General features: G+C 61.8%; 44 protein-coding genes and 1 tRNA gene (1 of these 45 running past the window's edge). 21 read left to right on the plus strand and 24 right to left on the minus strand.

Annotated features, from left to right (window positions below):
* Positions 1-324: 324 nt before the first annotated feature.
* Positions 325-672, plus strand: coding sequence for a hypothetical protein (locus FSO04_RS20830; RefSeq protein WP_154562034.1), 348 nt, complete (start codon positions 325-327; stop codon positions 670-672).
* Positions 673-907: 235 nt separating this feature from the next.
* On the opposite strand, the gene FSO04_RS20835 is transcribed toward FSO04_RS20830, so the two are convergent.
* The 8 genes from FSO04_RS20835 to FSO04_RS20870 form a co-directional block, all read right to left on the minus strand.
* Positions 908-1,171, minus strand: coding sequence for a PAAR domain-containing protein (locus FSO04_RS20835; protein ID WP_154562036.1), 264 nt, complete (start codon positions 1,169-1,171; stop codon positions 908-910).
* A gap of 49 nt (positions 1,172-1,220) precedes the next feature.
* The gene (locus FSO04_RS20840; RefSeq protein ID WP_233464934.1) at positions 1,221-2,885 is read right to left on the minus strand and encodes a tetratricopeptide repeat protein; all 1,665 of its coding nucleotides are present in this window, start codon (positions 2,883-2,885) and stop codon (positions 1,221-1,223) included.
* Between the two features lies 1 nt (position 2,886).
* A complete protein-coding gene (locus FSO04_RS20845) occupies positions 2,887-4,857 on the minus strand; it encodes a phospholipase D-like domain-containing protein (RefSeq protein ID WP_171924998.1) in 1,971 nt (656 codons plus the stop codon).
* A gap of 39 nt (positions 4,858-4,896) precedes the next feature.
* Positions 4,897-7,629 (minus strand): type VI secretion system Vgr family protein, encoded by a 2,733-nt coding sequence (locus FSO04_RS20850; protein ID WP_154562038.1) that lies wholly within the window; start codon positions 7,627-7,629, stop codon positions 4,897-4,899.
* An 815-nt stretch (positions 7,630-8,444) separates the two neighbouring features.
* Positions 8,445-8,681 carry a hypothetical protein gene (locus FSO04_RS20855; protein WP_233464935.1) on the minus strand — a complete coding sequence of 79 codons (237 nt, stop codon included), beginning with the start codon at positions 8,679-8,681 and terminating at the stop codon, positions 8,445-8,447.
* Between the two features lie 148 nt (positions 8,682-8,829).
* Positions 8,830-8,919: transfer RNA gene (locus FSO04_RS20860), tRNA-Ser, on the minus strand.
* 158 nt (positions 8,920-9,077) lie between these two features.
* Positions 9,078-10,388 carry a serine--tRNA ligase gene (gene serS / locus FSO04_RS20865; RefSeq protein ID WP_154562040.1) on the minus strand — a complete coding sequence of 437 codons (1,311 nt, stop codon included), beginning with the start codon at positions 10,386-10,388 and terminating at the stop codon, positions 9,078-9,080.
* Positions 10,389-10,524: 136 nt separating this feature from the next.
* Positions 10,525-11,838, minus strand: coding sequence for a replication-associated recombination protein A (locus tag FSO04_RS20870; protein ID WP_154562042.1), 1,314 nt, complete (start codon positions 11,836-11,838; stop codon positions 10,525-10,527).
* Positions 11,839-12,199: 361 nt separating this feature from the next.
* Between FSO04_RS20870 and cytX the strand changes: the two genes are divergently transcribed.
* On the plus strand, positions 12,200-13,516 hold the full coding sequence (gene cytX, locus FSO04_RS20875) for a putative hydroxymethylpyrimidine transporter CytX (protein ID WP_154562044.1): 1,317 nt from the start codon (positions 12,200-12,202) through the stop codon (positions 13,514-13,516).
* 81 nt (positions 13,517-13,597) lie between these two features.
* Here cytX and speB read toward each other — a convergent pair whose 3' ends face one another.
* Positions 13,598-14,587: an agmatinase gene (gene speB, locus FSO04_RS20880; protein ID WP_154562046.1), complete on the minus strand. Its 990-nt coding sequence runs from the start codon at positions 14,585-14,587 to the stop codon at positions 13,598-13,600.
* A gap of 171 nt (positions 14,588-14,758) precedes the next feature.
* Between speB and FSO04_RS20885 the strand changes: the two genes are divergently transcribed.
* Positions 14,759-15,679, plus strand: a complete 921-nt coding sequence (locus FSO04_RS20885; protein WP_097391679.1) for a LysR family transcriptional regulator — start codon at positions 14,759-14,761, stop codon at positions 15,677-15,679.
* 142 nt (positions 15,680-15,821) lie between these two features.
* Here the strand turns inward: FSO04_RS20885 and lolA are convergent, their stop codons facing one another.
* A complete protein-coding gene (lolA, locus tag FSO04_RS20890; protein ID WP_154562048.1) occupies positions 15,822-16,559 on the minus strand; it encodes an outer membrane lipoprotein chaperone LolA in 738 nt (245 codons plus the stop codon).
* A 205-nt stretch (positions 16,560-16,764) separates the two neighbouring features.
* Positions 16,765-19,080 carry a DNA translocase FtsK gene (locus FSO04_RS20895; protein ID WP_154562050.1) on the minus strand — a complete coding sequence of 772 codons (2,316 nt, stop codon included), beginning with the start codon at positions 19,078-19,080 and terminating at the stop codon, positions 16,765-16,767.
* 336 nt (positions 19,081-19,416) lie between these two features.
* Between FSO04_RS20895 and trxB the strand changes: the two genes are divergently transcribed.
* The 3 genes from trxB to FSO04_RS20910 all read left to right on the plus strand — a co-directional run bounded on the left by trxB (position 19,417) and on the right by FSO04_RS20910 (position 21,972).
* Positions 19,417-20,415, plus strand: coding sequence for a thioredoxin-disulfide reductase (trxB, locus tag FSO04_RS20900; RefSeq protein WP_154562052.1), 999 nt, complete (start codon positions 19,417-19,419; stop codon positions 20,413-20,415).
* A 164-nt stretch (positions 20,416-20,579) separates the two neighbouring features.
* Entirely contained in the window at positions 20,580-21,338 is a 759-nt protein-coding gene (locus FSO04_RS20905; protein WP_154562054.1) for a Smr/MutS family protein, read from the plus strand.
* Positions 21,339-21,351: 13 nt separating this feature from the next.
* Positions 21,352-21,972 carry a trimeric intracellular cation channel family protein gene (locus tag FSO04_RS20910; protein ID WP_168435769.1) on the plus strand — a complete coding sequence of 207 codons (621 nt, stop codon included), beginning with the start codon at positions 21,352-21,354 and terminating at the stop codon, positions 21,970-21,972.
* A 72-nt stretch (positions 21,973-22,044) separates the two neighbouring features.
* Here FSO04_RS20910 and fliD read toward each other — a convergent pair whose 3' ends face one another.
* Positions 22,045-23,556 carry a flagellar filament capping protein FliD gene (gene fliD / locus FSO04_RS20915; RefSeq protein ID WP_154562056.1) on the minus strand — a complete coding sequence of 504 codons (1,512 nt, stop codon included), beginning with the start codon at positions 23,554-23,556 and terminating at the stop codon, positions 22,045-22,047.
* A 356-nt stretch (positions 23,557-23,912) separates the two neighbouring features.
* Between fliD and FSO04_RS20920 the strand changes: the two genes are divergently transcribed.
* Both FSO04_RS20920 and FSO04_RS20925 read left to right on the plus strand, forming a co-directional pair.
* A complete protein-coding gene (locus tag FSO04_RS20920) occupies positions 23,913-24,572 on the plus strand; it encodes a glutathione S-transferase family protein (protein WP_154562058.1) in 660 nt (219 codons plus the stop codon).
* Between the two features lie 112 nt (positions 24,573-24,684).
* Positions 24,685-25,602, plus strand: a complete 918-nt coding sequence (locus tag FSO04_RS20925) for a LysR family transcriptional regulator (RefSeq protein WP_154562060.1) — start codon at positions 24,685-24,687, stop codon at positions 25,600-25,602.
* Between the two features lie 137 nt (positions 25,603-25,739).
* Here the strand turns inward: FSO04_RS20925 and FSO04_RS20930 are convergent, their stop codons facing one another.
* The 4 genes from FSO04_RS20930 to FSO04_RS20945 all read right to left on the minus strand — a co-directional run bounded on the left by FSO04_RS20930 (position 25,740) and on the right by FSO04_RS20945 (position 30,179).
* Positions 25,740-26,855, minus strand: a complete 1,116-nt coding sequence (locus tag FSO04_RS20930) for an ABC transporter ATP-binding protein (protein ID WP_154562062.1) — start codon at positions 26,853-26,855, stop codon at positions 25,740-25,742.
* Between the two features lie 93 nt (positions 26,856-26,948).
* On the minus strand, positions 26,949-27,806 hold the full coding sequence (locus tag FSO04_RS20935; RefSeq protein WP_093643967.1) for a carbohydrate ABC transporter permease: 858 nt from the start codon (positions 27,804-27,806) through the stop codon (positions 26,949-26,951).
* The gene (locus FSO04_RS20940; protein WP_097391669.1) at positions 27,796-28,734 is read right to left on the minus strand and encodes a carbohydrate ABC transporter permease; all 939 of its coding nucleotides are present in this window, start codon (positions 28,732-28,734) and stop codon (positions 27,796-27,798) included. The genes FSO04_RS20935 and FSO04_RS20940 overlap by 11 nt, the downstream gene beginning before the upstream one ends.
* A 197-nt stretch (positions 28,735-28,931) precedes the next feature.
* Entirely contained in the window at positions 28,932-30,179 is a 1,248-nt protein-coding gene (locus tag FSO04_RS20945) for an ABC transporter substrate-binding protein (protein ID WP_154562064.1), read from the minus strand.
* Positions 30,180-30,712: 533 nt separating this feature from the next.
* On the opposite strand from FSO04_RS20945, the gene zwf reads away from it, so the two are divergent.
* From zwf to FSO04_RS20965, 4 genes are all read left to right on the plus strand, one after another.
* Positions 30,713-32,176: a glucose-6-phosphate dehydrogenase gene (zwf, locus tag FSO04_RS20950; protein WP_154562066.1), complete on the plus strand. Its 1,464-nt coding sequence runs from the start codon at positions 30,713-30,715 to the stop codon at positions 32,174-32,176.
* Positions 32,177-32,372: 196 nt separating this feature from the next.
* The gene (gene pgl, locus FSO04_RS20955; RefSeq protein ID WP_168435770.1) at positions 32,373-33,080 is read left to right on the plus strand and encodes a 6-phosphogluconolactonase; all 708 of its coding nucleotides are present in this window, start codon (positions 32,373-32,375) and stop codon (positions 33,078-33,080) included.
* Positions 33,058-34,974, plus strand: a complete 1,917-nt coding sequence (locus tag FSO04_RS20960; protein ID WP_154562071.1) for a bifunctional transcriptional regulator/glucokinase — start codon at positions 33,058-33,060, stop codon at positions 34,972-34,974. The genes pgl and FSO04_RS20960 overlap by 23 nt, the downstream gene beginning before the upstream one ends.
* Before the next feature lie 736 nt (positions 34,975-35,710).
* Positions 35,711-36,637: a bestrophin family protein gene (locus FSO04_RS20965; protein ID WP_154562073.1), complete on the plus strand. Its 927-nt coding sequence runs from the start codon at positions 35,711-35,713 to the stop codon at positions 36,635-36,637.
* Positions 36,638-36,648: 11 nt separating this feature from the next.
* Here FSO04_RS20965 and FSO04_RS20970 read toward each other — a convergent pair whose 3' ends face one another.
* The 5 genes from FSO04_RS20970 to apbC all read right to left on the minus strand — a co-directional run bounded on the left by FSO04_RS20970 (position 36,649) and on the right by apbC (position 42,339).
* Entirely contained in the window at positions 36,649-37,392 is a 744-nt protein-coding gene (locus FSO04_RS20970; protein ID WP_154562153.1) for a lysozyme inhibitor LprI family protein, read from the minus strand.
* 2 nt (positions 37,393-37,394) lie between these two features.
* A complete protein-coding gene (locus tag FSO04_RS20975; protein ID WP_154562075.1) occupies positions 37,395-39,680 on the minus strand; it encodes an arginine/lysine/ornithine decarboxylase in 2,286 nt (761 codons plus the stop codon).
* An 84-nt stretch (positions 39,681-39,764) separates the two neighbouring features.
* Complete coding sequence (dcd, locus tag FSO04_RS20980; RefSeq protein WP_012432068.1) at positions 39,765-40,334, minus strand: dCTP deaminase; 570 nt, start codon at positions 40,332-40,334, stop codon at positions 39,765-39,767.
* A gap of 251 nt (positions 40,335-40,585) precedes the next feature.
* Positions 40,586-41,119: a superoxide dismutase family protein gene (locus tag FSO04_RS20985; protein ID WP_154562077.1), complete on the minus strand. Its 534-nt coding sequence runs from the start codon at positions 41,117-41,119 to the stop codon at positions 40,586-40,588.
* Positions 41,120-41,250: 131 nt separating this feature from the next.
* Positions 41,251-42,339 (minus strand): iron-sulfur cluster carrier protein ApbC, encoded by a 1,089-nt coding sequence (gene apbC, locus FSO04_RS20990; protein WP_154562079.1) that lies wholly within the window; start codon positions 42,337-42,339, stop codon positions 41,251-41,253.
* Between the two features lie 340 nt (positions 42,340-42,679).
* On the opposite strand from apbC, the gene FSO04_RS20995 reads away from it, so the two are divergent.
* Both FSO04_RS20995 and metG read left to right on the plus strand, forming a co-directional pair.
* Positions 42,680-43,333, plus strand: coding sequence for a YiaD family glycine zipper/OmpA-like lipoprotein (locus tag FSO04_RS20995; protein ID WP_154562081.1), 654 nt, complete (start codon positions 42,680-42,682; stop codon positions 43,331-43,333).
* Between the two features lie 407 nt (positions 43,334-43,740).
* On the plus strand, positions 43,741-45,876 hold the full coding sequence (metG, locus tag FSO04_RS21000; RefSeq protein WP_154562083.1) for a methionine--tRNA ligase: 2,136 nt from the start codon (positions 43,741-43,743) through the stop codon (positions 45,874-45,876).
* A gap of 119 nt (positions 45,877-45,995) precedes the next feature.
* On the opposite strand, the gene FSO04_RS21005 is transcribed toward metG, so the two are convergent.
* On the minus strand, positions 45,996-50,252 hold the full coding sequence (locus FSO04_RS21005; RefSeq protein WP_154562085.1) for a translocation/assembly module TamB domain-containing protein: 4,257 nt from the start codon (positions 50,250-50,252) through the stop codon (positions 45,996-45,998).
* Positions 50,253-50,280: 28 nt separating this feature from the next.
* Positions 50,281-52,119 carry an autotransporter assembly complex protein TamA gene (locus FSO04_RS21010; protein WP_154562087.1) on the minus strand — a complete coding sequence of 613 codons (1,839 nt, stop codon included), beginning with the start codon at positions 52,117-52,119 and terminating at the stop codon, positions 50,281-50,283.
* 412 nt (positions 52,120-52,531) lie between these two features.
* Between FSO04_RS21010 and FSO04_RS21015 the strand changes: the two genes are divergently transcribed.
* The 4 genes from FSO04_RS21015 (at position 52,532) to panD (ending at position 55,053) form a co-directional block, all read left to right on the plus strand.
* Positions 52,532-52,717, plus strand: coding sequence for a DUF3460 family protein (locus FSO04_RS21015; RefSeq protein ID WP_154562089.1), 186 nt, complete (start codon positions 52,532-52,534; stop codon positions 52,715-52,717).
* Between the two features lie 4 nt (positions 52,718-52,721).
* A complete protein-coding gene (locus FSO04_RS21020) occupies positions 52,722-53,594 on the plus strand; it encodes a segregation and condensation protein A (protein WP_093636239.1) in 873 nt (290 codons plus the stop codon).
* Between the two features lie 188 nt (positions 53,595-53,782).
* Positions 53,783-54,616 carry a pantoate--beta-alanine ligase gene (gene panC, locus FSO04_RS21025; RefSeq protein ID WP_154562093.1) on the plus strand — a complete coding sequence of 278 codons (834 nt, stop codon included), beginning with the start codon at positions 53,783-53,785 and terminating at the stop codon, positions 54,614-54,616.
* 50 nt (positions 54,617-54,666) lie between these two features.
* Positions 54,667-55,053, plus strand: a complete 387-nt coding sequence (gene panD / locus FSO04_RS21030; protein ID WP_012432059.1) for an aspartate 1-decarboxylase — start codon at positions 54,667-54,669, stop codon at positions 55,051-55,053.
* A 74-nt stretch (positions 55,054-55,127) separates the two neighbouring features.
* Here panD and FSO04_RS21035 read toward each other — a convergent pair whose 3' ends face one another.
* Complete coding sequence (locus tag FSO04_RS21035; RefSeq protein WP_154562095.1) at positions 55,128-55,766, minus strand: ParA family protein; 639 nt, start codon at positions 55,764-55,766, stop codon at positions 55,128-55,130.
* A gap of 210 nt (positions 55,767-55,976) precedes the next feature.
* On the opposite strand from FSO04_RS21035, the gene FSO04_RS21040 reads away from it, so the two are divergent.
* From FSO04_RS21040 to FSO04_RS21050, 3 genes are all read left to right on the plus strand, one after another.
* Positions 55,977-56,396 (plus strand): PaaI family thioesterase, encoded by a 420-nt coding sequence (locus FSO04_RS21040; protein ID WP_154562097.1) that lies wholly within the window; start codon positions 55,977-55,979, stop codon positions 56,394-56,396.
* 360 nt (positions 56,397-56,756) lie between these two features.
* On the plus strand, positions 56,757-57,206 hold the full coding sequence (locus FSO04_RS21045) for a mobile mystery protein A (RefSeq protein ID WP_233464936.1): 450 nt from the start codon (positions 56,757-56,759) through the stop codon (positions 57,204-57,206).
* On the plus strand, positions 57,197-57,671 hold the 5' portion of the coding sequence (locus FSO04_RS21050; protein WP_154562099.1) for a mobile mystery protein B. It continues 122 nt past the right edge of the window; 475 of the gene's 597 nt are visible here — the first part of the coding sequence; its start codon is at positions 57,197-57,199; the stop codon falls past the right edge of the window. The genes FSO04_RS21045 and FSO04_RS21050 overlap by 10 nt, the downstream gene beginning before the upstream one ends.

The following is a 57,671-nucleotide window of genomic DNA, read 5'->3' on the forward strand; positions in this document are numbered from 1 at the left end:
ACCGCTCCATCAAACTGTTCGGTGCCACGGTCTGGTGCTGAAGAATGGCTTGAGCCGGATGCGAGGTGACTCGCACGTCCGGTTCTTAGGGGGCGGCGGCGCAGCAATGCGCCGCTGCTACCCGACAATCACCCCATCCGCACAAGGCCGCGCAAGCGGCGTTTTCATGTGTGTTGCCTTCGCACGTCTATGGGCGGGCCATGGCAAGGAGACCTTTCGGGGTCTGCCGGTGGATGGGTACCGGTCTGTCAACCTTGTCTTGTGCCCGCTCACCCGATGACAGCGGATGCGGGCGCTTTTTGATCACCCATCGGGAGCGCTTTTATGACTTCGAATACCCCCTCTTCTTTTTCCAAACCCCGTACGCGCGATGAGTTCATCGAAGGGCTGCTCGACGCAGCGGCTAGCGCTGGGGATTTCTATGTGCAGCAGTTTGGACGGCTGGCGGCGATTGCGCAGTCGATCCGGATTGGCGAATGGTCACCCGAAGACAATGCGCAGTTGGTCGAGGCTTTGGAAGGCATTGCCAGTCAGTCGGAGAGACGGGCAAAGATCGATGTGGACTTGTATCGGGGCATGCTGACGGGACACATAGTGGCTTGTTGCTCACATGATGACAAAACCAAGGCTGTCGCTCTCAGCCTCGCGCCTGCCAGTGAAACGAAGCACTAAGTAGATGATGGCGGCTTTGGCCGCCATCATCACGATTCCGACGACCGCAGATCGGCAAGAACGTACGTTAAGGATGCCTCGGTGGCCCTCGCAGGAGCGCCACCGAACGTCAATTCCTCGAACGAGGATTACGGCGTCCAACCGCTCAAGTGTGAAGCGCGACGCGAAGCAATGCCTATTAGGCTGGACGCAATCGAACAAGTTGTTGTGCTACTCCTCGCCACTGCGCCCGAGGTCAAGACATGGTCACCGTCGAACAGCGGCTCACCAGCGTGCAGCCGCACGTCGCACGATGCCCGTGCAGTGCAACCGGAGCACCACCGAACATGCTGTTCCCGTCACCTTCCGCGATCGTCTGGGTACCGTGCTCCTTGCACTCGACCGTATCGCCCTTGCGGGCAACCGGTTTGCCGTCCACGATGTCGGCATTCGAACCGGTCGTAACGGTGCCTCCGTGAGGGGCCAGCGTATCGCCAACCACAATGACCTGACGAACCATCAACTTCCTCCAACTTTGGCCGGTGCTACGGCCTGCCGATCCGACTTAATCACAAATCGATCTCGCGTACACCGGCCATGCCAGTTTCCGCGTTCGGACTGCCAAGATACGTCCATTGCACATCGGCGATCGCCGCGTCGATGAAACGCTCACCGGGATGCGGAAATGCGTGATCTTTCTCGACGAACGCCTGCTGATCCCACCGGTTGTACAGCACGGCCATCGGATGATCGCTGGCAACATGGCCTTCCCATATGCCGGTTTGGGGACAGCGCTGCTGTCCACTGCACCTGACTTGCGAAGCCGGTTGCGGAATCTCGCGCAGGAACCCTGCGTCAATCATGTGCTTCAGGAAATCGTCCCGCTGTGGGGGTAGGACATAGGCCTCACCGAGGTAATGCCATTGCACCTGTTCGGCGGTGAGCCAGCCGGAAGACGATGCCTCGAAACGCTCACCCGCCTGGTAGCGCTCCGGTGTGTTCCGGCGGGCGGGAATCAGTTGGGTCTTGGGAGCAGATGCTGGACCGTATAGCGCGAGCCAGTAGCCGTCGCGCGGCACGATCTGGTTGCCCGCAACCGCCATCGTGCTTTGTTCCACCGACGACACAGCGTATCCGTGCGGAATGAATTCGCGCCCTTGCAGTGCTGCGCCCTGTTGCGGTTTGGGCGGTGGTGTCACGGCCTTTGCGCCGTCGATCAATGTCTGCACGTCGCCGTCCCATTTGGGCAAAGGGGCCGGAGGCAGGGGCAGTACCTTGTCGAGATTGGGAAGCTTCAGACGGCCACCATAAAACTCCAGCGCGTCGCCAAGCTTGCTGTAACGCTGGGCACGGGCCTTGTCAATGTGGCCGACGAGATTGGTGCCATCGTTAAGACCCAGGCCGTTGAATTCGGGAGCAATACTGTTTGCGGATTTTGCACTTCCAAGTTTGACGCCTTCGTGCAGAATCTTGAGTGCCCGTAACTTCGCTTCCGGGGTATTGGGACGTGCGTAGATCAGGCTCAGCTTTTCGGCGGCATCCCCATAGCCTTGCGCAAACGCACACTCCAACATCTGAGTCGCAATGGGTAAGTTGCCCCAAAACCCTTCACCTGGGTCGTCATAGGTACCCGCCATCTTATAGCCCAGGAAGGTCTGCGCGGAGGGGCTGCCCATATCGGCGGCGCGCTGGAAGAAAGCATAAGCGCTTGTAGCACTTCCGCCTTTGACTATCCCGTTCTGGTGATAACTGCCCATCATGTCGTACGCGTCAGGAACCCCCAGTTTCATCGCTTTCTCTACCCAGCGAATCGCCGCTTCCGGATCGTGTTCCGGAACGCCCGGATTGTCGCTCAGAATCAGCGAGGCGAGATTGAGCATGGCCTTCCAGTGATTGCGTTCAGCCGCTTGCATGTACAACTGATAAATCTTCGGGTAGTCACGTTTCGTGACATAGACATTCGGATCATCGAGAGCCAATGCCTGCTGGAACCACAGTTCGGCCTGCGGATCGAGAGGGGGGAGGTGCTGGTCCTGGTACACGCAGGTGAAGGCTTTGCGGTGCGGATTGAACAGCGGCAGTTTTTCGTAGCGCGGCAGGTCGGACATGGAGATGCTCAGCTTGCTGGTGAGGGCAGTAAAGGGGCTGGCCTGCGCGCCAGCGGCCATTACACCGAGGCTAGCGACCAGAAATCGCAGAACGAGGGCGATGAGCCCAATACGGAATCGATACATGTTAGGCATATTCCGCATTTCCTGAAGACGGCATCGTCACCGAGGCGTGCATTGTGTTCGTGGCACGTTGATCTTCGAAGGGCAGGAGAAACCCTGTCATCTTTTGCTTTCCCGCCAACTGGATGTCGCGATTTTGTGCCATGCGTTTATTCCACGCCTTGAAAACGTCCGGCAAATCGGTAGGGCTACCACTACCGGGAATGTCGCCGCCCGAATGCAGACTGAAGACCTCCTGGCGCAACGAACCAGCATATTCCAGTCCGGTCACACCGATATTGATTTCGCTGTCTGACGACATGCTGCGCTGGTTCAGGTTTGCACTACCCACCGTAAGGAACACGTCGTCGATGATCATCAGTTTGGAGTGGATATAGATTTCGCGGTACGCCATGCCATCGCCGTGCGGGCCGCTCGTGCGCAACCGGGCAACACTCACTTTCATTCCAGTTGTGGCTGCAAGCTGCTGCGCGCTTGGGCGGTCTAGCACCTTGCGTTCAGTGCTGATGGGGCCGTCCGGCGTCTGGACGGTATCAGTAATAGTTTTTGCGTCCGCATAGTTCTGGCTGATATTGCCGTCATCAACGTACTTCCGCTGCGCGGACATTCCGTCGCTCGCGCCAAGCTCGGTGAGCGTGTCATACGTGCGCGGAATCATCCCGTCGTCCTCTGGATGAGGGATAACGATGAACAGATGCAGCATCGGCATCTGCGAAACGGGCTTGCCCGACTTTGCCGCCCAGGCCTCGCAGAATGTTTGCCGCGTCTTCTTCAGTTGACGCGCGAAGGCGGGGTAAAAAAAATACTGGTTCTCGATGTAGATGTAGTTGCGGGCGAAACTGCTCGCCTGATAGTACAGTTCCTTGATCGTCTTGTCTTTCTCGCGCGGATGGGTACGAACGATCTGTACGCCGTGTGCCGGATTTTTGGGCGCCTTCGGGATGTTGGCCGGTATGTCCGTCAGCTCGTTGACCTTATGGTCTGGCGCGAAGATGTTCCAGTCGCTCACGAAGTTATGATGCAACCGCTTGAGCGCGGGACCGACCACGCGGCACGCGTAGTCCTGGTACGGTCTGCCGTGCACGTAGCCTTTCGTCGCGGGTTGCCCTTGCGTCGCCTCCTCGTGCGCCTGCTCGTCCTTGAGCTTGCCCTTGGCTAACGCCTCCCGTATCGGGTCGTCGATCTTGTGGGCGGTGGTGTCCCAGTAGTCGGTCACTGAGTTCAGTCCCATGACGTAACCCACTGCGTAACGCCCTTCTTCGTAGGCGTAATCGATAAGGATTGGTTTCTGATGATGCGTCGGATAATTTTCCATCAGACCGGTTTCATCAGCCGGATTCCCCGCCACGTAAACCGGCTTGTCCTCCTCGTCGGCCAGTGCGTGCTGGGCATCGGCGGTTTCGATGGAGCGGAATGCAACCTGAAGACGCGGATTTTTCCCGCTGACATTGCCTTTCGGCAGATTGTCTTTCCACCACTGAATACAGTATTCCTGGCGCTTCTTGCTGTCGTAGGGAGACGACGAAGTGCCGACTATCCAGGCCGCCGGATTGGTGAATGGATTGTGGCCATTGTCGGAGTAGCCGGGTACGTTGTTCTGTTTGGCCGAGGCAGTTTCGGCGTACCAGACCATCAACCTGACCGTAACCGGGTTCTCCTTGCGGGTCGTGATCTCTTCAAGCAACGCCCCATAGGTTCGCCCGCGCGGCCACGTGTCGCCGCCGCGCACGAGTTCCATACCTGGGTCGAACCCCCAGCAGATGATCTCCACGGTCGATTTAGCATTTTTCAGGTCGTTCGCGATCGACCTGAATCCATCTTCGCCACAGATCATGAAATCGAGCGTGTTCTCATAGGTAATCGGCGCGATATCCTGGCGTTTTTCCAGTAACCATTGCACCGACCCCTGCGCGGTACGGGTCTGTTCGTCAATCGCGACGGTTGCCGGATTCTGGGACTGTAGGGTGTCGGCCACGTTCAGGTCCTTGTCATCAGTGTGTCTGGATGTATTGCATCAGGCCAGCCGTTCGCCGCGATTGGTCCGCTGGTCGGCATGGTCAGGATCGCCTTGAAGGGCATCCTTGACGTTCAGATCGTAGTGACTGCCGTTGGCAAGCTGGACCTGATACGCCGGCGTGCCGAGCTCATGATCCTTCACTACGACACGTCCGAATTCGTCTGTTACGCCTTCGCCAATCTTTGCCCCGCCCTTGTAGAGGTCATAGGGTTCACTGGCGAACTGATGCGCTTCGCCCGGCAACGCTCCGAGCGCGAAATGCAGTTGCTCCTTCTCCGGCGGCAGCGCAGGAATGGATGGTGTGCTCACGCTGTCCGGTCCGGTGAAAATCCGGCTTGCCGAGTGCACCTCGAAGCCGCCTGACGTACCGCTTTTGATCTGTCCGGCTGTCCAGCGGGTATAGCTGCCACCCCCGTTGATCTCGACCTCCTGCTGCGCGCTGATCGTGATCTTGGTCGCGGTCACCGTCACGTTCAGCTTCGCCAGCAGGTTGATACTGTCCTTTAGCGCCTTCACATCGATGTCGCCTGCCGCCGCAATCAGTCGCATGCCTGCCTCGGTGACGAACAGGCGAAACGCTTTGCGTGCGCTGGCAAAAAAGCCGCCGCCTGTGCTGATCGATACGTGCTCGCCGGTTGTGACCGAGGTGGTCTTGCCGCTGCTCAGATGAATCTGCTCCGGCGTGCTGGTGGCGACACCTGCGGGACTTGCCATCACGAGATGCGGCTGCTCGAACTGCTTTAGCGCACCGCCGCCCTGGATAGCTTTTGCTTGAGCTTTCAGGGTACTGGCGACTGCCTTCTGTTCGCCATCCTGTGCCCCCGCTGTCTGAGCCGACTGCGCGAGGCTCGCCGCCGTATCCTGGGCGCTCGCCAACTGGAGGTTCACCTCATCGACGCTGAACGCGTCTCCGGTTGCGCCCGAGCGCGGATGGGTTGTCAGCAGCAGCCCGCGCGCGCCACGCACGGCTGCATTCCCATCGGTGCGCAGCTCCACGCCTTCACCGCGCTTCTCGCCGCGACCGGACGGCTCACTTACCCGCGTGATATAGCCCGCGTGCAGGCCCGACTCGAGGTGATCGCTACGTATCTGCGTTTGCACCTGCCCAGTGGTGTCGTCCTTCAACCAGACGTTGTTCTGGCTGCCGCCGATTTCCTTGCTGACGAACCCCGACAGCATGTGCTGGTCGGGCAGGTTCCACTGCGGCCGGTTCGCGCCGTTGCCCACGCGCGCCGTGATGAGCGGCCGGTCTGGATCGCCGTCGAGAAACGATACGACCGCCTCGTCGCCAATTCTCGGTAGCTGGATACCGCCAAAGCCGCCGCTTGCCCACGGCTGCGCGACACGCACCCAGCACGAACTCCTGTCATCGCGCTGGCCGACGCGGTCCCAGTGAAACTGCACTTTCACGCGGCCCAGTTCGTCCGTATAGACCTCCTGCCCGCCCGGTCCCACCACGGTCACCGTCTGCAACTGCATGGCGGGTTTCTGATGTTCGAACGGGCTACGATAGGGGACGGACTTGCGCTGGACCTCTATCTCGACGCGGAAAAAACCGCCTGAGCCATCCGCGTGCGGCCCGCTGGAAGCCGGGCTGTCCTGAGCGCTTTCACGCGCCTGGGCTAACCGGTTTTGCAGGCTGTGCGGGAAGTTCGCATGATGACTCGATGCCGGAATGTTGTTCTCAATCAGCCATACCGTTTCGATGATCGCGAACTGCCGCCTGTCGGCAGCGTCGGGGTCGTGCTCTGGATGCCCGGTGAGTTCGAACCAGCGCCCGGCGTCGATGCCGCGCACACCGCCGACACCGTAAAACCGCTTCGCCTCCGACTCCCATTGCTCCATGCGAATCTTCGACAGGTGCTCGCCGCGTTCCTGCTTCTGGTAACTATAGGGTCCCGTGTATTCGTAGACTTCCAGCTCGTCCGGCAATTCGTGCGACACCGTGGGGATGCTGGTGCCTTTCGGATTGGCGAGCGACGACGGGCTTTTGTAATCGGCTGTCCGGGTTGTCAGCACCGCGCTGTGCAGGGTGCGTTCGCTCGACCAGTGAACCAGCGCGTCCAGTTCGCTGCTCGTACCGTAGCGGGAAAACTGCACCGTCTGCGGGGCGAGCGGTTCAAACGTGTCGAGCCGGTCCGTAATCGTCAGCGTATGCGACTTGCCATCCTCGCCCTGTGTCCAGAAGCCGAACAGTCCCTCCTCTTCGATCAGCCGATGAGCAAAATTCCAGTCGTCTTCATATTGCGTGCAATAAGACCTCGGCGGTAACGGTGTCGAGAGTTTGAACTGAAACTGGCCTTTCGCTTGGGGGTGGGCATTGAACACATCGGTCAGGATGACGTCGGCGGACTTATCCTGCCAGATACGCTGGTCGCGGCGGAATTTGAGGAAATTCATCCACGAGGCAAAACGGATCGAATAGCTGGTTAATCCGCCGTCTGATCCTAGTCGCCGCACGCCGAATACATAGCCGTGAAAGGGACGATAGGATTTATCCGCCTGCTGAAGCCAAAGGGTTACCGGTTGGCCGATCAGTTTTTTAAGCTTGATATTGCCGTTTGTTGACTGAACGTCGAGCGTGAATTCGAAATGCCGCCCGATTCGCGACCAGCCCACCGCCCGTTGTGGTAACAGCACACTGCTCCCGAGCGGCGTATCCAGTTTCAACAAACGGTCCTGCTGGATCAGCCCGCCCTGAATGGCTCTCACAATATCCTGCGCATCCATTTCCACCCCAAGTTACTTTTTACGTGCGTATTGTCGTGAGCGAGAGAAGACTTTTAGCGACCCGGTAGTCGATCGATTTACCGGCAATGTCCATTCTCGATACGAAATTCACCATGCCACTGGCACGCTCCCGGGCCACGCCACGAGTTTGATGAAATATAGATGGGCCATTTCCGGCGAGCTGACCGGGCACAAAAAGGGAGGGCCTAGTCTGATCATATCAGCCGTGCTGCAATTCCAAGTCAACTTCATGACATGAATTAACAGATTTTATGCTGGGTAGATAAATCTCGGTCACGGTGCGCGCGACTCACGACGACAGCGGGGCGCGGTCCCGGACGGCCAAGGAACATATAACGCAATGGCCGCAACTGCTGAGCGAATCGCAATACGCTTTGCTCTTTCTCTTAGCTGCTCACGATCTAGCGATGTTTCGAATATTCGACTAGCAATGAATCAGTTAGTAGGACAGTCGATGCGCAAGAGGCAATTCAATAGTCGTCCCTGAACAATTCGCCTTGTGTGCAACCGGCGTCACGCCATCACATCAGCGGCATTGCTGAGGTTGAGCAAGGCAGCAACAACGAAGGCATAAAGAGGCCGTAGCTTCATGTATCAATATGTCAGGTCCCTGCAATTCCCATACACCATTTCGACCGTAAAGCCTCACCACACAAGAGCTTCCGGATTGTTCAGGTTCGACTAGCGAGTGCATCCGCTAAACAAAGGCTTGGTGAAAAATTACACGCGATAAAAAACCGCCCAAAGGCGGTTCTTAAAGAGAAGCGTACATTGCCAACGTATCTGGGTATTTCTCAACCAGCTTGATCAAGACAGCAGCCTGAGCATTCGGCTTTGCTTTCCCTTGCTCCCAGTTCTGGTAGGTACGTGGGATTGACACGAAGCCGGCGCGCCATCGCGGCTTGCGACGCATGTAGGCCTTCTCGCCGCGTCTTTATCTCTTCAGCGGGGCCCTGTACGACGTCCGGCATTTCGACATCGACCTTGCGCAGAGTTATCTTGCCTTCGCGCTCAGCGGCAAGCTCAGCCATGCCTCCCTTCAACTCGGCAAACCACCCGCAGACCGCCACGCGTGTGCAAGATGCGTGGGGGCAACACGCGGCGAACCCTGCTCAAAAGAACGGCTCTTTTTCGCGGGCAGAAACGAAAACAGGCCCCGAAGGGCCTGTTTTCTAAATTTGGCGGAAAGGGTGAGATTCGAACTCACGGTACCCCTAAAGGTACACTGGATTTCGAGTCCAGCGCATTCGACCACTCTGCCACCTTTCCGGGTCTTCCAACTCACAGCAACAAGGCTATTTCGTCAGATCCAAGCGGGTCGTTGCTTGGGAGAGAAAGATTATAGAACAGCTGAATCCGATTTCCAAGCCCCTCGGCCAAAAAATTTCAAAGGGACTTGGCAATCGGCAGCGGCCTTAGCCGCTGCATCAGCCCGGCGCCAATCGAGCCGCCGGCACTTCCAGCCGCTCCACCCCACCAAGATAAGGACGCAGCGCCACCGGCACCGTCACCGAACCATCCGCGTTCTGGAAATTCTCCAGCACAGCCACGAGCGTGCGGCCGACCGCCAGCCCCGAACCGTTCAGCGTATGCACCAGCTCCGGCTTGCCCTGCGCATTGCGGAAGCGCGCCTGCATCCGGCGAGCCTGGAACGACTCCGTGTTCGAGCAGCTCGAGATTTCGCGATACGTATTCTGCGCAGGCACCCACACTTCCAGGTCATACGTCTTGGCAGCCGAAAAACCCATATCGCCAGTGCACAGCGTAATCACACGGTACGGCAGCTCAAGCTTCTGCAGAATCGCCTCAGCGTGGCCGACCATCTGCTCCAGCGCGTCATACGACGCTTCCGGCGCGACGATCTGCACCATTTCGACCTTGTCGAACTGATGCTGGCGGATCAGCCCGCGCGTGTCGCGGCCATACGAGCCCGCTTCCGAGCGGAAGCACGGCGAATGCGCGGTCAGCTTGATCGGCAACGTGTCCGCTTCGACGATGCTGTCGCGCACCGTGTTCGTCAGCGAAATTTCCGACGTCGAAATCAGATACTGCGTGACCGTGTTCTCGTCACCGCCCTTCTCGACGCGGAACATGTCGTCGGCGAATTTCGGCAGTTGGCCGGTACCGTACAGAATCTCCGGATTCACGATATACGGCGTGTACACCTCGGTATAGCCGTGGTGCAGCGTGTGCGTGTCGATCATGAACTGCGCCAGCGCGCGATGCAGCCGCGCTATCTGGCCGCGCAGCAACGTGAAACGCGCGCCCGACAGTTTCGCGCCGGTCTCGAAGTCGAGGCCGAGCGGCGTGCCGACGTCGACGTGATCCTTCACCTCGAAATCGAACTGGCGCGGCGTGCCCCAGCGGCGCACTTCGACGTTCCCGGTTTCGTCCTGACCCATCGGCACGCTTTCGTGCGCCAGGTTCGGCACGCCGAGCAGCAGGTCGGACAGACGCTTCTGGATATCGTCGAGCTTGGCCGCCGACGCCTTCATCTCGTCGCCAATCCCGCCCACTTCGGCCATCAGCGCCGACGTATCCTCGCCCCGCCCTTTCATCCCGCCGATCTGCTTCGACAGAGTGTTGCGGCGCGCCTGCATCTCTTCGGTACGGGTCTGGGTGTCGCGGCGTTCCGCTTCGAGGGCGGCAAAGGCCGCCACGTCGAGGGTATAGCCGCGGTCGGCGAGGCGTTTGGCGACGCCGTCGAGGTCTTTGCGCAGCAACTGGATGTCGAGCATGGGATGGGGCGGGTGTTCGTTGTATGAAGCAGCGATTTTAGCGCACCGGCGCGGGCGGCCGGGGCGGTAGATGGTCAAGACGTGCGGAATGGCGACACGGCATCTGAAACCGCCGCAGAAGCCCAGGCGAAAAGGCTCAGCCCTTCTTCGGCTTGTTCTCGCTGCGCCACTGCGCGTCGAGCTCGGCCAGACGCGCCATCTTGTCGCCGATCTTGCCTTCAAGACCGCGCGACGTCGGCTCGTACCAATGGGGGTCGCGCATGTTGTCCGGCAGATAGGTCTCGCCGGCGGCATAAGCATCAGGTTCGTCGTGCGCATAGCGGTATTCGTGACCGTAGCCGAGTTCCTTCATCAGCTTGGTCGGCGCGTTACGCAGATGCACCGGCACGCCGCGCGACTGGTCTTTGCTCACGAAACGGCGCGCTTCGTTGTACGCGTTGTAACCCGCGTTCGACTTCGGCGCGACCGCCAGATAGATGATCGCCTGCGCCAGCGCCAGTTCGCCTTCAGGCGTGCCGAGGCGTTCGTAGGTTTCGGAGGCGTCGAGCGCGATGCGCGCCGCGCGCGGGTCGGCGAGGCCAATGTCTTCCCATGCCATGCGCACGATGCGCCGTGCGAGATAACGCGGGTCCGCGCCGCCGTCGAGCATGCGGCAGAACCAATACAGCGCACCGTCCGGGCTGCTGCCGCGTACCGATTTATGCAACGCGCTGATCTGGTCGTAGAATGCGTCGCCGCCTTTGTCGAAGCGGCGCAGATTCTCGGCGAGCGCGCTGCCAAGCAAAGCGCCGTCGATTTCGGTGCTCTTCTGCTGGGCCGCCGCGCGCGCGACGATTTCCAGGTTGTTCAGCAGCTTGCGGCCGTCGCCGTCGGCGGAACCAATCAGGGCGTCGCGGGCTTCGTCGGTGAACGTGAGGCCGCCGAGTTCTTTCTGTGCGCGGTCGAGCAGCTCGCGTTGTTCTTCGTCGGTGAGACTCTTCAGCACGTAGACGGCGGCTCGTGAGAGCAACGCGCTATTCACCTCGAACGATGGATTCTCGGTCGTCGCGCCGACGAACACGAACAGGCCCGACTCGACGTGTGGCAAGAACGCGTCCTGCTGGCTCTTGTTGAAGCGATGCACTTCGTCGACGAACACGAGCGTCTGATGTCCGTTCGCGCGATGAATTTGCGCGGTCTCGACGGCTTCGCGGATATCCTTCACGCCCGAGAGCACCGCGGACAACGCGATGAACTCGGCATGAAACGCGTCGGCCATAAGCCGCGCGAGCGTGGTTTTGCCGACGCCGGGCGGGCCCCAGAGGATCATCGAATGGGCTTCGCCGGATTCGAATGCGACCCGCAACGGCTTGTTCGGGCCGAGCAGGTGCTTCTGGCCGATCACTTCGTCGATATTGCGGGGCCGCAGGCGTTCGGCGAGCGGAACATTGGCACGGGTTTCTTCAAACATGACGTTTTGGGGATAATCTCGGCTTTTCCGGACGCGGTCCGTGTGAAGGCGGCGTGCTGCCGGATGAACAAAGCCGGCACGCAAGAGTGCGGGCAACGTCACGCATTATGACAGCGACGGCGCTCGGGCGATGAGCGCGCCGACTAGCCAGTAATCTCGCCGACAGCCTGACAGGCTAACATCGCGCGCGGATTGGCCGGCAACACCGGCATCGCACGCGAATTTAGAGGCAACACCAACCGCAACTATGTTGCATGGGACCGGAGTAAGAGCTTTGCATGGGACCGGAGTAACGCGCTAAAGCGCAAACTCTGGTCGACAGCTAAAGCGCTAACTCCGGTCGACACAGGGACAAGATTAGATGGCACAAGATCCACTCGCCGGCGACGCCGGTTCCACCTACGCACCGCTCACGCCGGTGCCCGACTCGCGCCGCGCGTTCCGCACCGGCGACGCTTTCGCGCTCTGGTTCTCGCTCGGCATCGGCCTGCTGGTCGCGCAGGCGGGCGCGCTGCTGGTGCCGGGGCTGTCGCTACCGCATGCGTTGCTGGCGATCGTAATCGGCAGCGTGATCGGCGTCGTATTGCTGGCGCTGGCCGGCGTGATCGGCACTGATACGGGGCTCGCGGCGATGTCGTCGCTGCGGCCGACGCTCGGTGTGCGCGGCGCTTCGGTGCCTGCTGTGCTGAACGCCGTGCAACTGGTCGGCTGGGGCTCGTTCGAGGTGATCGTGATGCGCGATTCCGCCGATGCGCTCGCCAAACAGGCCTTCGGTTTCTCGATGCCGCTGATCTGGACCGTGATCTTCGGTTTGCTCGCGACGCTGCTGGCGATCAGCGGCCCGCTGTCGTTCGTGCGGCGGTTTTTGCGCACGTGGGGCATCTGGCTGCTGCTGGCGGGCGCCGCGTGGCTCTCGTGGAATCTGCTTGCCAAACACGATCTGGCCGAGTTGATGCGCCGTCCGGGCACCGGCGAGATGTCGTTCGGCGGCGCAATCGATCTGGTGGTCGCGATGCCGCTCTCGTGGCTGCCGCTGATCGCCGACTACACGCGCTTCGGCCGACGCCCCGGCGAGACCTTCCGCGGCACGCTGCTCGGCTATGGCATTGCGAACATCTGGTTTTACGCACTCGGTGCGATCTACGGTCTCGCGGCCGGTGGTGGCGATGCGCTGCTGACCGGCGCGCTGGCGCAAGCAGGCGGCGGCCTCGCCCTGCTGCTGATCCTGATCGACGAAGTGGACAACGCGTTCGCCGACATCCACTCCGCAGCGGTCTCGACCGGCACGTTCTGGACGCGCGGCAGCGTGCCGTTGTTGTCTGCGGCGTTCGGCGCGCTGTGCACGGCGATCGCCTTGCTCGTGCCGATGGCGAAGTATCAGAACTTCCTGCTACTGATCGGCTCGGTGTTCGCGCCGCTGTTCGGCGTGGTGCTGGTGGATCACTTCATCGTGCGCAAGCGTCGCATTGAAGCCGCCGTGCTCGGCGACGTGCGCGGCCGCTATGGCTTCTCGGGCGGCTGGCATTTGAGCGCGTTCGCGTCGTGGGCAATCGGGATCGTGGCGTATCAGGCGATCAATCAATGGCTGCCGAATCTGGGCGCTACCTTGCCCGCGTTGGTGATCGGCGCGGTGTGTTATCTGGCGCTGGTGTCGACTCGGAAAACTGCATACGCTTGAGTCGTGCAAGCATCCTCGCAATACAGAAAAGGCCTGCAAATGCAGGCCTTTTCTCTTCATGCGCCATCAATCGTGGTCAGTTCACCGCTTCGACGCCCGATACTCGACACCCGGCAACACGCACAGCAATTCGAACGCGAGATTCGCGCCGAGCAACGCGGTCGTACCGAACGGATCGTACGGCGGCGCGACCTCAACCAGATCGCAGCCGACGATGTTCAAGCCATGCGAGCCGCGAATGATTTCCAGCGCCTGCGGCACCGTCAATCCGGCGATTTCCGGTGTGCCCGTACCCGGCGCGAAAGCCGGATCGATACCGTCTATGTCGAACGTGATGTACACCGGACCGTCGCCCATGCGTTCGCGCACACGTGCCATCAGCGGCGCCAGCGACTGGTTCCAGCATGCCTCTGCCTGCACGACTTCGAAGCCCTGATCGCGGCACCAGTCGAAGTCTTCAGCCGCGTAGCCCGTGCCACGCAGACCGATCTGCACGACGCGGTCGCAGTCCAGCAAGCCCTCTTCCACCGCGCGGCGGAACGGCGTGCCGTGCGCGATCTTCTCGCCCATCATCGTGTCGTTGACGTCAGCGTGGGCGTCGACGTGAATCAGACCGACCTTGCCGTACTTGCGATGAATCGCGCGCAGGATCGGCAGCGCGATCGTGTGGTCGCCACCCAGTGTGATCGGCTTGCAGTTGTGCTGGAGGATTTCGTCGTAGGCGGTTTCGATGCGCTTGATCGAATCGTGCAGGTTGTACGGATTGATCGCGACGTCGCCGAGGTCGGCCACGCGCAGCGAATCGAACGGCGCGGCGCGCGTCGCCATGTTGTACGGACGCAGCAGCACCGATTCGCTGCGGATCTGGCGCGGCCCGAAGCGCGCGCCGGTGCGGTTCGAGGTGCCGAGATCGAACGGCACGCCGACGAAGCAGGCGTCGAACCCTTCGGCCGAGCCGACGTTCGGCAGCCGCATCATCGTCGCAATGCCGCCGCAGCGGGGCATTGCGTTGCCGGACAGCGGCTGCGGCCGTTCACCGGCATCGGGGGAAATGAAGGAGGAAGTATTCATCGTGTCTCGGCAATGAAAAGAGGGGCAGTAAGCAAATACGTGCAACCGGCCGAAGGATCAATAGAAAAAGCGCACCTTGCCGGGCGAATCTCGATTCTTGAGCAGTTTCCCGCAAGTTAAAATACGAACAGAATAAACTTCACATTGATTCGTAGCGATGTATCCTGCCGTATGTTCTCCCAACTCACCGATCTCGACCTGCGGTTGATCCGCGTCTTCCTCGCCATCGTCGACGCCGGCGGTGTCTCGCCGGCCCAGGCCACGCTCAACGTCGGCCAGTCGACCATCAGCACACAACTCGCCACGCTGGAAACACGCCTCGGCTACCGGCTGTGCGAACGCGGCCGCGGCGGCTTCAGCCTGACCGCGCGCGGCGAGCAATTTATCGACGCAGCCCGCGCTCTACTGTCCGCCGTCGATACTTTCGGCATGCAGGCGCGCAATGTCGGCCGCAAACTGGTCGGCACGCTCGATATTGGCATGATCGGCCACACACCGGTATCGGCGAGCGCGCGCATCAGCGACGCGATCGGCCGGTTTCGGGCGCGCGATCAGTCGGTGCGGTTTTCGATTCTGGTGCGCTCGCCGGGTGAACTCGAAGAACTGCTGCTGAACGGCCGCATTCAGATCGGCATCGGCTATTTCTGGCATCGCGTGCCGTCGCTCGAATACACCGAGGTGTTCGCCGAAGATCAGTTCGCGTATTGCGCGAAGGGGCATCCGCTGTTTGCTTCTGCCGGCGAGGTGTCACCTGCCGAAGCCGCGGCTCACGAATGGGCGTGGCGCAGTTATCCGCTGCCCGAAGCCGAAAGTTCGACCACGCCGCAAAACGTCACCGCGCTCGCGGACAATATGGAAGCGGTCGCGATGCTGGTGCTGTCGGGGCATCATCTTGGCTATTTGCCGGGGCATTTCGCGGCGCCGTTCGTGAAGCAAGGCTTGTTGGCCGCGTTGAATCCCGCACAGATGAAGTACCGGGTGGCGTTTCATATGGTCACGCGGGCGCGGCAACATCGGACGGATATTGTCGAAGCGTTTATCGACGATATGAAGGCTGCGCATCCCGTGCAGGTGCTGGAAGTGGATGAGTAGCGGTTCTGCTCAGCCGGCGCAGGTTCGGAAAGGGCGAATAGCGCGTCGGGCGCGCAGCGCGATCGGCAATCGGCAATCGGCAATGAAAAAGCTGCGCTCCATGCGCAGCCTTCCTGCAAATCAGCTTACTGCAACAACCCGCTTAACCGTTGATCACATCCGCGCCCTTCGGCACCGTGAACTTGAATGCATCGGCCGGCAGCGGCGGGTTTTTCTGAATGTTCGAGAACGTCAGCAGCGTCACGTTACCGAACACATCGTGCAGTTCCATCGCTTCAAGATTGCCGTCCTTGAAGCCGATGCCAACGCGCTGAAACTGCGTGTCTTTCGCCTTCGGCGTCAATTCGAGCCAGTCGATGCCGGCCTTCACGCCTGCGTCACGCAGCGTGAAGTTCTTGTCCAGATCGTTGCTGCCGAACAGGATCGCCGCCGGGCTCGCGCCGAGCGCGCCGCCGAGACTGCGCACCGTCACCTGGTTCAGATCCTTGTCGTACACGTACAGCTTGTCGCCGTCGGCTTGCAGCAGTTGTGCATAAGGCTTCTCGTATTGCCAGATGAACTTGCCGGGACGCGCGAACGTGAACGTGCCGCTTGATGTGCCGGTCTTGCCAGCCGTGGACAGCACGCCGCTCGCGCCGCTTGCACCTTGCGCCTTGCTCGGCGCGCGCACTTCCTGCTGCACAAAGGTACCGCGCGCGGAATGCACTTGCGCGACAAATGCCTTCAGTTGCTCGGTGCCGCTCGCGAATGCCTGTGACGCGACGAGCATCGACGCTCCGATCGCGACACTGCCGACGCCACGTACGATCGTACGAACGAGTTGGCTGACACGGTTGGGTTGAGCACTCTGTCGAGCGTGCTGCTGCGCGAATAGCTGCATGGTGTTTTCTCCCTTGATTGAATTTGTTGGGCGGTCACAGCGGCGGGCTTTGTGGGCAGCGGCCGGGTGGCCGTGGCGGCTGGCTTGAACCGCGCAGCCGAGGGACGAGCCCTCAGCCTTGGGTCACAGCTTAAGCACAAAGCCTTAAGCGGGGCTTATACGCGGTGCTTTGAGGCTGGTCCGGTGGACTAGCCGTATGGATTGCCTATTCCGCTTCCCGCGCCGGCGCAAGAATCTCTCGATTGCCGTTCGATGACATCGCCGACACCACGCCTGAGTTCTCCATCTGCTCGAGCAGGCGCGCCGCGCGGTTATAGCCGATGCGCAAATGCCGCTGCACCAGCGAAATCGACGCACGGCGGTTCTTCAGCACCACATCGACCGCCTGGTCGTACAACGGGTCGGCCTCGCCGTCACCCGAGCCGGATCCCCCTGCGCCCGCGGAGCCTTCGTCGCCTTCGCCCGTCACGCCGCCTTCGAGAATGCCCTCGATATAGTTCGGCTCGCCCTGCTCCTTGAGCTTGTCGACGACGCGATGCACTTCTTCGTCCGACACGAACGCGCCGTGCACACGCACCGGCAAGCCGCTGCCCGGCGGCAGGTACAGCATGTCGCCCATGCCGAGCAGCGATTCCGCGCCCTGCTGGTCGAGAATCGTGCGCGAGTCGATCTTCGACGACACCTGGAAGGCCATGCGCGTTGGCACGTTGGCCTTGATCAGGCCGGTAATCACGTCGACCGACGGACGCTGCGTCGCCAGAATCAAGTGGATGCCTGCCGCGCGCGCCTTCTGCGCAATCCGCGCGATCAGTTCTTCGACCTTCTTGCCGACCACCATCATCAGATCGGCCAGTTCGTCGATCACGACGACGATGTTCGGCAGACGCGACAGCGGCTCCGGATCGTCCGGCGTCAAGCTGAACGGATTCGGCAGCTTCTCGTCGCGCTTGGCGGCTTCGTCGATCTTGTTGTTGTAGCCGGCGAGGTTACGCACGCCGAGCTTGCTCATCAGCTTGTAGCGGCGCTCCATTTCGGCCACCGCCCAATTGAGCGCGTGACCCGCCTGGCGCATGTCCGTGACCACCGGACACAGCAAATGCGGAATGCCTTCGTAGACGCTCATTTCGAGCATCTTCGGATCGATCAGGATCATGCGGACCTGATCGGCGCTCGCCTTGTAGAGCAGCGAGAGGATCATCGCGTTGATACCCACCGATTTGCCCGAGCCGGTCGTACCGGCCACCAGCAAGTGCGGCATTTTCGCGAGGTCTGCGCATACCGGCTTGCCGCCAATGTCCTTGCCGAGGCCCATGGTGAGCGGCGAAGCCGCGTCCGCATAAACCGCCGAGCCGAGAATCTCCGAGAGACTCACGGTCTGACGGCGCTGGTTCGGCAACTCCAGCGCCATGAAATTCTTGCCCGGAATCGTTTCGACCACGCGAATCGACACCAGCGACAGCGAACGCGCCAGGTCCTTCGCCAGACCGACGATCTGGCTGCCCTTCACGCCAGTAGCCGGCTCGATTTCATAACGCGTGACAACCGGGCCCGGATACGCGGCGACCACACTCACTTCGACGCCGAAGTCCTTGAGCTTCTTCTCGATCAGGCGCGAGGTGAATTCGAGCGTATCGGCGGAAATGGTTTCCTGCGCGGCCGGCGCTGCGTCGAGCAGCGAGATCGGCGGCAAGGTGGAGTCGCCCGGCAGGTCCGTGAACAGCGGCACTTGCCGCTCTTTCTCGACGCGTTCCGATTTGGCGGGCGTGACGATGGGCGGCACGATCATGACCGGCTCGTGCTCCTCGATCCGCACGCGGCCCTTTTCGACCTTGCCTTCGCGCTTCACCGCGGCAGCTTCGCCCAATTTACGGTCGCGGCCGGCCTCGCGGCGCAGCTTGGCGAAAGTGACCGCCGAAATGATCGACTCGCCGACCTTTTCCGACACCGACAGCCACGAAAAACGGAAATACAGCGACAAACCGATGCCGAGCACGATAAGTAGGGCCAGCGTGCCGCCCGTGAAGCCGAGCGCATGCGATATGCCGCGCGCCACCGCCTCGCCGATCACGCCGCCCGGCGCCCGCGGCAACTGCACTTTCAGCGACCACATGCGCAACGCTTCGATACCGTCGCAGGCGAGCAACACCAACATGAACGCGAACGCGTCCGCGAGCCAGCCGGCATCGCGCGGCGCGTCATCCTGCAGTTCCTCGTGGCGAGTGATGCGGCGGTAATTGGCGGAGATATGGCGGCCGAGCAGCACGATCCACCAGTAGGCGGACAGCCCGAACAGCAGCAGCAGGATGTCGGACGTCCACGCGCCGACGCGGCCCGCCCAGTTGGCGATGTGGTCGACCTGCGCGGCATGCGTCCAGCTCGGATCGTGCCGGCTGTAGCTGACGAGCGCCATGAGCAGGAACACGCCGAGCGCGACCTGCAAGATCCAGCGGATTTCGGTGAAAAGGCGCGACATGCGGTGCGGCAATGCCTGCGCGCTCGCGGAATAGGGAGCTTTTGCCATTGATCCTGTTGCTTGTGTGGCCGATTTGCCGCTGGAGTCGCGGCCCGAAGCGGCGCTTAAGGCGGCTCCAGACCCGGTCCCGGCTGCCGGATCCATCGATGCGGCCTATTGTAAACGCAGTGCCTCACGCGAGGCTGTAAATGACGGTAACTTAGCCGATCGACCACACGAAAGGCCGCCGAAGCCCGCAGCAACGCTATCGCCACGATCGGAAAGCTTCATGGAGCAGGCCGGCGTGCCGCCCTTTATAATGCCGCTCTGATACCCATCTATAGTTTCAGCTCAAGTCGCGCGGCCTCGCATGGGCGAGCCGGGCGCCGTAAAAGGATTTCGATCATGCCCGCTACTTCCACGAAACACGCCAAAGTTCTGATTCTCGGTTCCGGTCCCGCCGGCTACACGGCAGCGGTCTACGCGGCACGCGCCAACCTGTCGCCGGTACTCGTCACGGGTCTCGCCCAGGGCGGCCAACTGATGACCACGACCGACGTCGAAAACTGGCCGGCAGACGGCAACGGCGTGCAAGGCCCGGAGCTGATGCAGCGCTTCCTGGAGCACGCCGAGCGCTTCAACACCGAAATCATTTTCGACCACATCCACACGGCCAAGCTGGATGAGAAGCCGATCCGCCTGATTGGCGACTCGGGCGAATACACCTGCGACTCGCTGATCATCTCGACCGGCGCATCGGCGCAGTATCTCGGCCTGCCGTCTGAAGAATTGTTCATGGGCAAGGGCGTGTCGGCTTGCGCCACTTGCGACGGCTTCTTCTACAAACAACAACATGTGGCCGTGATCGGCGGCGGCAATACCGCAGTCGAGGAAGCCCTCTATCTTTCTGGCATCGCCAAGAAGGTGACGGTGATCCATCGCCGCGACAAGTTCCGCGCCGAACCGATCCTGATCGACCGTCTGCTGGCGAAAGAAAAGGAAGGCCTGGTCGAGATCAAGTGGAACAGCACGCTCGACGAAGTGACCGGCGACCAGTCCGGCGTGACCGGCCTGCGTATCAAGAACACGCAAACCGGCGACACCACGGACATCGCGCTGCAAGGCATCTTCGTCGCGATTGGCCACAAGCCGAACACGGACATTTTCGCAGGCCAGGTGGAGATGAAGAACGGCTACATCATCACCAAGGGCGGTCTGAACGGATTCGCAACGGCGACCAGCGTGCCGGGCGTGTTCGCGGCGGGCGACGTGCAGGATCACGTCTATCGTCAGGCGATCACCAGCGCAGGCACGGGCTGTATGGCCGCGCTCGACGCGCAGCGTTACCTGGAAACCATCGAAGAGATTGGTGAGCACGTGATGAGCGCCGAAGCCGACCGCTGATCTGCAACCTCATCTGTAACCATAAGCGCAACGGTAAAATGGCGGCTGGGCATGGCCCGGCCGCCTGCTTGATAGAAGGCCGCGGCTGAGAAGCCAGCGGCCTTTTTTGCATCCTGTTCGCGTCGGATTCGCGCGATCGATCTACTTTTCTGTGTATTAGCGATATGCCGAAGAATCAGCCCCATCCTAGCGAACCGAAGCGCGCGCGTGCCGTTGCCCAGCCCGCGCCCGAGGTATCCGCACCCGCCGTCAAACCGAAGATCGAGCCGGCCGCAGGTCTAGCCGGCCTCGGCGCGTTGCGCGATGCGTTAAAGGGCGACACGCAACGGCGTGAACGTGAGCGCGCGGCTGCAGCGGCGGCGCAACGCGAAGCGTCGGCGGACGCCGATCTGTTTCGCCGCGAAATCGGCGCAGTTGCGCCACTGGCGGTCCCGCCGCGCGCCAGCTTGCCGCGCAATCCTCCGTCGCCGCTGCCGGTGCAAACCAAACTCGACGAAGAAGCCGTGCTGCATGAAGCGATCTCCGACGAGTTCGATCCCGAGATCCTGCTCGAAACCGACGAAACGCTCTCCTATTGCCGTCCCGGCGTGAGCCAGGAAGTCGTCCGCAAACTGCGGCGCGGCGATTGGATCGTGCAGGCACAAATCGATCTGCACGGCATGCGTCGCGAGGAAGCGCGCGAGGCGCTGGCCGAGTTCATTCGTGAATCGGTGAAACGTGGCCTGCGGTGTTTGCGCGTGATTCACGGCAAAGGCCTCGGGTCGATCGGGAAAGAACCCGTATTGAAGGGCAAAGTGCGCGCGTGGCTCGTGCAGAAGTCTGAGGTGATCGCTTTCTGTCAGGCGCGTCCGCATGACGGCGGCGCGGGTGCAGTGGTCGTGCTGTTACAGCCGGGCGTATTGCCGGCTTCCCCCAAGTCCTGACGGAGTCCCGGTGATCCATCCGAGGCTGACGCTGGCGCTGACCATCATGGAAGCGCTGGCTATTTTCGCGTACGCGATCTCCGGTTTTATCGAAGCGAGGACCCGCCGGCTCGACGCCGTGGGCACCTTCCTCGTGGCTGTCGCGACGGCCTTCGGCGGCGGCACCTTGCGCGACGTGCTGCTGGAGCGGCGGCCCTTTTACTGGGTCGAGCATCAGACCTATCTCATCGCGATCTTCGTGATGTCGTTGTTTGCGCCAACGCTCCTGAAGATGACGTCGCGCCTGCTCTCCGAGCGGGTCCTGCTGGTGGCCGATGCGATCGGGCTGGGTTTGTTCAGCATTTCAGGCACGTCGATCGCGCACGACGCGCAGATGCCGTGGTTCACGTCGGTGATGATGGGTGTGTTGGCCGGCGTATTCGGCGGCGTGATTCGCGACGTGCTGTGCAACGAGGTGCCGCTGATTTTGCGTGATTCGCGGCCGTACGCGACATGCGCTTTTGTGGGGTGCTGGCTGTACGTGCTGCTGGACTATATGGACGTCGATACGGTTTATAGCGTGTTGATCGCTACCGCTTTTATCCTGCTCGCGAGGCTGGCGACGTTCAGGTTCAACGTCCGGCTGCCTCACTAAGCTTGTTTCATCAAACTGCCCTCATCAAAAGCGCGCCGCCCGGATTCAGGCGGCGCGCGCTTTAAAGCAGCCTTACTTGTTGGTCGCCAACGCCCCCGCACTCTTCGAGCCGCCAAACAGCGCCGTCAGGTACTGGGAGTTGTTGTTCATCGTCGCCATCAGCGTGTTGAGCGCGGTGAACTGATTCTGGTACTGCTTCGTCAACTGCGCGCTGTAATTGGCGAGCGTGGTCTGCTGCGTGGTGATGCTCTTCAGGTCGGCATTCAACGCCGTGCTGCGGGTGTCGATGATGCCGCCCGTCTTCACGAAGTCGGCAATGCTCTTGTTCAGCTTGACGCCGATGCCGTTGGTCGAGTTGAACAACGTGGCGACTTGCGCCGGGCTGCTGGTGAGCGACGTACTCAGCTTCTTGCTGTCGATGACCAGCGTGCCGTCCGCCGGATCGCCCTTCAGCGTAATGCCAATCGAAGCGAGCCCCACCGCTGACGACCCCGTGCCGACGCCCCCGCCAACGATCGACGCCAACGTATTCTTGATCGTCGTCAGCGTCGAATCGCCGAGCAGCGCGCCGCCGGTCTTCGACGACTTGTCGTACGAGGACAGCGAGTTGATGGTCGTGACGACAGTGTTGTAGAGATTGGCGAAGTTCGTGATGGCCGTGTTCTGCGCGGTCGTATCCGGCGCGATTGTCAGTGTCTGCGTGGTGCCGACCGCGGCGCTCGACAGATTCAGCGTGACGCCGGAAATTGCCGAGGTGACCGCGTTCGTGGAGCTGCTCGCCTCAATCCCGCCGATGGTGAACTGCGCGTCCTGAGCGGCTTCGCTTTGCTGCCAGGCCTTGCTGGTATCCGAAGATACGATCGTGGACGCCGCGCCGTTCGCACCCGGCGTGGAGGTTACGCCGAGGCTCGACAGGCCTGCGTCGTTCTGGACGCCGCTGGTGGACACGTTGATCGTGTTGGCCGCGCCGGTGGTGGTCGAGCGCAACACCAGGTGGGCGCCGCCCGTGCCGGTCACGATGGTGGCCGTGACGCCAGGATTGTTGCCCGCCTTGTTGATCGCATTGGCGATGCCGCTCAGCGTGTTGTTCGTGCTGTCGACCGTGACATCCATCGACTTGGCGCCGACCGCGATGGTCAACTTGCCGGTGCCCAACTTGGCGGTGGAATCGAACGCCGCTGATGACAGACTCTGCGACGCAGCGATCTGCTTGACGTCAATCGAATAGCTGCCGGCGACCGCGCCGGGACCCGCCTTGGGGTCCATGCCTTTGCCGCTCGCGGTGGCCCCGAAGGTCGACAGGGTGGTTCCGTCCGAGAGACTCTTGATCGCGGCCTGCAAGGCGTTCAACGCGGAACTCAGGGCGCCGTACGCGGACAAGGTCGTGGTATCACTCGTCTGTTTGGCCTTCAGCGCCGCCGTCTGGCCAGCCGTCTTCGCATTCACGAGGGCCGACACCAGCGACGCCACGTCCATCGTCGAGTTGCCGGTGGAGCCATTGATAATCGATTGCGCCGCTTGCTGCACCTGGTTCTGCGCGTTGGCAGTCGCGCTGTTCACAGACGTCGTGGTGATCGTTGACATGCAAAGGCTCCGTGCGTCGAGTTATTCGTTATTTATTGCGTGACGCCCCGGTGGTCTTTCTGATTACGGCGGCAAACCGGCTACGTCGCGGTCACGTCGATTTCTTACAATTTTTTCAAATGTTACACTATGTTTCTTGAAAGTTTGTGACGTTTTGTCGTAACAAATCGCCGCGCACAGGCTTTTTCTAGCGTCCGGTCTTTGCCGGATTCGGACCAACATTCGCCTTCCACTAAAATTTTCTGGGCTGTCGCAAGGTTGTCGATTCCCACCGCTGCCGTTCGTCGTCAGGTAAACGGCCCCTCCGGCCGTCAGCGCGCCACAGCGCTCCTCGCAAACCGCCCTAGGTGACCACGATGACCCTGAAGCTCTATGCCCACCCCTTCTCCTCCTACTGCCAGAAGGTGCTGACCGCGCTTTACGAAAACGGCACGCCGTTCGAACTGCGCCTGCTCGCGCACGACGACCCGCAGGTCATGGCTGAGTTCGCCGCGCTCTGGCCGATCAAGCGCTTTCCCGTGCTGGTCGACGGCAGCCGGACCGTGGTGGAGGCGAGCATCATCATCGAGTATCTCGGCCTGTATCACCCGGGTCCGGTGCCGCTTTTGCCGGCCGATGCCCGCACCGCGCTGGAAGTGCGCAGCATGGATCGCTTCTTCGACAACTACATCTCCACGCCTCAGCAAAAGATCGTGTACGACAGTCTGCGCGCCGAGCCGGAGCGTGATCCGCGCGCCGTGACCGAAGCCCGCGACATGCTCGACACCGCCTACGGTTGGCTCGACACGGTGATGGCCGGGCGCGAATGGGCGGCCGGCGATGTGTTCAGCCTCGCCGACTGCGGCGCCGCGCCGTTCCTCTTCTACGCCGACTGGACGCATCGCATCGGCCCGGCCTTTGAGCACGTGCTCGCCTACCGGAAGCGGCTGCTGGCCCGGCCATCGTTCGCACGCGCAGTCGACGAAGCACGCCCGTATCGCCCGCTGTTCCCACTTGGCGCGCCTGATCGGGATTGATCGTACGAACCCGGCACGGACCCGACATAACCACGCGAGCGCGCCAACACTATTTCCAAGCGATACACTTCACTTCGAAACCCACTTCCGCCCATCACTCATAAGGCAAAACATGGACCGTTTCGAAGCGATGGAGATATTTACGCGTGTGGTCGAGGCGAACAGCTTCACCAAAGTATCCGAGTCGCTCGACCTGCCCCGCGCCAAAGTCAGCCGGACCATTCAGGCTCTGGAAGAACACGTCGGCGTGCGGCTTCTGAACCGTTCGACGCGGCAGGTCAGCGTCACCGAAGACGGCGCGCTGTTCTACGACCGCTGCGTGCGCATCCTCGCCGAAGTCGCCGATGCCGAGTCGTCGCTGTCGAACAAGCGCGAACATCCGAGCGGCACGATTCGCGTCGATACGTCCGGCACGCTCGCCCGAGCGTTGCTGCTGCCCGCGCTCGACGACTTCTACCGGCAATACCCCGAGATCGACGTGCGGCTTGGGCTGGCGGATCGCAATATCGATCTGATTCAGGACGGGGTGGATTGCGTGATCCGCATGGGCACGCCGGAAGAGTCGAGTCTCGTCGCGCGGCGCATCGGCGAGGCGCGGATCGTGACCTGCGCGTCGCCCGCCTATCTGGAGCAATTCGGCACGCCGACCACACTCGAGGAGCTCAGCGAGCATCGCGCGGTCAACTACGTTTCCGCGCGCAGCGGCAAGACCTTTCCATTCGAGTACGAGGTGGACGGCGAGATCGTCAAGGTCACGTTGAAGAGCGTGCTCGCGGTGAATGACGGCAGCGTCTACATCAGCGCGAGCGCGCTCGGCCACGGCATCATCCAGCCGTCGCGCTTCATGGTCGCGGATCTGATTGCGCAAGGCGCGCTCAAGGAAATTCTCACGAACTACACGAGCCCCGGTACGCCGCTGTCGATCCTGTACGCACATCGCCGCAATCTGAGTTCACGGCTGCGCGCCTTCACCGAGTGGGTCACCGAGCTGGCGCGGAACAATCCGGATCTGCGCATCAAGGACGTTTGACGTCACGTCGCGGAGCGCCATGCTCCGAGCCCACTGCAACCCGATCCAAACAGCACCTGGCAAATGAAAAAAAGCCCCATGCGTCTCGCAACGCATGGGGCTTTCTTCAAAGCGGATCGCTCAGCGAATTACCCGCCTCAGGCAATCCGCTCTTCATTAGTCGGATCGAACAACACCGCCTTCGACGCATCGAACAACAGCGTCGTATTCGTCAACGGCTGCGGATTCGAGGCCGGGTGCACACGGCTCACAATGCGCTTGCCGTTAACCTGCGCGAACACCAGCGTGTCCGGTCCGGTCGGCTCGATCACGTCGACCTTCACTTCGATCGGCTGCAGATTTGCGTGGTCGCCATGCGCACCGCGTGCGTCGGTGATCCGCTCCGGGCGCAGGCCCAGAATCACTTCACGCCCCACGTGCGACTTCACCTTGGCTGAGTCGAACGGCAGGTTCAGCACGCCGCGCATGCCGCCCGTATCCAGTTCGATGCCCACGCCCGAACCCTGCTCCACCAGCTTGCCCTGGATGAAGTTCATCGGCGGCGCGCCGATAAAGCCAGCCACGAACAGATTCGCCGGCGAGTCGTAGATTTCCTGCGGTGCGCCGAACTGCTGGACGATGCCGTCTTTCATCACCGCGATGCGGTCGCCGAGCGTCATGGCTTCGATCTGATCGTGCGTCACGTAGACGATCGTCGTGCCGAGGCGTTGATGCAGCAGCTTGATTTCCGAGCGCATTTCGATGCGCAGCTTCGCGTCGAGGTTCGACAGCGGTTCGTCGAACAGGAACATCACCGGATCGCGTGCGAGCGCACGGCCCATGGCCACGCGCTGACGCTGACCACCGGAGAGCTGACCCGGCTTGCGGTCCAGCAGGTGTGTGATCTGCAGCGTGTTCGACACGCGGTCGACGATCTGCGCCTGCTCCTGCTTCGGCACCTTGCGGATGCCCAGGCCGAACGAGATGTTCTCGCGCACCGTCATGGACGGATACAGCGCGTACGACTGGAACACCATCGCGATGTCGCGATCTTTCGGCGAGAGGTTGTTCACCGTCTTGCCGTCGATCTGGATCTCGCCCTTGGTCACGGTTTCGAGGCCGGCGATCATGTTGAGCAGCGTCGACTTCCCGCAGCCCGAGCCGCCGACGAGAATCAGGAACTGGCCGTCTTCGATGTCGATGTTGACACCCTTCAGAACCGGCACCCCATTCGGGTAAGTTTTGTACACGTCACGGATGGAAAGGCTTGCCATGCTGTGAATCCTCTTGTCTCTGGTACTGCTTGAAAACTCTGGTCGGATGACGGCGGCGTTTCCCGGAAGAAGCGCCACCGCGATGCGTATGGTTTAGCCCTTGACTGCGCCCGCCGTCAGACCGCGCACGAAATAGCGGCCGGCGACGATATAGACGAGCAGCGTCGGCAAAGCGGCGATAATCGCGCCGGCCATGTCCACGTTGTATTCCTTCACGCCGGTCGAGGTGTTCACGAGGTTGTTCAGCGCCACCGTGATCGGCATCGAATCGACACCGGAGAACACAATCCCGAACAGGAAGTCATTCCAGATCTGCGTGAATTGCCAGATCAGGCACACCATGAAAATCGGCAGCGACACCGGCATCAGAATCTTCGTGAAGATCGTGAAGAAACCGGCACCGTCGATCCGCGCGGCCTTCACGAGTTCAGCCGGAATGCTCACGTAGAAGTTGCGGAAGAACATCGTGGTGAAGGCGATACCGTAAATCACGTGCACCACCACCAGACCGGTTATCGAATTCGACAGGCCGAGCAAGCCTTCGAAACGCGCCATCGGCAACAGGATCGCCTGGAACGGAATAAAACAGCCGACCAGGATCATCGTGAAGATCGGATCCGCGCCGCGGAAACGCCAGTGCGTGAGCACATAACCGTTGAACGCGCCGATGATCGACGAGATCAGCACGGCCGGAATCACCATGCGCACGGAGTTCATGAAGAACGGCTGCATGCCGTCGCAGCGCACACCCGTACACGCACCGCTCCATGCCTTGATCCAGGGGTCGATGGTCCAGTGCGTCGGCGGCGTGAGCAAATTACCGGTGCGCAGTTGGTCGACATCCTTGAACGACGTGGACAGCATCACGTACAGCGGGAACAGGAAATACAGGGCAAACAGAATCAAGGCCGCATAAATGACGGCACGGCTGATCGTCATCTTAGGCTGCATTGCGCGTGCTCCTCGATTCCAGATACATCAGCGGCACGAGCACGGCCACAACGGTGGCGAGCATCATCATCGACGATGCCGCGCCGACGCCCAGCTGCCCGCGATTGAACGAAAACGTGTACATGAAAATAGCCGGCAGCGATGAAGACGTACCCGGACCGCCCGCGGTCAGCGCGACGACCAGGTCAAAGGTCTTGATCGTGATGTGGCAGAGAATCAGCAGCACGGAGAAGAACACCGGACGCATGCTCGGAATCACGATCTTGCGATAGATGGTGGGCAAGCCCGCGCCGTCCATCTGCGCAGCCTTGAAGATTTCAGCATCTACACCACGCAGGCCCGCGAGGAACAGCGCCATCACGAAGCCGGTGGATTGCCACACCGCCGCGACCACGACGCAGAAAATCGCCTTGTCCGGGTCGCCGAGCCAACTGAACGAGAAGCTCGTCCAGCCCCAGTCGTGGAACACCTTCTCGAGGCCGACGCTCGGCGTCATGATCCATTGCCACGCCGTACCCGTCACGATGAACGAAAGCGCCATCGGGTACAGGAACACGGCGCGCAGCGCGCCTTCATTGCGGATCTGCTGATCGAGCAGGATCGCGAGGAACAGACCGAGGCCGATACAGATACCGATAAACGGGATGCCGAACCAGCCGAGGTTGGCAGCCGAAGTCCAGAACACATCGTTATCGAACAGTTCGCGATAACGGTCGAGACCGACAAATTCATAACGTGGCATCAGTCGCGAATTCGATAGCGACAGAAAGCCGGTAATGGCGATGAAGCCATACACGAAGATCAGGCTGATCACGACGCTGGGTGCGAGCACCAGCTTCGGAATCCAGCGATCGGCAAGGGCCGCCATCGGCGACGTGCGGCGGGTCACGGTGGCCGTTTTCCCGTTTCCGCTGATAGAAGCAGTCACTACTCGACTCCTGCTGAAACTGTACCGCCGGGGCGCTCACTCACGAAAGACGCGAGACCGGGACGGCATAGGTGTGACTCGATGAAACCAGGGGTGAAGTGTCTCGCCCTAAGTAACGCAACGGCTGCAAGCAATCCGAAGAACGCGCCCGGCACCCACGAGGGGAACCACCAGGCGCGCCACTTCGCTTACGTCACTTACTTGGTCTTCGCAGCCTTCGCGAGCGCGGCAACCGCGGTCTTCGAATCTTGCTGCGAGTTCATGAACTTCGTGACCACGTCCGAGATCGCGCCGGCTGCTGCATCCGGTTGCGCCATGCCGTGTGCCAGCGAAGGCACATAGCCGCCCGACTTGATCGCCACTTGTTCATCCGCGTACGACTTCTTCGCGCAGTCGTCGAACTTGGCCATCGACACGCCCAGACGAACCGGGATCGAACCCTTGTTCAGGCTGAACTGTTCCTGGAACTCCGGCGACATGATCGTCTTGGCCAGTGCCAATTGACCCGGCGTTGCAGTCTTCTGACCCTTCTGCTGGAAGAACACAAACGAGTCGACGTTGAACGTGTAAGCCTTTTCCGTGCCCGGAACCGCAGCGCAGATGTAGTCCGAGCCCGCCTTCTTGTCGGCGTTGGCGAACTCGCCCTTGGCCCAGTCGCCCATGAACTGCATGCCGGCCTTGCCGTTGATGACCATCGCCGTTGCCAGGTTCCAGTCACGGCCCGTGCGGCCCGCGTCGAAGTAACCCTGGATCTTGCGGACCGTGTCGAACACGCCGACCATCTGGTCCGACGTCAACGTCTTCTCGTCGAGATCAACCAGCGCCTTCTTGTAGAAGCCTGCGCCTTGCGACAGCACCACGTCTTCCCACAGCGTCAGGTCTTGCCACGGCTGACCGCCCATCGCGATCGGCTGGATGCCCGCGGCCTTCATCTTGTCGGCCACCGCGAAGAACTCAGGCCACGTGGTCGGCACCTTGCCGCCTGCCTTGTCCAGCGCTGCCTTGTTGATGTACAGCCAGTTCACGCGGTGCACCGAGAACGGTGCTCCCACGTAGTGACCGTCCGCGTGCATGATCTTGTCGATTTCCGGCGGCAGGTTCTTCTTCCAGTCGGCTGCGGCCGAGTCGATCGGCACCAGCACGCCTTGCGAAGCCCAGTCCTGGATCAGCGGACCCTTGATCTGCGCAGCGCTCGGCGCGTTGCCCGAGATCACCGGCGTCTTCAGTGCCGTCATGGCAGCCGCACCCGCGCCGCCAGCAACCGCGAAGTCCTTCCACGTGTAACCCTGCTTCGTCATGTCGTCCTTGAGGACGCCGACGGCTTTCGATTCGCCGCCCGAAGTCCACCAGTGCAACACTTCGATCGACTCGGCAGCTTGCACAGCCGAGACGCCACACATCAGACCTGCGGCGCACAAAGCGCCCATGATCGCGCGAAATTTCATTGCTTATCTCCTCCAGACACCTGAACAAAAAACAAATGGCCCCTGATGTCGCCAGGGTGCTGTGGTTGGTTCAAACAGGCAAAACACTGGGCGATCGAGCACGGTCGGGCGCATGCGTTAAGGCATGTGCCGGCGGACCGATATCCGGCCGCTGGAAGCTCAAGAGATGAGTGGTTCGGGATGCAACTGACTGTCTCCTCTTTTGATTTTTGCCTGCCCGCGTCGTGCGCGGCAGACTCGAGGTGCCTTGCACGTTAACCCTGACGCCAGGTTAGCTTTCCGGCCTTCCGTAAGGGCTGCCGGGGGCATGCTGGCACGTGCTCGCACGCAATGTCCGTTAACATGAAGGGGACGCCTGCCGATTCGGGAAAACGCGCATCTAGCCTCACAGCGCACGCTTTTTTCATCGAATTAGCGCTACCTCTTGATTTGGATTGTAGTTAAACTACAATTCAGTGTCAAAAAATATTTTATCGGACTACGGTCGCCCTTTTTCGGTCCCCACGGCGACCCCAGGATATCGACGGAGACACATGCAAACCGATTCAAGCTTCACCTTCGTTCTCTTCGGCGGAACCGGCGATCTGGCCATGCGAAAGATCCTGCCGGCACTGTTTGAAGCGCACCGTGCAGGCGGCATGCTGGCCGACAGTGGCAAGATCGTCGCGGTAGCACGGCATGTGGCTGATCGTGCTGCCTACATTGACTGGGTCAATGAGCACGTCAAACCGCACGTGTCGAAGAACGGTGTGGATGAAACAGCATGGGCGAGCTTCCTCGACCGTATCGAGTTCGTGAAGATCGATCTCGGCAACCCCGAAGACTTCACGCTGCTGCGCGACGCCTTGAGCGGCCGCCCCGGCATCCGGGTGTTCTATCTGGCCACGGGTCCGTCGCTGTTCGTGCCGATCTGCCGCGCGCTCGCGTCGGTGGGGCTCAACGAAAATTCGCGCATCGTGCTGGAAAAGCCGCTCGGCTACGACCTCAAGTCGTCCAACGCAATTAATGATGCAGTCGGCGAAATCTTCGCTGAAGAACAGATCTACCGGATCGACCACTACCTCGGTAAGGAGCCGGTGCAGAACCTGCTCGCGCTGCGCTTCGGCAATGTGCTGTTCGAACCGTTGTGGCGCCGCGAATGGGTAGAAAGCATTCAGATCACGATCGCGGAAGAACTCGGCGTGGAAGCGCGCGGCGACTTCTACGACAACACCGGCGCCTTGCGCGACATGGTGCAGAACCATTTGCTGCAACTGCTTTCCATCGTCGCGATGGAACCGCCGCATTCAATGGATTCCGACTCGGTCCGTGACGAAAAGCTGCGCGTGCTGCGCGCGTTGAAGCCGATCGATCCGCGCGATATCGGCAAGGTCGCCGTGCGCGGCCAGTATCATGCGGGCGTGATCCGCGGCAGCGCGGTGCCGGCGTATGCCACCGAGCCTGGCGTGAAGACGGACAGCACCACCGAAACCTTCGTTGCGGTGAAGGTGGAAATCGAAAACTGGCGCTGGGCCGGTGTGCCGTTTTTCCTGCGCACGGGCAAGCGTCTCGCGGATCGCGTCGCTGAGATCGTGGTGAATTTCCGTGCGGTGCCGCATTCGGCATTGGGCGCGTCCGCGTTGCGTGGCGGTGCGAACCGTCTCGTGATCCGTTTGCAGCCGAACGAAACCATTCGCCTCTACTGTCTCGCGAAGCAGCCCGGCGAAGGCATGAACCTCGCCAGCGTCCACCTCGACCTCGCGTTCGACCGCTTCTTCCGCGAAGGGCAAATGGAGGCGTATCAACGTCTGCTGCTCGATGTCATCAACGGCCGCCTCGCGCTGTTCGTGCGGCGCGACGAGCAGGAAGCGGCATGGCGTTGGGTCGAACCGATCCTCAACGAATGGGCTGCTGCCAACAAGCCGCCCAAGCCGTATGCAGCAGGCACGTGGGGGCCGGCAGCGGCGAGCGCGATGTTGGCGCAGCACGGCACCTGCTGGCTCGAAGAAGAGAATTGAATCAACTGAATTACGGCGTCGTACCATGCGCGATCCCGATCGAAGCACGGCACGGCGCCTGCAAGACCCACCGACGAACTGAACGGAATGGCGCCGGTATCACGAAGGCGCCTGCAAGTCATCCCACTTGCAGGCATCGCGTGAGAGCAGCATGGCACGTTCCGCAGATCTAACAAGAAAGCAGCACGGAGGAGAAGTGATCGAGCTTCACGCTTTCGACGATCAACGCGCCCAATCCGACGCGTTGGCGAAGGCGGTTGGCGACGCGTTACATGCGTCGCTCGCCGCACAGACGGCTACGTCAACCAACGACGCGCGCCCGGCAATGCTTGCAGTGTCCGGCGGCAGCAGCCCGCGTCCGTTTCTGCAGACGTTGTCCACGCAATCCTTCGACTGGGCGCGCATTGCCGTGACGCTGGTCGACGACCGCTGGGTACCGGACACGGACAGCGCGAGCAATTCGCAACTCGTGCACGACACGCTGTTGCAGAACGCCGCAAAAAATGCTGCTTTCTGGCCGCTGGTCGATGCCACGCAAGACCTCAACGCGCACGTTGCCGCGCTGAACGCCGACCCGCGCTTTAGCGCCGTGCCGGACGTCGCGATTCTCGGCATGGGCGAAGACGGCCACACCGCGTCGATTTTCGCGGATGCGCCCGAATGGGACTACGCGATCGCCACCCCCGAGCGCTTCGTTGCCTTGCATCCCGGCAGCGCACCGCATGCGCGCGTGAGCTGGTCGCTCTCTGCACTGAAAGAAGTGAAGCACCTGTTTTTGCTGATCGCAGGACCGCGCAAGATGGACGTGCTGAATGCCGCCGCCGCTTCGCTACAAAAAAATGCCATCTCGCAGTTGGCAAACGACAAGGGAGTGAGACTCGATGTCTACTGGTGTGCAAACTAAGGCTGTTCCGGGCGCGGGCCAGCACGCCGATGGACCGAGGCTGCTCGCCGACATCGGCGGCACCAATGCGCGTTTCGCGCTCGAATACAGCCCGGGCGAAATCGGCTCGGTGCAGGTCTATCCGTGCGCGGACTATCCGGGCGTTGCCGAAGTCATCAAGAAGTATCTGAAGGACACCAAGATCGGCCGCGTGAATCACGCGGCGATTGCGATTGCGAACCCGGTCGACGGCGATCAGGTCAGCATGACCAATCACGACTGGAGCTTTTCGATCGAAGCCACGCGCCGCGCGCTCGGCTTCGACACGTTGCTGGTGGTGAACGACTTTACCGCACTGGCCATGGCGCTGCCCGGCCTGACCGACGCGCAGCGCGTGCAGGTGGGCGGCGGCTCGCGCCGTCCGAACAGCGTGATCGGCCTGCTCGGCCCGGGCACCGGCATGGGCGTGTCCGGCCTGATTCCCGCCGACGACCGCTGGATCGCGCTCGGCAGCGAAGGCGGTCACGCCACCTTCGCGCCGGCCGACGAACGTGAAGACATCGTGCTGCAATACGCGCGCAAGAAGTGGTCGCACGTCTCGTTCGAACGCGTGGCCGCGGGCCCCGGCATCGAAGTGATTTACCGTGCGCTGGCGGGCCGCGACAAGAAGCGTGTGGCGGCCAACGTCGACACGGTCGAGATCGTCAAACGCGCGCTGGACGGCGAGCCGCTCGCGGCCGAATCCGTCGACGTGTTCTGTGGAATTCTTGGCACCTTCGCCGGCAATATTGCGGTGACGCTCGGCGCATTGGGCGGCATCTACATTGGCGGCGGCGTCGTGCCGCGGCTCGGCGAGTTCTTCTCGCGTTCGTCGTTTCGCAAACGGTTCGAGGCGAAGGGCCGCTTCGAGGCGTATTTGCAGAACGTGCCGACCTACGTGATTACCGCTGAATACCCGGCGTTTCTGGGTGTGTCGGCGATTCTCGCAGAGCAGTTGTCGAACCGCGCGGGCGGCAGTTCATCGGCCGTGTTCGAGCGGATTCGCCAGATGCGCGACGCGTTGACGCCGGCCGAGCGCCGCGTGGCCGATCTCGCGTTGAATCATCCGCGTTCGATCATCAACGATCCGATCGTGGACATCGCGCGCAAGGCCGACGTGAGCCAGCCGACGGTGATCCGTTTTTGCCGCTCGCTCGGCTGCCAGGGTTTGTCGGATTTCAAGCTGAAGCTGGCGACGGGTTTGACCGGCACGATTCCGGTGAGTCATAGCCAGGTGCATCTGGGCGATACCGCGACGGACTTCGGCGCGAAGGTGCTGGACAACACCGTGTCGGCGATTTTGCAGTTGCGCGAGCATTTGAATTTCGACCAGGTCGAGCGGGCCATTGATCTGTTGAACGGCGCGCGGCGGATCGAGTTTTATGGGCTCGGCAATTCGAATATCGTCGCGCAGGACGCGCATTACAAGTTCTTCCGGTTTGGTATTCCGACGATTGCCTACGGCGATCTGTATATGCAGGCGGCGTCTGCTGCGTTGCTGGGCAAGGGTGATGTGATTGTGGCCGTGTCCAAGTCGGGACGTGCGCCTGAGTTATTGCGTGTGCTGGATGTCGCCATGCAGGCGGGGGCGAAGGTGATTGCCATTACGTCCAGCAACACGGCGCTGGCCAAGCGGGCTACTGTTGCTTTGGAGACCGATCACATTGAGATTCGCGAGTCGCAGTTGTCGATGATTTCGCGGATTCTGCATCTCGTCATGATTGATATTCTTGCCGTTGGTGTGGCGATTCGGCGCGCTGTGCCTAGCGCGGATGTGGCTGAGACGGTCGCTAAGGCGCGACAGGGCGCGGATGATGATGCTACTGCTGTGCTCGATTGGTTAAGTCATGGGGCGGCTTCTTCGCCGCGGGATTAAGGGTTGTTTTTTGGCCTTCGCGGCGCTTTTGTCCGTGTTCCTGGGGCGTTGGCCTTTCCTTGAATTGTTAGTGGTCTATTAGCGTTGCCCCTGTGCGGGGCGGCACCTACTTCTCTTTGCCGGCTGCAAAGAAAAGTAGGCAAAAGAAAGCGGCTCAAACCACTCCTGCTAAGTGGGCACCGTGGTCTGCTACGGGTAGTGGTGCATCTGGAATCTGTGTTCGTGCACGTGCATACGCCAGTGACAAGGGCGTCATACTTCCGGCGGCGCTGCGCGCGCCGAAGCGTACTTCATAAAACCACCCGCTACGTTTTGACGCTCGCGCCTCGCCGAGGCGAAGCCGACGGCCCCCCACTGACCTCAACCGAAGCCCGTGGTTTCCCCTGCAGACCCGTCCGCGACGCACGCAGTGCGGAGTGGGAGCTGATGAGTCCTTTGTCACAAGCGCTGAACGCGCGAGAACACGGATTCCAGATGCACCACTACCCTATGCAAACCACGGTGCCCACTTAGCAGGAGTGGTTTGAGCCGCTTTCTTTGCTTATCTTTCTTTGCGGCGGCAAAGAAAGTAAGTGCCGCCCCGCACAGGGGCAACGCTAATAGACCACTAACAATTCAAGGAAAGGCCAAAGCCCTAAGAACACGGACAATGCCGCCGCCAAAGGCAAAAAAAACCATGGTCCAACACCTTTAGCGATAATAGAACCCCACCCGCCGAAGGCAAAAACCCGCTGCGATGATCATCCGCCCCCACCTCCATTGGTTCCGCATGCTGCTTGCCTGGAGAGGCTCCGTCCTCCCGCAACTGCTGCCGAGGCTATTCCTCATTTTCTGCATCGCGATCGTCGCGGTAGCCGCCCACGACCACCTGCTGCCGGTCTCGCTCAATCTCAATACCACCGCCCCATTTTCCCTGATAGGCATAGCGTTGGCGGTCTTTCTAGGCTTCCGGAACAATGCCAGCTACGACCGCTGGTGGGAAGCCCGCAAGCTCTGGGGCCAGTTGCTGAACGAGTCCCGCTCGCTCACCCGCCAGGCCCTCACGCTGCAAAATAAACAGTTGCCGAAGGAAGACATCAAGGAGTTCGTCGCCGCCCTGAGCGCCCTCCCCCATGCCCTGCGTCACCAGCTCCGCAATAGCGACCCGCGTGAAGATCTCGCAGCACGCCTGCCCAAAGCGCTTTTCGACCGCGTCATAGCGTCGCGCTACAAACCGGCAACACTCCTGCTGTTTCTCGGCGAATGGGTGCAGCGCCACGCACAAGCAGGCGCGATCGATCCGATGGCGGTGCTCGCCTTCGATCGAAACCTAAATGGTCTGTCGGATGTGATCGGCGGTTGCGAGCGCATCGTGTCGACGCCGCTGGCCTTCGCTTACTCAGTGATGATTCACCGCACGGTGTATTTCTTCTGCGCGTCCTTGCCGTTCGGACTGGTCGACAGCATCGGCATCTTCACGCCGGTCTTCGCAGTGTTCGTCGCGTACACCTTCATGGCGCACGAAGCAATCGCCTCGCAGATCGAAGAGCCCTTCGGTACCGACGACAACGACCTCGCGCTCGAAACAATGTCGCTCGGTATCGAAGACGCCATGCGCGACCTGCTAGGGGAGCCGGCACTTGCGCGGCCCTCGTCGCAAGCCGAAGCCTACCTGGTCACGTAAGCCGCGAACACTCAGTCGTTGCCGACCGTCTCCGACAAGCGCTTGAGCGTCGCCACCCGCGCACCGATGATATCGATACGGCTGCCTTCGTCGATCACCGGCGTGGCGGCGTTGAGATACACGCTCCAGGCCTTTTGGGCGCGCGCGAGCGTCGGACGCGAGCGCGCCGGCATCTTCGATTGCAAGCGGCGGTAATAGCGGTTCAGATCGAACATCGCGTGTTCGCATTGCGCGTCCGCGGTACAGGCGCGCGGAGGGCGCGGTGGGTCCCCGCCGCCGGCGCTGGTCCTGGCCAAGGCACTGCGCAGCGCAAGCGCGCGGTCACGCACCGGCTGTAATTGCATATCGGCTTCGGCCAGCACATACATCGAGCCATGCGTCGTCGCGAACACGGCCGCCAGCAACTGCTTCTCGACATCGCGCGAGGCCAGCCAGCTTGCCTGGCTCTTTTCCCATGGTTTGCGTTGCGCCGGCGGCAACTTCGCCTGAAGCTGCTGCCACGCGCCGTCCAACGCGGCCTTCCAGCCGATCCGCGCGGTGTCCATGCACTGCACCTGCCCCGCCGTCGACGACATGTCACTGCGCGCAAGACAGGTGCGCATCGACGCGTCGATCGGGTCGGCAGCGGCGACTTCGGCATGCGCCTGAAGCGGCACAATGCCGAGTGCAGCCACCGACAGCGCCGACGTCAGGGCCAACGCGCCAAACGCGCGCCGCCTGCCATCAGCGCCCAGCAGGGACTTCACCACCCACATCGTCAGGCGCGCACGCAATCGACGAAGTATTCGATGCGCCCGTTGATGGTTTCGCCGACAAGCCCGTGGATATCCGTGTGGAAACCCGGGAAGCGCTCGTTGAACTCGCGCGCGAAACGCAGATAGTTGACGATGGTCTTGTTGAAGCGCTCGCCCGGAATCAGCAGCGGAATACCCGGCGGATACGGCGTCAACAGGATCGACGTGACGCGGCCTTCGAGTTCGTCGATCGGTACCCGGTCGATCTCGCGGTGCGCGAGCTTGGCAAACGCATCCGACGGCTTCATTGCCGGTTCCATGCTCGACAGGTACATCTCGGTCGTCAGGCGCGCAATGTCGTTCGCGCGATACACGCTGTGGATCTGCTCGCACAGATCGCGCAGACCGACACGCTCGTACATCGGATGATGCGAGACGAATTCGGGCAGCACGCGCCACAGCGGCTGGTTGTTGTCGTAGTCGTCCTTGAACTGCTGCAACTCAGTCACCATCGAGTTCCACCGGCCCTTGGTGATGCCGATCGTGAACATGATGAAGAACGAATACAGGCCGGTCTTTTCGACGATGATGCCGTGCTCGGCCAGATACTTCGTGACGATCGCAGCCGGAATGCCGGACTCGCCGAAGCCGCCGTCCATATCCAGACCCGGCGTGACGATGGTCGCCTTGATCGGGTCCAGCATGTTGAAACCTTCGGCGAGCGGGCCGAAACCGTGCCATGCGTCGTTCGGGCGCAGCATCCAGTCTTCGCGCGAGCCGATGCCTTCTTCCGCGAACGTCTCCGGGCCCCACACCTTGAAGAACCAGTCGTCGCCGTATTCGGCGTCGACCTTGCTCATCGCGCGGCGGAAATCCAAAGCTTCGGCAATCGACTCTTCAACCAGAGCCGTGCCGCCAGGCGCTTCCATCATGGCCGCGGCCACGTCGCACGAGGCGATGATCGCGTACTGCGGGCTGGTCGACGTGTGCATCAGATACGCTTCGTTGAAGCGATGCTTGTCGAAGCGGCTGTTCTTCGAATCCTGCACGACGATCTGCGAAGCCTGCGAAATACCGGCCAGCAGTTTGTGCGTGGAGTGCGTGGCGAACACCAGCGCACCGATGCGCGGACGGCCCGCGCCGATCGCGTGCATGTCCTGATAGAACTCGTGGAACTCGGCGTGCGGCAGCCAGGCTTCGTCGAAGTGCAGCGTATCGAGCCAGTCGCCGAGCATTTCCTTGATCATCTCGACGTTGTAAATCACACCGTCATAGGTGCTCTGCGTAATGGTCAGGATGCGCGGCTTCAGGTCCGGATTCTTGGCCAAGGCTTCGCGGGCGAACGGGTTCGCCAGGATCTTCTTGCGAATGTTTTCCGGCTCGAATTCGCTGCGCGGAATCGGGCCGATGATGCCGAAGTTATTACGCGTCGGCGTGAGGAACACCGGAATCGCGCCGGTCATCGTGATCGCGTGCAGGATCGACTTGTGGCAATTGCGGTCCACCAGCACGATATCGCCCGGCGCAACCGTGCCGTGCCAGACGATCTTGTTCGAGGTCGAGGTGCCGTTGGTCACGAAGAACACGTGGTCTGCGCTGAAGATGCGCGCCGCATTGCGCTCGGAGGCGGCAATCGGGCCGGTGTGATCGAGCAGTTGACCGAGTTCGTCGACGGCATTACACACGTCGGCGCGCAGCATGTTCTCGCCGAAGAACTGGTGGAACATCTGGCCAAGCGGGCTCTTCAGGAACGCCACGCCGCCCGAGTGCCCCGGGCAATGCCACGAATACGAGCCTTCGTCCGCGTACTGCACCAGTTCCTTGAAGAACGGCGGCGCGAGCGAATCCAGGTACACCTTGGTCTCGCGGATGATGTGGCGCGCGACGAACTCCGGCGTGTCCTCGAACATGTGGATGAAGCCGTGCAGCTCGCGCAGGATGTCGTTCGGCAGGTGGCGCGAGGTGCGCGTCTCGCCGTACAGGAAGATCGGAATATCGGCGTTGCGGCGGCGCACTTCGGTCACGAACGCGCGCAGCGCGATGATCGCGGCCGCCAGTTCCGGCGTCTCGCCTTCCACCACCACGTTGTCGACGTACGGCAGCAGCTCGTCGTCGTCGATCGAGAGGATGAAGCACGATGCACGGCTCGACTGCTGCGCAAACGAAGTCAGGTCGCCGTAGCTCGTCAGCCCGAGCACTTCCGCGCCTTCTTTCTCGATAGCTTCGGCCAAAGCCCGGATGCCGGAACCCGAGATGTTCTCGGAGCGAAAATCTTCGTCAATGATGACGACGGGAAAACGAAACTTCATGGGCGATTCTCCAAAAAGAACGACCGCTGCATTTGACTAAGCAGCGGTCACCCGAATAGCTGGTGGGTCAGTACGCTGCCGACGTCACGTCTTGGGCAACGTGACGCCGTGCTGACCTTGATATTTGCCGCCGCGATCCGCGTACGACGTCTCACAAATTTCGTCGCTTTCGAAAAACAGCACCTGGGCGACGCCTTCGTTCGCGTAGATTTTCGCAGGCAAAGGTGTCGTATTCGAGAATTCGAGCGTGACGTGTCCTTCCCATTCCGGCTCGAACGGCGTCACGTTGACGATGATCCCGCAACGCGCATACGTGGATTTGCCCAGACACACGGTCAGGACGCTGCGCGGAATGCGGAAATATTCGACGGTGCGGGCCAGCGCGAACGAATTCGGCGGGATGATGCAGACATCGCCCTTGAAATCGACAAACGATTTCTCGTCAAAGTTCTTCGGATCGACGATGGTCGAGTTGATGTTGGTGAAGATCTTGAATTCGTCGGCGCAGCGGATGTCGTAGCCGTAGCTCGAGGTGCCGTAGCTGACAATCTTCCGGCCGTCTTCGGAGACGCGGACCTGATCCGGTGCAAACGGCTCGATCATGTTGTGCGACGCGGCCATGCGCCGGATCCACTTGTCGGATTTGATAGTCATAGGTGAACGCTGCTCGACTTGAGTGACAGATGTGTGACGGGTAACGATCCGGCGTAAGGTCCGGGCCGGGCGCCGCCGGCTACGCGCCCCGGGCTCGGCGACCCCGGCCGAAAGGCGCTTATTTTACGCGATCAGGAGAATGCTGCCGCGGGCCGGGCCTGAGAGCCGTCCCCTGCACCGCAAAAGGCTTGCCGCAAGGCCATTCAAACGGCTAACCGCTTGCACCGGATGAGACCCGCAGGGCATTGCCCTCACTGGCGAATCAACCCGCATGCGAGCGCGGGGCCCGCGCCATGCTGCGGATACGCATAAGGGTCGGTCGCGTCGTGATGCAACAGGACCGCGCGTTGCAACACCGAGCGGATACCGTCGAGCGACACGTCCGGCGCAACGATGAAGCCGGTGGCCACGCCGTTCGCGTCCGCGTGGATGTTGCCGAGATCGCCTTCGACCCGGGCACCGGCTTTCAGACGCTCGGCTGCCGGCGAGAACACCTGGCCGGCGCTGGAGCCGTCAGCGGCATTGCAGTCGCCTCGCTCATGCACTTGCAACGCGTGATCGCTATCGGGCGGCAAGCCCGTGAGATTGTAGGTGACCTGCACACCGTCCGAACGCTCGATGAACGTGACGAGACCGCGTGCCTGATTGCCCACGGTGGGCAGCAACTGCGCGTCGGCACGCTTTTCCTGTGGTCTCAGGAACGTGCTACAACCGCATAACAGCACACTGCTGGCAGCCAGGACGATGAACGCATGCACCGCCTGCCCGTCGATTCGTTTTCCCATGCGATCCTCTTGCCGACCTGGTGGCCGCCCCTGCGGCCGCCGAGCCGAACTTGTGAAGTCGACATGATACCGCGAGACCAGACGCAAATTGGCGACTTGGCCCCGCTTTAACCCCTTGTCCGAACGGCTAGTCAGGTGTTCTGGACAACGATGCTGGGAAACTTCGAGGTCATGTCGCGCGCCCGCTCGGCGATATGGATCGCAACCTTGCGCGCGATCGACCGGTAGATCTCCGCAATACGCCCTTGCGGGTCGGCCACGACGGTGGGTCTGCCGGAGTCGGCCTGCTCACGGATGGCGATGTCGAGCGGCAGGCTGCCGAGCACGTCGACGCCGTATTCCTTGCCCATCCGCTCGCCGCCGCCCGCTCCGAAGATATGCTCTTCGTGGCCGCAATTCGAGCAGATATGCATACCCATATTCTCGACGATGCCGAGAATCGGAATGCCGACCTTCTCGAACATCTTGAGACCCTTCTTCGCGTCGAGCAGCGCGATGTCCTGCGGCGTCGTGACGATCACGGCGCCCGTCACCGGCACGCGCTGCGACAAGGTTAGCTGAATGTCGCCGGTGCCCGGCGGCATGTCGACGATCAGGTAGTCGAGGTCTTGCCAGTTGGTCTGCCGCAGCAACTGTTCGAGCGCTGAGGTTGCCATCGGGCCGCGCCACACCATCGGATTGTCCTGCTCGATCAGAAAGCCGATCGAGTTGGCCTGCAAGCCGTGGCCGGTCATCGGATTCATCGACTTTTCGTCGGGTGATTCCGGACGGCCGACAATCCCGAGCATCATCGGCAGCGACGGGCCGTAGATGTCCGCGTCGAGGATGCCGACCGACGCGCCTTCGCTCGCCAGTGCCAGCGCGAGGTTCACCGCGGTCGTGCTCTTGCCGACCCCACCCTTTCCCGACGCCACAGCAACGATGTTTTTAACGTTCGGCAAGAGTTTCACGCCGCGCTGCACGGTGTGCGCGGCGATCTGCTGGGACACCTGGACGCGTGCGCCTGCCACGCCGGGAACGGCTTTCAGCGCGTCGGTGAATTGCGTGTGGATCGCTTCAAACTGCCGTTTGGCCGGATAGCCGAGTACCACCTCGAGGCTAACCGTGTCACCCTCCACGGCCACGTTCTTAACGTTTTTGGCAGCCGCGTAGGGCTTGCCCGTGTTGGGGTCAGTGACGGCCGCGAGGGCAGCGTCGACCAAAGCCCGATCGATACTCATTGACACTCCGTGGGGAACACTTGCGGCGCGGTGGAATCCAAGTCTTCGCCACGCGCCAGAATTTGAAAAAAATTGTTAGACAGCATTGCTAAAACCAGGCACGCCGTGCACCCTTCGGGCAGGCGGAACGCCATGGGGTCGCATCGCTGCGTACTTCATTCATCATTGTAGTGGCTGACGCCAAGCCTTGCCGGAAGACCCTTCTCCACTGTCGGACCGGGAACAGGGAAGACGCAGGATTCTCATATTGTCGAGTAACGCGCTTTACGGCCGTCACGTTCGACGGATAGATTGATCGCTTCCACCCGCTTTACTCGCTTCACTCAAGAGGAATCAAAAAATGAATGCAAAAATCATGACTCGCCTGGCTGTTTTCGCCGTTGCAGGTTCGTTGCTGGCAGGCTGTGCAAGCCAACAAGGTACGGACACCGCCGTCGGCACGGGCGTGGGCGCCGCCACCGGCGCGGCGATCGGCGCGATCTTCGGCGGTGGCAAGGGCGCGGCGATCGGAGCGGGCGCCGGCGCAGCGGTGGGCGGTATCACCGGCTACAACTGGCAAGCCATTCACAACAAGCTGTCGGGCGCCACCAAGGGCACCGGCACGCAGATCACCGAGCAGCCGGACGGCTCGCTCAAGCTGAACATCCCGAGCTCGGTCACGTTCGATACCAACAGCTACGCGGTCAAGCCGTCGTTCGCGCCGGTGCTGGATCAGTTGACGCAGACCATGCAGCAGAATCCGGAACTGATCGCCCAGGTAATCGGCTACACGGATAGCACGGGTCAGCCGGCTTACAACCAGACGCTGTCGGTCAACCGCGCTGAAAGCGTGACGGGTTATCTGGGGCAACGCGGCGTCGCGCCGCAACGCCTGTCGGCAAGCGGCATGGGCCAGAACCAGCCGGTCGCTGACAACAACACCGAAGCCGGCCGTGCCGCAAACCGTCGCGTGGAAATCTATCTGCGCGCTACGGCTCAGCACGCCACGCAATAACGGCACAGACTTAAGAGGGAGAAGCAACCGGGCGCCGGGTGGTTCTTGCCACTGGCTCTTGCCACCTTAGCCGGAGGCGTCCGGCAAGCCGTAAAAAGCGGGGGAAACAAAATCTCGCGCGAGAACGAAAAAAATTTCGAACTCTGCCGAAAATCCGCGGTCTGTCTTTACGGTACGTGGCTGGCGAAGCCGCCGCGTCACCATTCTCCTCTTGTCGTTGTTGCTCCGGGGTTAATAGCCCCGGTTTTTTTTGGGCGCTCGGTTTTCGCTCCGCAGGAAGTCTCCCTGGGGGACACACCGTCCTGCCCTGGCAGCGACCCAGCCGCGGCCCAAGCGGCCCAGCCCGCGCCGGGCGCCGGCCCTGCTAGAATCAACGTTTCGTCCCACCGCAGGCTCCCACCATCCTTATGTCAGCACCCGCAACCGATCTCTCCGCAGGCGCGCCGTCAGGCCGTCGCCAGGTTCTCGTCACGTCGGCCCTTCCGTATGCGAACGGGCAAATCCATATCGGCCATCTGGTTGAATATATCCAGACGGACATCTGGGTCCGGACGTTGCGAATGCACGGGCACGAGGTCTACTACGTGGGCGCCGACGACACGCACGGCACGCCGGTCATGCTGCGCGCGGAAAAGGAAGGTCTGACGCCGAAGCAACTGATCGACCGCGTCTGGCAGGAACACAAGCGCGATTTCGACAGCTTCGGGATTTCGTTCGACAATTACTACACGACCGATTCCGAAGAGAATCGCGTGCTGAGCGAATCGGTCTATCTGGCGCTCAAGGAAGCCGGCCTGATCGAAGCGCGCGACATCGAACAGGCATACGACCCCGTCAAGGAAATGTTCCTGCCGGACCGCTTCATCAAGGGCGAATGCCCGAAGTGCGGCGCGAAAGATCAATACGGCGACAGCTGCGAAGTGTGCGGTTCGACCTATCTGCCGACCGATCTGATCAATCCGTATTCGGTCGTCTCGGGCGCCACGCCGATTCGTAAGACCTCGACGCACTACTTCTTCCGCCTGTCCGATCCGCGCTGCGAGAATTTCCTGCGCGCGTGGGTGGGCGGTCTGGCACAGCCGGAAGCCACCAACAAGATGCGCGAATGGCTCGGCGACGCCGGCGAAGCCAAGCTCGCCGACTGGGATATTTCGCGCGACGCACCGTATTTCGGCTTCGAAATTCCGGGCGCACCGGGCAAATATTTCTACGTCTGGCTGGATGCGCCGGTCGGCTATTACGCGAGCTTCAAGAACCTCGCTGAAAAACGCGGCCTCGACTTCGACGCGTGGATTCGCAAGGGCTCGACCGCCGAGCAGTACCACTTCATCGGTAAAGACATTCTGTATTTCCACACGCTGTTCTGGCCGGCCATGCTCGAATTCTCGGGCCACCGCACGCCGACCAACGTGTTCGCGCACGGCTTCCTGACCGTGGACGGCGCAAAGATGTCGAAGTCGCGCGGCACGTTCATCACCGCGCAAAGCGTGATCGACACGGGCCTGAACCCGGAGTGGCTGCGCTATTACTTCGCCGCCAAGCTGAACAGCACGATGGAAGACCTCGACCTGAACCTCGACGACTTCCAGGCGCGCGTGAACAGCGATCTGGTCGGCAAGTACGTGAACATCGCGAGCCGCGCCGCCGGTTTCCTGATCAAGCGTTTCGACGGCCGCGTGCAAGACAGCGCCATGCAGCACCCGTTGCTCGCCACGCTGCGCACCGCCGTGCCGCAAATCGCCGCGAACTATGAGGCGCGCGAGTACAACCGCGCGCTGCGTCAGACCATGGAACTGGCCGACGCGGTCAATGCGTACGTCGACACCGCCAAGCCGTGGGATCAGGCAAAAGACCCGGCGAATGCGGCCGCGCTGCACGAGACCTGCAGCGTGAGCATCGAGGCATTCCGTCTGCTGTCGCTGGCGCTCAAGCCGGTGCTGCCGAAGCTGGCGGAAGCGGTCGAAGCTTTCCTCGCCATCGAACCGCTGGTGTGGGCCGACGCGAACGTGCCGCTCTCCTCCACGCGCCCGATCAACGCGTATAAGCATCTGATGACCCGCGTCGATCCGAAGCAGATCGAGGCGCTCATCGCAGCGAATCGCGATTCGCTGCAAGCCACGCCGGAAGCCGCGGCGCCGGCGGATGCCAAGGCCAAGTCGAAGGCAGTGAAAGCAGCCGCCGCAGAGAAGGATGAAACGCCTGACATCATCTCGATCGACGACTTCGCCAAGATCGATCTGCGCATCGCGAAGATCGTCGACTGCAAGGCGGTGGAAGGCTCGGACAAGCTGCTGCAACTCACGCTCGACGTCGGTGAAGAGAAGACGCGCAACGTGTTCTCGGGCATCAAGTCGGCCTATCAACCGGAGCAACTTGTCGGCAAGCTAACGGTGATGGTCGCGAACCTCGCGCCACGCAAGATGAAGTTCGGCCTGTCCGAAGGGATGGTGCTGGCGGCTTCGGCCACCGACGAGAAAGCCGAGCCGGGCCTCTACGTCCTCGAGCCGGACAGCGGTGCGAAGCCGGGCATGCGCGTGAAATAACGCGCGCGGCGTCGAACGCTGCAGGCATCAACAGAAACGGCACGCTTTAAAAGGCGTGCCGTTTTCTTTTGTGTCGTGGCGTTGTTCACACCACGGCCACCGCCGTAGCCTCCATCAACTCACCACCGGACCCGATCGAAGCGCCGCGTGTACAGCAGTTCTATGCCGTCGAACGTGCCGCCATATGCCGCGACCGACCAATAGCGTGTGAGGTTCACCGTCGCCTTGATCGCATTGCTCGCCGACTGCAGACCCTGCTCGTAGCCCACCACGAGCCACTCGTTGATCGCCTTCGACACCATCACCACTTGCGGATCGGTCAGCCCGACTTCGCTTCGCCCGATCGAGAACTCGTCGAGCCCGAAGGTCTGCGCGATCCGTTTGCCGCTCGCGCTGCCGAGCAAGGCGAGCGCGGTCGTCATGGTGCTTTGCTGACCGAGGTTGTTGCCCTGATCCGTGCCGTGTCCGAACAGCAGCCACGAGAGCTTTTCGTTATCCGCCACGTTCGGCTCGGACACCAGCTTCGCGACCGGGAACTGGACGGTGCCCGTGACCTGCACGCCCGCCTCGACCTGCTGATTGCGGCGCATGGCCAGGATGTTGATGCCCGGATTGGCCACCGGACCGTTGAACGTAAAGAAGCCATTCTCGATGTTGAGCTTGCGGCCGAACGCGGTATAGGTCGAGCCCTGCGTCACGCGGACATTACCGACCGCGCGCAACGGCAGGTTCGGCGCGCTCATCGCGGTGATCGTGCCAGTCAGGCCGAGGTCCGCGCCCATACCGCGGAAACGGAAGCTGTTGCCGAGACTGATGTCGATATTGGCGCGTGGCGCAAACGGGCCGATCGGCTTGTTGGTGCCCGCCACTTGCGGCGGTGGCCGCTCGCCCGCCACCGTGCCGTCCGGACGCACCACCACCACGTCGTCGCCAAGCTTCGGTGCGGACTGCTCCGGCATATCGAACAGCGCGTGATCGACCACGAATTTGCCGTTGATCGCCATGCCGCCCTCTGCCCCGGCGTTCGCCACGCTCGCGCTGCCCGACAGCGACAGATTGCGGTCCGGCGCCGCAAACAATTCCAGCTTGTCCGCGACGATGCTCGCGGACAGATCCGGTTGCGCGCCATCCAGGCGCACACGGCCGGTGGCGCGCAACGTGCCGCTCGCACCGTGAAACTCGACCTGCTGGAAGTCCACCAGATTTTGCGAGAGCGCGATGCGCACCACGCCGTCCTTCAACTGCACGCCCTGGTCGACCATCGTCGCTGACAAGCCATCGCCGAGCAGCGACCCCGTCAGGTTCGGCTTGGCGACCGTGCCGCCGAGCGCGAGTTTCAGCGCGAGGTGGCCGTCGAGCAGATAGCTCGGCCCGAACAGCCCGCCGGTCGTTTTCAACGACGGCACGTTCGCATTCACATTCCCGCTGACCGCGCCCTCTTCGTTGACAGTCAGGAAGCCGTCGCGCATTACGAGTGTGGTGTGCGCGTCGGCGTCGATCACGCCAATCCGGCTGGCCTGCGCGTGCACGGTCGCGTTTAGCCGGTTGCCGCCGCTGAATTCGGCGCGCGCGCTCATATCCGTGATGCCCAGCGACGCCAGACCACGGCCGATCTCGACCGTGACGTCGCCGCTGCGACGCTTCAACTGGACGTGGCCGCTCGCGGTGCTGCCGAGCGCGAAGTCCCAGTCGCCGTCGAACATCAGATCGGTTTTGACGGCTGGCGGTTCGCCGGTGATTTGCCGCCGCAGATCCTGCAGGCGCACGAGCGAAATGTCGGTCAAGGTGCCCGCGGACTGGATCTTGCCGTGGTCGAACGCGAACGATTTCAGGCTCAGCACCGCGCCTTCGAGCGTGAGGCGGGTCGCACCAAGCGTCAGGTGATTCGGTCCGGCACTCACGGCGAGCGGCGACTCGAGATTCAGCGCCGGTGTGCCGCGATTCTGCAGGCGGGTCACGGTGCCATCCCAGCGCGTACCGTCGCGTGCTTCGGTCAATTTGCCGTTGGCAGCGAGTGTCAGATCGAGCGGACGGTCCTGCAATTTGCCGGTGGCCGCCGCCTCCAGCGTATGGTTGGCGCGCGTGCCCGACAGGCGCGCCGTAAGCGTGGTGAGATCGACGCCGCCGGCGCTGAGATTGCGCGCGTCGGTCGTGAAAACGAGCGCGCCGTTCGCGCCGTCGCGCAATTCGGCATGGCCTTCCGCATGGCCGATGCGGTTACTGCTGAACACCACACTGTCTGCCTTGTAGTTCAGCACGACATTCGGATGCGCGAACGAGCCGGTGACGTCGCCATCCGCGGCGATAAGACCGGCGAGGCCGAAACCGAGGCGTTCAAGTTCCGGCGCATCGACACGAAAACGCAGCCGGTCGCCGCGCGCGCCGAAGCTGCCCTGTAAGTCCACCTGATTGCCCGCCACCGAGAGATTCGCGCGGCTCGGCAGAATCCGCGAGCCGGACAACTGGACCACGCCGCCGCCCGTCAACGGCAGGCCGTCATAGACGCTCGGGCCGAGTTTGAATTCGGCCTTGGTGCTGAAGACCGGGCCGAGCATGCCGGCTGCCGTGAGCGTGCCGTTCACGCGTGCCTCGATCTTGCGTGCGGGCGGCGCTTTGGACGGCCTGGGCGGCACTTTGCGCTGAACGACTTCAGCCTTCACCACCGCCTTGGCCGTGTTCTTGACCACCGCTGCGGCCTTATCGCCGGGCGCCGCGCTTTTCGCGCCGGCGGTGCTGCCCGCGAGTGCCGCCGCTTCGTTCGCCTGGGCCGCCTCCGGTTTCGTGGCCTGCGGCGCTTTCGTCGCCTTCGCGGTCCCCGCCGTGGGGGTCGCCGGCGTGCGCGACGGCATCTGCGAAGTCAGCGTCAACGGATCGAAATCAGTCAGTTGCGCTTTCAGGTTGTAGGTGGAATTCGCGTCGTGCTTGAGCGCGCCGGACAGATCGATGCGGCCCTTGCCCGACGTGACACGCACGTCGTTGAAGCTCATGCGTGCGGGATCGAAGGTCACCTTGCCTTGCGCGCGCAACCCCGCTTTCGGGTCGGCGAGATCGAGGGTCAGGCTTTGCACGTCGTCGTTCAGACGGATGCCGATCGGACCGGAAAGCTGGGTAGGCCGCACGGTCGCTTCGAGCGCGTTCAGGTCGAGTCCGGCGACCTGCAGATCGAACTGGCCGCGCCTGCCGGTCAGCGCGCCGCCGCCGGTGAGCGTGGCGCTCTTCACGAGCCGCACCTTCAGGTTCGAAATACGCTGCGCCTGCGCGTCGAGCCGCACGTCGGCGTTGGCATCGATCACAGGTAGCAGGTTCTGGTCGATCGCACCGGGTTTGGCGTTGACGATCGAGACATGGCCGGCGACGGAGAACCCCGCTGCGGCTTTTGCTGCCGCCCCCGCAGCAGCCTGCCCCACCGGCTGCAGTTCAGCCCGCACCGCCAGATCCGCCAGCGGTGCGCCTGGCGCAAACGCCTGCGGGTTGACGTGATCAAAAGTCAACGTGGCACGTTGCAACGGCACGTCGCCGAACGGCGTGGCCTCGACTCGCGCATGGCCGGCGAGCTTCATGCCGCTAGCATCGAGTTCGGCGATGAGATTCTCCAGCGAACCGCTCAGATGGCCACCCACCTGCACCGCCTCGTTGTTGACCTTGCCCGAATAGCCAAGATCGCCGGTCAGCGGAAACGGCCGCACCCCATCGAGCTTCGCCGTCGCCGTCACGGCGCCGAACGGCGTGTCGAGCCGCTCGATCGCGGCCTCGTGGTGCCGGCCATCGCTGCGGCCATGGAACATGAAACGGGACAGCTCGGTCGTCGACCCGCCCTCGCGCAACAGCAGTTTGTCGACCTGCACGTCGCGCACCTCGAGCTGCATCGGCAAGCGCAAGTCTTGCGGCAGTTTCAGCGGCCCGCTGCTGCTCGACGACGACGAGCCGACCCGGGCGTCGATCGTACCGACATGCAGATAGTCGATCGCGAAGCGCCAAGGCTTGTGTGTCAGTTCCCAGCGGCCGGCCACGCGGTCGATCTGGATATCGGTGCCGCTGCCGTCGAGGCTGCGCCAGCGCACCTGGCGGAGTTGCACGCCGTGGGCGATAGCGCCGCTCTCGAGCGTGCCGGTCAGCTTGCCACCCAGCAGTTTGACGGCCGCCTGCCACGCGTAAGCCGTCCCACGCTCAGTCGTCAGCGCGCCATACACCAGGCCGATCACCACGGCGACCAGCAGCACCAGCACGGCGACCATCCACGCAAGCGTTTTCAGCAACAACCGCCCGCGACGGCGCTTGGGCTGCGGCGCATCGGGCGGAGGCTGCTGTCCGGGCTCTCCTGGCGGAAGAGCGCCGGGCGGCTGCGCGGGGGGTTGGGCGGAAACGTCCGTGGTCATGCGTGGATCATGTAAAAGGAGGTTTCCATCAGAAGGCGATGCCGAGGGTCAGGTACGGTCGCACGCTCCGGTTGCGGATCCCGTAGGCGACATCGACATTGACCGGACCGACCGGGCTGCGCCAGCGCGCGCCGACGCCGGCGCCGGGATAAAAGACTTTCTCGCCCCAAGTGTCGGTAGCGGTGCCGACGTCGAAGAACGCGGCTGCGCCCCAGTCGTGATTGAACCAATGCTGGTACTCCGCCGACGCGGTCACGAGATACTTGGTGGGCAGCACCGAGCCGTCGACGTTATTACCAATGCTCTGATAGCTGTAGCCACGGATCGAATTCGAGCCACCCGCGCGGAACAGCAGCGAAGCCGGAATCCCGCTCGAACTGCCGCTCGTGAACACGCCGCCGAGTTCGGCACGGAACAGCACGAGGTCTTCCTTGCCGATCGGCAGGTACTGCTGGCCGCGGGCGTAACCGCGGGCGAACGTCTGATCGGTCAGCACGCCTTTGACCGCAAAGCCCGCTTCGACGTGAATCAGGTTGCCCGAACGCGGGAACAGCGGATCGTCGGTATTGCGGCGGGTCCACGACCATGACGGCACCAGCGCGCGACTGGTAGTCGGCGCGGCCGAATTCTGATCGAGCCGATCCTGGTAATAGAGGATCGCGTAGTTGTAGTCGATGAACTGCGACGTACGGGCCCGCTGCACGCCGCCGCGGATACTGTAGATGCGCGTGTCGGACACGTCGGTCGTGGTGTAGGAAGCCAGCACGCTATTGGTCCACGCGCGCGGCCCCGGCGGCATTGCGAGCTGGATTTGCCCGTACTGCTGGATCTGGTCGATGCGGCCGTCGACCGTGAACGGCCACGCTTTGCCGAATGTGTCGAGATACGAATACGAACCCTGGATCAGCGGGCCGTTGTCGGTCGAATAACCCACCCCGCCGCGGATACTGTTGTACGGATATTCCGACACCTTCACGTGCATCGGCGTCTCGACCGGTTTGGCGGGATCGCTGTCCACGTCGATCGCCACGCTCGCGTAGTACGGGGTGTTCTGCAACTGCCGCTGCAATTCGGTAATGCGCTGCACGTCGTAAATATCGCCGGCTGAAATCGGATTCACGTTGTCGACGATCTGTTCCGGATAGCGCCGCGTGCCGGACACGTCGAGCTTGCCCATCGTGAAGGTCGGGCCGCTGTCATAGGTAACCGACAATTTCGCTTCGTGCGTACGCGGGTCGATCCGCGCCTCGGAGTGGTAGATCTTCGCGCCCAGGTAACGGCGCGACTGCAACGCCTTGAGCGACGCGTTTTTCGCGTCGTCCCAGTCGCCTTGCGAAAACGGGTCGCCCTCGTGTAGTGAAAACGCGAAGCGCGCGGCATTTTCCTGCGCCGGGTCTTCGGTCAGCACCGGGCCGCGAAACGACAGCGAAATCGACGTGATGAGGGTTTGCGGTCCGGGATCGACGCTCACGGTCACACGCTTCTGGTCGTCGACGGTGCGCACGTCGGTGCGCACGACCGGCGAGAAATAGCCCTGCGTGGCGGCCAGATCGCGCACCTGTTGCGGGGTGGCCGTAATCAGAAACTCAAACTGGTCGTCGCTGATGTCGGGACGCTTGGCGAAGCGCGCCACGTCCAGATGCGCTTCGAGCAGCTTGCGCAGCGAGCGCGGCGTGGCTTCGATATCGACCTTGTAGCTGGCTGGCGGGCGCCGCGCCGCGTGCGTGTCGACCGAGGCAAGCATGAGCATGACGATGCCGAATGCCAGCCACGCGTGCAGCCAGCGCCGAATGGGCGTCAGAGGCCCTCGCTCGTCACCGGTTTTGCCGCGCCGCCTATGCGGCTTTTCGATCGCACACCCCGCCAAACGGGACCTCCGGCCGTGGTTGATGAATTCTGTCGCTCGGGCTCGCCGCGGCGGCCGAAGCTCGCTATTTGACCACATCGGTGAAGCCGCGCCATCTCTTAAAGGAGCGTTTGCAGCGTGAAGCGTGGCGAGCCTTTCGGCCGGTACGCCGCGCCCCATGCGGCACGGGTAATGATGTCCGCCCGGACGCACAGCGCGAATTCACACCGCCCCGCCAGCCACGCGCCCGCCTTTGACGCATCGCAGCAGCGCGGGTTCCAGGCGTTTTTGCAGGCGGGCCGCTCGCGCCGGCCATCGTTTTTCGACCACGCGCGGCGCATGCGGTAAAATTATGGAATAGGAGCGATGCCGCGCGGGTTCGCGCTTGTTCCCGCCAAGCAGCCGCCACTCCCCAAACCACGGACGTCTAGCCATGTATCAATCGGACATCACGCAGTTCCTGAACCAGCTCAAGCAACAAAAACCGAATCTGGAAGCTGAGCAGCGCCGTGGCCGGTCGCTGCTGTGGGACAAACAGCCGATCGACCTCGAAGAACGCGCCGAGCAGACAGCCTCGCGCGTGGAGCAGACGCCTTACTCGTACTATCAAAACTTCTAAGCGCGTGAGTCACGCCGACGAGGCAAAGGGCGCCGCACAGGCGCCTGACGCCGCGCTTGCCGCGCCCGCCACCGATTCGACGCCGGACACTGTAGACGGCATCGCTTTCGCACGCCTGTACGGCGAGCCGCTCTTCAAGCTGCCGACGGATCTGTACATTCCGCCGGACGCGCTCGAAGTGTTCCTCGAAACGTTCGAAGGCCCGCTGGATCTGTTGCTCTACCTGATCCGCAAGCAGAACTTCAACGTGCTCGACATCCCGATGGCGGATGTCACGGTCCAATACCTCGGCTACGTCGACCAGTTGCGCCAGACCAATCTCGAACTCGCGTCCGAGTATCTGCTGATGGCCGCGATGCTGATCGAGATCAAGTCGCGCATGCTGTTGCCGGTGAAGAAGGCCGATAGCGGCGACGAAGCCGAAGATCCGCGTGCCGAACTGGTGCGCCGCCTGCTCGAATACGAACAGATGAAGCTTGCCGCCCAGCGCATCGACCATCTGCCGCAGCTTGGCCGCGATTTCCTGCGCGCCGAGGTGTATATCGAGCAAAGCATCACGCCGCGTTTCCCGGATGTGGATAGCGAAGACCTGCGCGCCGCGTGGGCCGACGTGATCAAGCGCGCCAAGCTGGTTCAGCATCACAAGATTTCGCGCGAGGAGTTGTCGGTGCGCGAGCATATGAGCACGATCCTGCGGCGACTGCAGAACGCGCGCTTCATGGAGTTCTCGGACCTGTTCGACACGAGCAAAGGCGTGCCGGTGGTCGTGGTGAACTTCATCGCGATGCTCGAGTTGTGCCGTGAGTCGCTCATCGAAATCACGCAGGCCGAGCCGTTCGCACCGATCTATGTGCGCCTCGCCTATCTGCCGGCCTGATGCCGCAAAACGAGGCCTGCATGCGCCAGCGCTGCCGCACACGCCTCGTTTCGGTGCACCCCGGGAACAAATCCACTACAATCCCGCGCTCCGAACCTGTCATTACCAGTGAGGCCGCGGGCCACGCGAAAACCTGAGTTTTTGCGCCAACCGAGTCTCGCGCCGCGCGAGGAAATCCCTGTCCGATCATGAAAGTCATCAGCTCGATCCATGAATTGCGCGACCAGTTGCGCGGCCAGAATCGCACCGCCTTTGTGCCGACCATGGGCAATCTGCACGAGGGCCATCTGTCGCTGATGCGCCTCGCGCGCCAGCACGGCGATCCGGTGGTGGCGAGCATCTTCGTGAACCGCCTGCAGTTCGGCCCGAACGAAGATTTCGACAAATACCCGCGCACGCTCGAAGCCGACATTGAGAAACTGCAGAAAGAAGGCGTCTACGTGCTGTTCGCGCCGACGGAACGGGATCTGTACCCGGAGCCGCAGGAGTACCGCGTGCATCCGCCGCACGATCTGGGCGACATCCTCGAAGGCGAATTCCGGCCGGGTTTCTTCCAGGGTGTGTGCACGGTGGTGATGAAGCTGATGTCGTGCGTGCAGCCGCGCGTCGCGGTGTTCGGCAAGAAGGATTACCAGCAGTTGATGATCGTGCGCAGCATGTGCCACCAGTTCGCGCTGCCGACCGACATCATCGCCGCGGAAACCGTGCGTGATACCGACGGCCTCGCGCTCAGCTCGCGCAACCGCTTTCTGCAAACGGCCGAACGCGCCGAGGCGCCGATGCTGGCCGCCGAGCTCAATCGCGTGCGCGATGCGGTGCTCGCCGGCGATCGCGACTTCGCGAAACTCGAACAGGCGGCAATGGCGGCACTGGCCGCGCGCGGCTGGCAGCCTGATTACATCGCGGTGCGCAAGCGCTCGAATCTGCTGCCGCCGGGCGCGCAAGACGCGAATGCGGAGTTGGTCGTGCTGGCGGCCGCCAAGCTCGGCACCACCCGTCTTATCGACAACCTCGAAATCTGAAGCCGTCTTAGTTTGCGCAAACGCGCATAAGAAGCCACAAGGGATTGGTCATGCAACGCAACATGCTGAAGTCGAAAATCCATCGCGTCGCGGTCACGCACTGCGAACTGCACTACGAAGGTTCGTGCGCGATTGACGAGGACTTGCTGGAAGCCGCGAACATCGTCGAAAACGAACGGATCGACATCTGGAATATCAACAACGGCGAGCGTTTCTCGACGTACGCGATCAAGGGCGAACGCGGCAGCGGCATGATTTCGCTGAACGGTTCGGCCGCGCGGCGCGCGCAACTGGGCGATCTGGTGATCATCGCGGCGTTCGCCGTGGTCGACGAAGCGGAGCTGAAGGCAGGCTGGAAACCGGATCTGGTATTTGTCGACGACAACAACAAGATCAAGGGCAGCCGCGATCACGTGCCGACCCAGAACTGGACCTGAGCGGGATGTGAACCGGCCTTTCACCGCGCGGCACGGTTCCATGTAGCGGGCGGCCTCGCCGCCTGCTATTCACTTCAAGCCTTCTTACCGGCGCCGTTGGTCCATTGGATGATCGGCTGCCACTGCTCCAGATCCTTCTCCACGCGGCTTTTCGCGACGTCCCACAAGGTCAGGCCGTGCGCCGCCAGTTGCACGTAATTCTGCGTGTCGCGCAGGTAACCCAGCACCGGCAGCTTCAACCCCTCGACAAAGCGATGCAATTGCTCCGCTGAACGCGTGCGCGCGTCGACGCGCATGCCCACCACACCGATCTCGATTGCGCCTTTCCTGACCGCCTTCTCCTTCGCCAGCCGCTCGAGAAAATCCTGGGTGGCGAGAATATCGAACATGGAGGGCTGCAGCGGCACGATCACCTTGTCGGCCAGGTCCAGCGCAATATTCAGGCGATTGCCGTGCAACCCGGCCGGCGTGTCGATGACCGCGTGTTCCAGACCTCTGGGCGGTTTGGCGGGGTTTTCCAGGTCGACCTCCCAGGTCTCGATGGCCGGCAACGCAGGCGGCCGCAGCGACAGCCACGCGTGCGAAGACTGCTGTCTGTCCATGTCCGCCAGCGCGATCCATTCCCCTTGCGAGGCGAAATAGCCGGCCAGATTGGTGGACAGCGTGCTTTTGCCCACGCCGCCCTTCGGATTCGCCACCACGATTACCGTCATGAATTCTCCCGGAAAGAAGGCTGGGCGCCGCCAGCCGGTTTACCGCGCAGTTTGCTCTGACTTGCGCAGATGTGCCCTGATCCGTACCGGTTTCAGGTTCACCCGCCGATCCAGCCGTTGATAATATCGACAAATTCACCGGGGCCGAAGCCCCCAAACGGCTATTGACCGCCTTACATCGCTGTTTTTTCCATCGAGGACCCGAATCTCATGAGCAAACTTCGTCCGGAATACTCCATCGAGCGCCTGCACGAACGTCAGAAGGGCAAGCTGCCCGGCTTGCTGGGCGTGCATGTTCTGGCGCTGGAGGAAGGCACTCTGACCGCGGAATTGACCGTGCGCGAGGAGTTGCTGGCGCCGAACGGCTTTTTGCATGCCGCCACGGTGATCGGCCTCGCCGATACCGCCTGCGGCTATGCATGCCTCGCCCACCTGCCCGAGACGGCGCGCAATTTCACGACCATCGAGCTGAAAAGCAATTTTCTCGGCACGACGACGGAAGGCACGATCCGCGCGGTTGCCAAGGCGGTCCATCTGGGTCGCAGCACGCAGGTGTGGGACGCCACCGTCACCGATCCGAACGGCAAGACGATGGCGCTGTTTCGCTGCACGCAGATCGTGTTGTATTGATTGACTGGCGCGGGGGGTGCGGCGCAGGCCGGAAATGCCGGGAACACCTGAAACACTTTTAGCTCAGCGCAATAGAAAAGCGCGCGACCACACGCTACCGATACCACCAAGGTATTGGTTTTTGAGCTAATTAACGCTGAGACCCGCGTCCCAAAGGAAATTGCTGGTCTTTTTCTTGCCGGAGAGGTTTTTTTTTGCTGCCTTATGACGAAGCAAGTTATTCGATTGTGCGTCATTATGGCGACGCAACGCGCACTATTAGCTTCGCTATACTGAAGCATAGAGTTGATAATTGCTTCACTATAGGTTATCATTTTTTCCGTTTTTGATAGCCTATAGGCCAGCAAAATGGATTCCAGAATGAGGCAGCTCCGGCTTGAACAGGTCCAGGCGTCGATCGCCGCGTACTCGGATTTGACCAACCGTCGGCCCCCGCCGCGTGGATGGCTGAAGGCCATCCGAGAGTCGCTAGGGCTCACCGAGCGACAACAGGCCGACAGGTTAGGCATTACCGGTTCGACCCTGCACAAGTCGGAGTCGGCCGAAGCTGAGGAGCGAATCACGCTTGGACAACTGCGCAAGTTGGCTGACGGGCTGGACTGCGAGCTGGTCTATGCTCTGGTGCCCAGAAAGCCACTGACTCAAGTGGTCGAAGACCAGGCGCGCTCAATCGCCCTGCAGGAAGTGAGTGGAGTTGCGCACACCATGAGTCTGGAAGACCAACGTCCGGCAACCGACCGACTTCGCAAACAGGTTGAGCAGAGAACGGCAGAACTGCTCCGGGGCCGCTGGTCCGATCTATGGCGATAGATTTAGACGAACAGGACGGCCAAACACCGCTTGACCCTGACGAGCTTGCAGGGCTAATACCAACGCACCTGACCACCAAGGGTGAGCTGAATGACTGGGAGCAGGAGAACATCCTGCAAGCCGTGCAATGGGCTCGCCGTCAACGCAAGGTCAATGTCCTCAGTGAAGAGTTCTGTCGCAACCTTCACAAGAAAATGTTCGACCAGACCTGGTCGTGGGCAGGCACGTTCCGCAAGTCCGACAAGAACATCGGATGTGACTGGACGCAGGTCAGCGTCAAACTGAGAAATCTTTTCGATAACACGCGGTGGTGGGTCGACAACGGCACATTCCCGCCCGATGAGATTGCCGCACGATTTCACCGCGAGCTGGTATGGATTCATCCCTTTCCAAACGGTAATGGTCGACACACACGAATGATGGCTGATGCACTCTTACGCAGCATGAAACAAGAGCCGTTCTCGT

Origin of the sequence: Paraburkholderia madseniana (genome assembly GCF_009690905.1) — a bacterium.
Classification (GTDB): Bacteria; Pseudomonadota; Gammaproteobacteria; order Burkholderiales; family Burkholderiaceae; genus Paraburkholderia; species Paraburkholderia madseniana.

What these genes read in the sequence shown, in the direction of transcription:
- FSO04_RS20830 (WP_154562034.1), top strand. Translation starts at nt 325, where the DNA reads ATGACTTCGAATACCCCCTCTTCTTTTTCCAAACCCCGTACGCGCGAT.
- FSO04_RS20835 (WP_154562036.1), bottom strand. Translation starts at nt 1,171, where the DNA reads ATGGTTCGTCAGGTCATTGTGGTTGGCGATACGCTGGCCCCTCACGGA.
- FSO04_RS20840 (WP_233464934.1), bottom strand. Translation starts at nt 2,885, where the DNA reads ATGTATCGATTCCGTATTGGGCTCATCGCCCTCGTTCTGCGATTTCTG.
- FSO04_RS20850 (WP_154562038.1), bottom strand. Translation starts at nt 7,629, where the DNA reads ATGGATGCGCAGGATATTGTGAGAGCCATTCAGGGCGGGCTGATCCAG.
- FSO04_RS20855 (WP_233464935.1), bottom strand. Translation starts at nt 8,681, where the DNA reads ATGGCTGAGCTTGCCGCTGAGCGCGAAGGCAAGATAACTCTGCGCAAG.
- serS (WP_154562040.1), bottom strand. Translation starts at nt 10,388, where the DNA reads ATGCTCGACATCCAGTTGCTGCGCAAAGACCTCGACGGCGTCGCCAAA.
- FSO04_RS20870 (WP_154562042.1), bottom strand. Translation starts at nt 11,838, where the DNA reads ATGTTTGAAGAAACCCGTGCCAATGTTCCGCTCGCCGAACGCCTGCGG.
- cytX (WP_154562044.1), top strand. Translation starts at nt 12,200, where the DNA reads ATGGCACAAGATCCACTCGCCGGCGACGCCGGTTCCACCTACGCACCG.
- speB (WP_154562046.1), bottom strand. Translation starts at nt 14,587, where the DNA reads ATGAATACTTCCTCCTTCATTTCCCCCGATGCCGGTGAACGGCCGCAG.
- FSO04_RS20885 (WP_097391679.1), top strand. Translation starts at nt 14,759, where the DNA reads ATGTTCTCCCAACTCACCGATCTCGACCTGCGGTTGATCCGCGTCTTC.
- lolA (WP_154562048.1), bottom strand. Translation starts at nt 16,559, where the DNA reads ATGCAGCTATTCGCGCAGCAGCACGCTCGACAGAGTGCTCAACCCAAC.
- FSO04_RS20895 (WP_154562050.1), bottom strand. Translation starts at nt 19,080, where the DNA reads ATGGCAAAAGCTCCCTATTCCGCGAGCGCGCAGGCATTGCCGCACCGC.
- trxB (WP_154562052.1), top strand. Translation starts at nt 19,417, where the DNA reads ATGCCCGCTACTTCCACGAAACACGCCAAAGTTCTGATTCTCGGTTCC.
- FSO04_RS20905 (WP_154562054.1), top strand. Translation starts at nt 20,580, where the DNA reads ATGCCGAAGAATCAGCCCCATCCTAGCGAACCGAAGCGCGCGCGTGCC.
- fliD (WP_154562056.1), bottom strand. Translation starts at nt 23,556, where the DNA reads ATGTCAACGATCACCACGACGTCTGTGAACAGCGCGACTGCCAACGCG.
- FSO04_RS20920 (WP_154562058.1), top strand. Translation starts at nt 23,913, where the DNA reads ATGACCCTGAAGCTCTATGCCCACCCCTTCTCCTCCTACTGCCAGAAG.
- FSO04_RS20925 (WP_154562060.1), top strand. Translation starts at nt 24,685, where the DNA reads ATGGACCGTTTCGAAGCGATGGAGATATTTACGCGTGTGGTCGAGGCG.
- FSO04_RS20930 (WP_154562062.1), bottom strand. Translation starts at nt 26,855, where the DNA reads ATGGCAAGCCTTTCCATCCGTGACGTGTACAAAACTTACCCGAATGGG.
- FSO04_RS20935 (WP_093643967.1), bottom strand. Translation starts at nt 27,806, where the DNA reads ATGCAGCCTAAGATGACGATCAGCCGTGCCGTCATTTATGCGGCCTTG.
- FSO04_RS20945 (WP_154562064.1), bottom strand. Translation starts at nt 30,179, where the DNA reads ATGAAATTTCGCGCGATCATGGGCGCTTTGTGCGCCGCAGGTCTGATG.
- zwf (WP_154562066.1), top strand. Translation starts at nt 30,713, where the DNA reads ATGCAAACCGATTCAAGCTTCACCTTCGTTCTCTTCGGCGGAACCGGC.
- FSO04_RS20960 (WP_154562071.1), top strand. Translation starts at nt 33,058, where the DNA reads ATGTCTACTGGTGTGCAAACTAAGGCTGTTCCGGGCGCGGGCCAGCAC.
- FSO04_RS20965 (WP_154562073.1), top strand. Translation starts at nt 35,711, where the DNA reads ATGATCATCCGCCCCCACCTCCATTGGTTCCGCATGCTGCTTGCCTGG.
- FSO04_RS20970 (WP_154562153.1), bottom strand. Translation starts at nt 37,392, where the DNA reads ATGTGGGTGGTGAAGTCCCTGCTGGGCGCTGATGGCAGGCGGCGCGCG.
- FSO04_RS20975 (WP_154562075.1), bottom strand. Translation starts at nt 39,680, where the DNA reads ATGAAGTTTCGTTTTCCCGTCGTCATCATTGACGAAGATTTTCGCTCC.
- dcd (WP_012432068.1), bottom strand. Translation starts at nt 40,334, where the DNA reads ATGACTATCAAATCCGACAAGTGGATCCGGCGCATGGCCGCGTCGCAC.
- FSO04_RS20985 (WP_154562077.1), bottom strand. Translation starts at nt 41,119, where the DNA reads ATGGGAAAACGAATCGACGGGCAGGCGGTGCATGCGTTCATCGTCCTG.
- apbC (WP_154562079.1), bottom strand. Translation starts at nt 42,339, where the DNA reads ATGAGTATCGATCGGGCTTTGGTCGACGCTGCCCTCGCGGCCGTCACT.
- FSO04_RS20995 (WP_154562081.1), top strand. Translation starts at nt 42,680, where the DNA reads ATGAATGCAAAAATCATGACTCGCCTGGCTGTTTTCGCCGTTGCAGGT.
- metG (WP_154562083.1), top strand. Translation starts at nt 43,741, where the DNA reads ATGTCAGCACCCGCAACCGATCTCTCCGCAGGCGCGCCGTCAGGCCGT.
- FSO04_RS21005 (WP_154562085.1), bottom strand. Translation starts at nt 50,252, where the DNA reads ATGACCACGGACGTTTCCGCCCAACCCCCCGCGCAGCCGCCCGGCGCT.
- FSO04_RS21015 (WP_154562089.1), top strand. Translation starts at nt 52,532, where the DNA reads ATGTATCAATCGGACATCACGCAGTTCCTGAACCAGCTCAAGCAACAA.
- panC (WP_154562093.1), top strand. Translation starts at nt 53,783, where the DNA reads ATGAAAGTCATCAGCTCGATCCATGAATTGCGCGACCAGTTGCGCGGC.
- panD (WP_012432059.1), top strand. Translation starts at nt 54,667, where the DNA reads ATGCAACGCAACATGCTGAAGTCGAAAATCCATCGCGTCGCGGTCACG.
- FSO04_RS21035 (WP_154562095.1), bottom strand. Translation starts at nt 55,766, where the DNA reads ATGACGGTAATCGTGGTGGCGAATCCGAAGGGCGGCGTGGGCAAAAGC.
- FSO04_RS21040 (WP_154562097.1), top strand. Translation starts at nt 55,977, where the DNA reads ATGAGCAAACTTCGTCCGGAATACTCCATCGAGCGCCTGCACGAACGT.
- FSO04_RS21045 (WP_233464936.1), top strand. Translation starts at nt 56,757, where the DNA reads ATGAGGCAGCTCCGGCTTGAACAGGTCCAGGCGTCGATCGCCGCGTAC.